This is a genomic window from Candidatus Nitrospira allomarina, from assembly GCF_032050975.1.
Taxonomy (GTDB): Bacteria; Nitrospirota; Nitrospiria; order Nitrospirales; family UBA8639; genus Nitrospira_E; species Nitrospira_E allomarina.
Genome location: NZ_CP116967.1, coordinates 1,557,058 through 1,614,371, shown reverse-complemented (window position 1 = coordinate 1,614,371; position 57,314 = coordinate 1,557,058). Strand labels below are relative to the sequence as shown.

Sequence of the window (57,314 nt, the reverse complement as noted above, 5' to 3'; positions counted from 1 at the left end):
GACCACTTTCTAAAATGGTTCCTTCGCTTATTATATAGGCTCGGTCGGTAATGGAAAGCGTGTCTTGGACATTGTGGTCTGTAATCAGAATGCCGATATTTTTCTTTTTTAAATTGGTCAAAATATCTTGAATATCTCCCACCGCAATTGGATCAATACCGGCAAATGGTTCATCTAGGAGTAAAAATTTTGGGTTCGTAGCTAAGGCTCGCGTAATCTCCAATCGTCGACGTTCTCCACCTGAGAGAGTAAAGGAACCATGCGTACGAAGCCGAGTCAGATCCAATTCCTCTAACAATTCATCTAATCTGGTTTTTCGGGAAGAGGTGGAAAGATCTAAGGTCTCCAATACAGCTAACACATTGTCCTCAACAGAAAGCCGCCGAAAAATTGAGGCTTCTTGGGGCAGGTAACCAATTCCTTGCCTTGCTCGCTTGTACATCGGCAGGGCAGTGATTTCATGGTTGTTGAGAAATATTTCCCCATGATCTGGTTGACAGAGCCCTACGACCATATCGAAAATTGTAGTCTTACCAGCACCATTAGGTCCAAGAAGGCCAACAACTTCTCCTCCCAACAACTCCAAACTGACGCCTCTAACGACTTGACGACCCTTAAAACTCTTTTTTAAATCTTTGGCGAAAATTTTGTGAAGAGACTTCGCTACTGCTTCAGGCATTGGAGTTTCCTAATTCACTCGTGCTGTTACTGACCATGGCGAGTACTGGGGATCAACTTAATGAACAACTATCAGGCATTTTACTGTTCGATTACACCATGAATTCGTGGGCCAACCATTTTCAGTCACAATCTAAAAGACATTTTTTTGTGAGCACTTTGAAATACTCTAAACGACCCTATCAATCCAATTTGACACTCCTACAATTTTTAATTTTTCTCTGATTCTTCAATAATCACTTGGGTGCCACCTTCCACCACGCTCCGGTTTTCTTTTAAAAACATGGTCATCTTTGGACCACTAATCCTAGTCCCGGCCTGCCAGGCCACTGGAGATCCAGTCAAGATAACCTTTTCCTCTGCCTTGTAATACAAAGCATGTTGACTAGTAGCCCGACTTTCTCCTTTTTCAATTCTAACCTTACCCTTCGCTTCAATATAACCAATTTCTTTCCCCGATTCTGATTGGGCTCCTGAAGGTGTGGACGAAGAGAGATCTGAGGCTGACTTTTCCTTAAAGTACACGATCATCACATCAGAATGTACTACTAATTCACCTTGAACCATTTTGACCGATCCCTTAAAAATGGCTTGGTTTTTTTCGCTACTGGCCGTCATCGTATTGGAAGTAATGACCGTAGAGGTTTTCGGCCCTTCTCCTCTTCCTACGATAGGACCAAAAACCAAAATTAGCAAGAATATCAACCACCCAAGTGAGATCGGCGACGAAACTTTTATGGCGACACCACCTCAGCACGAACATCCTTGAGCAAATGAAATTCATTCTTATCCACGTCTCCCTCCAATCCTGTTCCAGTAATGATTAACCCATCTCCCTTAATCGTCACTTGGTCCGTGGTATAAATCTGTCGTGCTTGTTCGTTCCAGGTCAGTTTATCTGAAAATACTTGAAAACCAGACTCAAAGGTGATTACGGTTTTCTCATTTTTGCTCACTAGCTCAAAGTCATTATTGGAAGTATTCATGACACCTTCTTCAGAGGTGATTCGCAATTGTTCTTTTTGAAATGCACTATCGAAAAGCCGCACCTGAACCGTCTCCAACTTAGCCACATGCTCTTTGTCAAATACCTTTGCCTGATCCGCATTTACGACCCATTTTGTAGATCCAGATCGAGTTTGGCGGTAAGTAAACCCATGAATCCATGCATCCGCGCCTTGCTGTTCCTCTAAAGTTACGGATGTGGTTTCTTGGCTTCGCGTTTGCATATGATTCACCACACGATATCCGATAAATACGGCCATACCTAAAACAAGGAGAGTTAAAATGGCCCTCGTACCATAAAATTGCATTAATACGTGCTCGGTCGAAAGACCACCCTTAGGGTAAAAAACCCATAAAAAAGAATAGCACAGGGTCCAGGCCAAGTAAATAAAAGACCTTAACCCTGTGAAGAATCGAATGCGGAGAGAAGAAACTATGTTGGAGAAACGGAAGCAGTGAGAAATTTAATTTTAAAAGACGAAGTTTTATTCCTAACTGGACGGAGAAGGAACTACCTCTTTCTCAGATTCATTCCCTTTTTCGACCAATTCAATAGCCACCAGTTTTGCAGCATCACCTGGCCGTTGGCGAGTTTTTATAATCCTTGTATACCCACCGTTCCGCTCAGGAAAACGCTTAGCAACATCATCAAAAAGTTTTTGAACAGTTTGCTTGGTCCGTAACACACGCAAGGCCCCCCTTCGGGCTTGAAGAGTTCCCTGCTTTCCCAGCGTAATTAATTTATCGGTGATACCACGTAGCTCTTTCGCTTTGGCCTCCGTGGTTTCAATTCGCTCATGCTCCATGAGTGATGTCACCAAATTTCTGAATAATGCCAACCGATGCTTACTATTTCGTCCTAATTGTCTTCCGCGTTTTCGATGACGCACAATACACGTCCTTTGAAAAAAGTTAGATATGGGATTCTGTTACTTCGCTCACTTTGGTTCCTAAGGCCAACCCCATTTCCGCTAGGACCTCTTTAATTTCATTTAAGGATTTTTTACCAAAGTTTTTGGTCTTCAACATTTCATTTTCGCTTTTTTGAACTAAATCACCTATAGATTTAATATTAGCATTTTTTAGGCAATTTGCAGCGCGAACCGAAAGTTCCAATTCATTCACACTTCGAAACAGATGTTGATTAATCAACATCTTGCTCTCATCCCCGCCCTCTTCTTGAGCTGGTTCACCCCTCTCTTCAGATGGGAGGCAAATATCCAAATGGTCGCGAAGAATTCCTGCTGCGGAAGTAACAGCTTCCTGTGGAGATATGCTTCCGTCGGTCCACACTTCCAAAATCAGTTTATCGTAATCCGTAATCCGACCAACCCGAGCACTTTCCACACTGAAATTAACGCGTTTAATGGGAGAAAAGACTGAGTCTACCGGAATGACTCCTATTGGCAATCCCTCTTCTTTATTTCGTTCTGCGGGGACATATCCTCGCCCGGGCTTCACAATAAGTTCAATATCTAACATTCCATCTTTATCTAAAGTAGCAATATGAAAATCTGGATTCAGGATTACCACGTCCGGGTCTACAGACAAATCTGCGGCTAACACTTCGCCAGGCCCCTTCTTTTTCAAACGGATAGCCTTCGCCTTATCGGAATGTAAACGCAACCGCAATGCTTTAATGTTTAAAATGAGAATCGTTACATCCTCGGTCACACCTGGAATGGTCGAAAACTCATGATATACCCCCTCAATTTTTACGGAGGTGACAGCCGCCCCAGGTAGCGAAGAAAGTAAAACCCGCCTAAGGGAATTCCCCATCGTGGTCCCAAACCCTCGTTCAAATGGCTCAGCTGTAAACTTGCCATAAGTAGGTGAAGCACTGTCCTTTTCCAATTCCAGCTTCGTTGGTATTTGGAAATCCTTCATGCTATTTATCATAAGGATCGCGTCTCCCTTTCTTGGTCCCAAGGCCATGTAAGTGATCAATTCGCAACATCCGCTCTATCTCCGGCAATACAATTACCGTGAGTACAGCTCCACTACAATTTGTTCATTGACCAATACATCAATGTCCTGCTTAGTGGGAATGGCTTGGACGGTACCCTTCAATATATTTCGCTCCATCTCTAACCAATTCGGCACTCCCCGGCCACTAGTAATTTCTAGAGCGGCTTGGACCGGTACAAGCTGACGACTCTTTTCCTTAATTTCGACAATATCCCCAATGTTCACAGTTACCGAAGCAATTGTGACTTTTCGACCATTTAACATCACATGCCCGTGATTGACCAACTGTCTCGCTTGGCCACGTGATGAGGCAAAACCTAGGCGATAGACAACGTTATCAAGTCTGCGTTCAAGCAAGCTCAACAAATGTTCGCCCGTAATTCCCTTCCGGCGAACCGCTCGGTGGTAAGTATTGAGGAATTGTCGCTCCTGCATACCATACACACGTCGAAGCTTTTGTTTTTCCCTAAGCTGAGTGCCGTATTCCGTCGCACGCCCTCGGCGCGATTGCCCATGCTGTCCAGGTGGATAACTTCGGCGCTCAATTGCGCATTTCTCAGTCATACACCTGGTTCCTTTTAAAAATAGCTTTACCCCTTCACGCCGACATAACCGACATACAGGACCAGTATATTTGGCCATGGACTTTCTCCCCCTATCTCCAGTTCACGAAAAACCGATAATTTAAAAAGATCCCTCTATGAAATTAGACCCGTCTTCGTTTTGGAGGCCGACACCCATTATGGGGTATCGGTGTCACATCACGAATAAGATTGACCCGCAAGCCAGCGGACTGAAGTGCCCTCACTGCGGCTTCTCGTCCAGATCCAGGGCCATTCACATAGACATCCACTTGTCGAAGGCCAAACTCCATGGCCTTTTTTGCAGCCACTTCACCGGCACGCGTAGCGGCAAAAGGGGTACTCTTTCTCGATCCCTTAAATCCCTGGCTACCTGCACTAGCCCAAGTTACAGCCCCACCGGTCATATCCGTGATCGTCACGATAGTATTATTAAAAGAGGCCATGATATGCACGATCCCAACTTGTAAAACTTTTCTTTCCTTCTTTTTTCCCTTTTTAACACTCATGAAAGATCCCTTTCAGCAGCTTATTTCCTGACTTTTCCGCCAATCGCTCCACGTCGTCCTTTTCTCGTTCGTGAATTAGTTTTCGTTCTTTGGCCTCTTACAGGCAGACCCTTCCGATGTCGTAGCCCTCGATAAGTGCCAATATCCATCAAACGCTTAATACTCATCGTGACTTCTTTCCTTAGGTCACCCTCTACGTCATAATCCTTATCAATTGTCTCACGTAAACGGACGACCTCATCTTCATGCAGGTCCTTTACCCTTGTTTCAGGAGCCACTCCTGTCTTTCGTAATATATCTCGCGAACTGGCCGGACCAATCCCAAAAATATAAGTTAATCCGACGTCAATCCGTTTTCCTACCGGCAACTCTACGCCTGCAATTCGAGCCATTGCTTACTTTCCTCTCTTCTTTGGGGATTAAATTAATCAATCCCTACCGAACATCAACGCATCTCAGCCTTGTCGCTGCTTGTGTTTGGGATTTGTGCACAGCACCCTTACAACCCCTTTGCGGCGAATGACCTTACATTTAACACAAATAGGTTTTACTGATGATTTGACTTTCACGATAACAACCTCTATTTAAACCGATAGGTAATCCGTCCACGAGTCAGGTCATATGGAGATAGTTCCACTGTGACCTTATCTCCTGGCAAAATTCTTATAAAATGCATTCGCATCTTTCCTGAAATATGAGCTAAAATTTTATGCCCATTTTCCAACTGAACCCGAAACATCGCATTCGGCAAAGTTTCAGTAACCGACCCTTGAACTTCAATAATATCTTCTTTCCCCATGAGGAAATTTACTTAACCTCCACCCTAGGACCATCCTGTTAAAATGCGAGGGGGACCATTTGCTTCTATTGTGATGGTATGCTCAAAGTGAGCAGAGAGTGATCTATCGCAAGTCACTGCCGTCCATCCGTCTTTAAGAACTTTGACTGCAGACCCTCCTAGGTTTACCATTGGTTCTATAGCAAGTACCATCCCAGGCTTTAATCGTGGCCCCTGTCCGGGTCTCCCATAATTTGGAACTTGCGGTTCTTCGTGCAACTGACGCCCAATACCATGGCCCACAAAATCACGGACAACCGAATAACCATGCCTTTCTACATGCGTTTGGATTGCAAATGATATATCCGAAAGGCGATTACCCACTACAGCCTGTTCAATTCCATTACGTAAAGCTTCTCGAGTGACCGCAATCAATGATTGAGTATCCTCAGGCACCGCCCCAACTGAAACCGTCACGGCTCCATCTCCGTAAAACCCTTCCACAATGGCACCCACATCCAATCCAATGATGTCTCCGTCCTTCAACTCACGCTTTGAGGGTATTCCATGCACCACTTCTTCATTAATGGATGCACAGAGGCTATTGGGATAGTTCCTATACCCTTTAAATGCTGGAATTCCGCCCAAATCTAGAATACATTCCTCTGTAAGTCTATCTAATTCCAGTGTAGTTATACCGGGCTTTACTTCATGAACCAGCAATTGATGACATTGAGTAACAATTTTACCGGCACGAGCAATAAGTTCAATTTCCTCAGCCGTTTTTATGATGATCATTCTATCCGGGTTGCGTTAGGAGAGCTACCAATCGCTCCCGAACTGCAGAAACTACCCCTGATCCATCCAATTCGGAAAGAATTCCCCTTTCCTTATAATATTGAATTAAGGGCTCTGTTTGTTTTTGATATACCACCAATCGGGATTGAATGGTTTCCGGCTTATCATCATTTCGCTGAATAAGGGGGATATCACATACATTGCACACCCCCTGTTTTTTTGGTGGGATGGACTTAAGATGATATACGGCCTTACATTTTGGGCAACTTCGTCTCCCGCTTATTCGTTCAATTATATCCGCCTGGGGAAGGTAAAAATATATCACCCGATCAATGGCCTCCCCATTCCCTTCCAAAAACGAAGACAACTTATTGGCTTGGGCTACAGTTCGAGGGAATCCATCTAAAAGAAAACCATTTCGGCATTCAGGAGAATGTAATTTTTCTTCAACTAACCCAATCACGATTTCATCAGGAACTAATTCACCACGCTCCATAAAAATTTTTGCTTCATTTCCAAGTTTGGTGCCCCTTTCAACGCTCTCTCTCAGCAAATCTCCTGTTGAAAGTTTTTGAATACTGAACTTTTTGGCAATAAAATCTGCCTGGGTTCCTTTTCCAACTCCAGGAGGGCCTAGAAAAATTACCCTCATTCTGTTACCCACTTCTCCCTTTTAAGGAACCTTTCCCAAGAAAACCTTCATAATTCCGCATGAGCATATGATTTTCTATTTGTTGTGCAGTATCCAACCCCACCCCAATGACAATCAAAAGTGATGTGCCTCCAAAATAAAAAGGCATATTAAGTCGGTAAATCAATAATTCTGGAATTACACATACGATTGCCAGATAAATGGCTCCAGCAAATGTAATTCTGGTCAATACCTTATAAATAAAGTCTGCAGTCTTTTGTCCAGGTCGTATCCCTGGTATAAATCCTCCATATTTCTTCATGTTGTCAGCCATATCAACAGGATTTAGCACCACAGCTGTATAGAAGAAACAGAAAAAGATAATCATTCCAACATATAGCATTGTATAAAGTAAGGATCCTGGAGCCAATTGAGACCCGATGCTTTGAACCCAGGGTACTTGTATAAAACTGGCAATCGTGGCTGGAAACGCAATAATTGAAGACGCAAAAATGGGCGGAATAACACCAGCCGTATTAATTTTTAAAGGAATATGGGTATTTTGTCCACCATATACCCGTCGCCCAACTATTCGCTTGGCATATTGCACCGCAATTTTTCTTCGTCCACTTTCTAAAAAAACTATAGCCCCCATAACGGCAAGCATAACGACACCAAGGACTAATAGTAAAAGGAGACTGATTTGACCAACCTGATATAAATCAAAGGTTTGAACGACTGCACTAGGAAGACTGGCAACTATGCCGGAAAATATGATAAGCGAAATACCATTTCCAACACCCCGTTCAGTTATTTGCTCTCCTAACCACATCAGGAAGGCGGTACCAGCTACCAACGTAATCACTGTCATCAACCGAAAGGACCAACCAGGGTCAAGAACAAATGCTCCATCATTCATACCTTCCAAACCGAGAGCAATACCAAATCCTTGAATCAGGGCAATTAGGATCGTTCCATACCTGGTGTATTGAATGATCGTCTTTCTTCCTCGCTCACCTTCTTTTGCTAATTTCGAAAGATGCGGAACAACGACCGTGAGAAGCTGTAATATGATCGAGGCACTAATATAGGGCATAATGCCCAATGCGAAAATCGTGAGCCTCGATAAAGCACCTCCCGAGAAAATATCGAGGAAGCCCATGAGAGCCCCACCTCTTTCGGTGAGAAACTTGAACAGCTCTTCATTATTGATTCCGGGGGTGGGGACATGAGCCCCAATCCGATAAACTGCAAGCATAGACAAGGTAAATATTACCCGGCTACGCAACTCCGGAATTTTGAAGATATTTTGAAGGCTCGTGATAAGCCGTTCAAGCACGGCCGATCACCTTTACTTGCCCACCGGCATTCTCAATTTTTTTGTCTGGCAGTATCACTAAACTTATGTGCTTCAACAACAATCGGGCGATCAATTTCCCCAGTACCAAGAATTTTGACCTGGGCATTTCGCCCTTTTGTTAGCCCAATTTCCTTAAAAACCGTTGGATTAAAATTCGTGGTTTTTTCCTGAGAAACTAGATCCTTAAGATTTACCACAGAATATTGTATCCTGAAAATATTTGTAAACCCGCGTTTGGGCAATCTGCGGGCAAGTGGCATTTGCCCACCTTCAAACCCAGCTTGATTAGCTCGACCGGAACGGGCCAATAAACCTTTATGCCCTTTCCCGGCTGTCTTCCCTAGCCCGGACCCAGGGCCACGGCCAAGGCGTTTTTTCTTGGTTTTTGAACCAGGAGACGGATGTAAATCGTGTAGTTTCATGAAACAGCAACCTCAATAAGATGCCTGACCTTATAAATTAATCCACGTACCTGTTCTGTATCCGGACGACTGACAGTCTGTCCGATTTTCCTAAGTCCGAGCCCCAGTAAAACCACACGCATCTTATCTGGATGGCCTATTGTGCTCCGCTTTAATGTAATTGAGAGATTGCTTGGTGTTACCATGATCCAGGTTTCCTCACTGGTTTTTTGAATATCAATTAATCTTCCATCCCGACGGCTGTTCGACGCATCTCTCTTACTTCATAGGGATCACGCAGTTGGCTCAAGCCTTCAATGGTTGCCCTCACGGCATTAAATGGATTACCACGACCTAGGGTTTTCGCAACAATATTCTGAGCACCAGCCACCTCCAGTAACGAACGTACTGCTCCTCCAGCGATGATACCCGTACCTTGCTTTGCCGGTTTCAAGACAATATGCTCTCCCCCGAAATACCCATGTACCTCATGGGGAATAGTATTAGATTTAAGGGGAATCCTGATAAGATTTTTTTTTGCGTGAGCCACGGCCTTGGCAATGGCAGATGGAACTTCGGTCGCTTTACCTTTCCCTACACCCACCCAACCATCGCCATCGCCCACAACAACCAAGGCTGAAAAGGAAAACCGCTTCCCCCCTTTCACCACTTTGGCCACACGGTTAATTACCACCGGCTTATCTTTTAAATTGAGTTCTTCAACATTAACCCTCACAGAAGTGAATCCTTCCCTTTAGCAAAAATTGGGGCTGGGCATGATTAGAATTTTAACCCACCTGAACGAGCAGCATCCGCCAATGCCTTGACCCGGCCATGATACAATCTGCCACCTCGATCAAACACCACTAGCTCAATTGGGATGGCCTTTGCCCGTTCAGCAATTGCCTGTCCCACCATCTTGGCTGCTTCAATATTCCCACCAGATTTTATTTTATCCTTTAAGCCAGGGTCACAGGATGAGGCCGAAACCAAGGTACGACCATCCGTATCATCTATAATTTGGGCATAAATATGAGAATTACTCCTAAACACACTTAATCGTGGACGAGAAGATAAACCTACAATGCGTAACCGTACCCGCCGACTCCGCTTATTCAACCTTTTTTGTTTTTCCAGTATATTCACAAATTCAACCTACTTTTTGCCGGCTTTGCCAGCTTTTTTACGGAGGATTTCACCAACATACTTTATACCTTTTTGTTTGTACACATCCGGAACCTTCATACTTCTAATTTGGGCTGCCACCAGGCTGACAATTCTTTTATCAATTCCCTTAAGTGAAATTGATGTTTGCTTGTCAACAGACGCATCGACTCCTTTTGGCAATTTTATGGACACCGGATGAGCATACCCGACAGAGAAGCTTAATTCACTTCCTTGAATTTGCGCTCGGTATCCAACCCCCATCACCTCAAGGTTTTCCTGAAAACCCTCTTTGACACCCTTTAACTGATTAGCGAGTTCCGCCCTTGTTAGTCCATGAAGCGCCTTAAGTTTTGCTGAATCGTCGTTTCTGGACAACGAGACTTCTTCTTTCTCTACACTGGCTTCTATTCCCGGGCTCAGACCCCATTGGAGTTGCCCCAACGGCCCCTTCACTAAAACGTTCCTATCAATGACCCGCACTTCGACGCCTTTTGGAATTGATATCGGCTTTCGTCCAATCCTCGACATGATTAACCTATTAATTAAAAATTCAAGTAAAAAAGGTATCCAAAATCACCACACATGGCATAAAACTTCACCGCCAACCTGGGAACTCCTACATTGCTCATCGGTTAATAATCCACGATCAGTGGTCAGAATTGCCATTCCCAATCCCCGCATCACTCGTGGAAGATCTTCCTTTCCGGCATACACTCTACACCCCGGTTTACTGATCCGTTTTATCCCAGTTATGAATGATTTTTTTTGGCGACCGGGAGCATATCGAAGCGAAACTTCAATAACTGGGTGCCCATTGGCACCCGTAGCCGCTTTGTAGTCACGAATAAATCCCTCTTCCTTAAAAATTCGCAGGATATCTTTTTTAACCCGTGAAGATGGGATTTTAACCAAATCGTGGCCACGGCGTCCCGCATTTTGAATTCGCACGAATAAATCTGCGAGAGGATCAGTCATCGACATGCTAAAAACCTCGTATTGAATTATTTGCCAATTACTACCTAAAACTGTTTAACAAGTACGCTACCAACTGGATTTGGTTACGCCTGGGATATCACCACGCAAACTCAGGAAACGAAAACATATTCGACACATTAGGAAGCGACGCAAAAATCCTCTCACACGCCCACAAAGCGGACAACGATTATAGTGTCGGCATGTGAATTTTGGCTTTCGCTTAGCCTTATTTTTTAGTGCTAACCTTGACACGTTCGCTCCTTTCCCTCCTTAGGGTTTCCGAAAAGGCATTCCCAAGTGGGCCAATAAAGATTTGGCTTCGTCATTCCGTTGAGCGGTAGTAACAAACGTAATATCCATTCCATGGATTGATGCAACATCATCATATTTAATTTCAGGAAACGCCAGCTGCTCTTTTAAGCCGAGCGTATAGTTCCCTCGTCCATCGAAAGCTTTTGGGGAAATACCACGGAAATCACGAATTCTAGGTAAGGCTACCGACACCAACCGGTCAAAAAACTCATGCATCCTTGCGCCCCGTAAGGTGACCTTCGCCCCGATCGGGATTCCTTCACGCAACTTAAATCCAGCGATGGCTTTTTTTGACCGAGTCAATACAGGCTTTTGTCCCGTTATTTGTTCGAGTTCAGCCGCGGCACTTTCCAATAATTTTACGTTTTGAACGGCTTCCCCCATACCAATATTTAAGACAATCCTCTCCACTCGAGGTACCTGCATTGGGTTTTTATACCCAAATTCCTTCATCATGGCAGGAATAACCTTTTCATGGTACATCGCCTTAATCCGTGGAATATAATCCTTCGGTTTAACCGCGGAGGAGCCGACCGCCTTCTCTTTTGCTTTGACTGCTTGTTTGGTTACAGATTTTGATTTCATCAGCTTTTATCCAAAACTTCAGTTGGAGCTTTTTGATAAACACGGACTTTCCGTCCATCATCAAAAGTTTTCATTTTAATTCTTGAAGGTTTCTTAACAGATTCACAAAATGCCATAACATTGGAAATCGCCATAAAACCCTCACGCTCAAGGATTCCCCCCTGCTTATTTTTGGCGTTTGGCTTTGTATGCCGCTTTATTATATTAAGCTTTTCAACTGTGACCCTGGCATCTTTTGTTTGAACCTGGAGAACTTTCCCCGTCTTACCACGCTCCTTGCCAGCGATAACCATAACCATATCGCCTTTTTTTATCCTAAATTTTTCAGCCATAATAACTCACCCTAAATGACTTCTGGAGCCAGAGATATAATTTTCATATACTTTTTCTTTCTCAATTCTCTTGCAACGGGTCCAAAAATACGAGTCCCAACCGGATCACCCTGAGCATTAACTAATACACAAGCATTCCGGTCAAATTTAATATGAGAACCATCTTCTCTTCGACGGCCTTTCTTAGTTCGAACAATGACGGCCTTCATGACGTCACCTTTTTTTACCGATGCCTTTGGGATTGCCTCTTTGACGGCCACTACAATGATGTCCCCTAAAGATCCGTACCGGCGCTTCGTTCCACCCAGCACATGAAAACACATCACATTTTTTGCGCCTGAATTATCGGCCACATCAAGATAAGTATAATTTTGTATCATGTAGGTATCTCTATTACTTAATAACCGAAGAAATATTTAAAACACCTAATCCAGAATTCTAGGAAGCCACTCGTTTATTTAAAACCTCAGAGACTCGCCAGTGCTTGGTTTTGCTTAAAGGTCGCGCATAAACAATATGAACCTGATCTCCGATCTGACATTGATCCACTTCATCATGAGCCTTTAACTTTGTCTTTCTTCTCAAAACTTTCCCATACAAAGAATGACGCTCAATGCGAATAACTTCAACCACAACGGTTTTTTGCATTTTATTACTAACTACTTTTCCCGTAAGTGATCGGGGCAAAGCCCTGTTCTGTGTCATAATTAAATAACTTTCTTTCAAAGTCTTGGTTGACTAATTAGCCTTTTGGCGGAGAACAGTTTTAACCCTGGCTATATCTTTTCTTGTCTCACGTATTCGCATTGGATTTTCCATGCGTCCTAATGCCAATTGACTCCTAAAATGAAACAATTCCTGCTTCAATTTATTTATTTTTTCAAACAATTCACTTTTTTCTAAATTTTTTATTTCGTCCATTTCCATATCCAATACTTACAAAACCGGTATTTCTCCACGAACAACAAATTTTGTGGCCACCGGTAATTTATGCCCTGCCAAACGCAATGCCTCTTCTGCAATGGTTTGCGTAACATCATCCATTTCAAACAAAATCCTTCCTGACTTTACGGGTGCAACCCAATATTCAGGGTTTCCTTTTCCTTTTCCCATTCGGACTTCCGCAGGTTTCTTGGTAATAGGCTTATCAGGGAAAATTCTGGTCCAAATCCTACCACCCCTCTTGACATGTCTGGTCATTGCGATACGAGCAGCTTCGATTTGCCTGGCCGTAATTCTTCCTGGCTCCATGGCTTTAAGACCGAATACTCCGTAGGCTATTTCCCCACCCCGGTAGGCCTTTCCACGCATCCGGCCCTTTTGAACCTTTCTGAATTTAACTCTTTTCGGAGCTAACATCTTTCAAATACTCCAATCGCTTAGATCAATAGCATCTTTTATAAAAAACCTAATGAAGGCTCCGACTTTTCCAAAGAAGGAATTTGAGCATCACCTTTAAAAATCCAAGCCTTAACCCCAATCTGCCCCATGGCAGTTTTGGCCTCGGCAAATCCATATTCAACATCCGCCCTAAGAGTATGAAGGGGAACTCGACCCTCTCGATACCACTCAGTTCTGGCAATTTCATGTCCTCCCAGCCGACCAGCGCAATACACCTTAATCCCCAAAGCTCCAAGTCTCAGAGCAGAAGCAACGCTTCGCTTCAATGCACGACGGAATGAGACACGCTTTTCCAATTGGGTGGCAATATTTTCTGCAACCAGCTGAGCATCCAACTCCGGCTTCTTAATTTCTTTCACCGTTACAAAAACTTCATTGCCATACTCTTTTTCAAGCGTGGCTTTCAATTTATCAACTTCAGCGCCCTTCCTCCCTATGATAATTCCGGGACGAGCAGTATGAATGATCAATTTAAGTTGGTTACCAGATCGCTCTATTTCCACGCTGGATATGCCAGCATGATATAAGCGTTTTTTAACCACGTCCCTTATGGACAAATCTTGGTGAAGCAACTTCGCAAAGTCCTTTTTTGCATACCATCGGGAATGCCATGTTCTGGTATAACCCAATCTGAAACCATACGGGTGCGTCTTTTGACCCATCTATTCTTTCTCCCCCTTCACTCCCAAATTTTGAAAAATAGGCACCACTACCCAGCCGGACTCACAACGATTGTTATATGACTCGTTCTCTTATGAATAGGGTTAGCCCTTCCCATTGATCGAGGGCGAAAGCGCTTATAAATTGGACCTCCATCCACATACGCTCTGGCGATTCTAAGATTTTCAGGGTCACCCAAATCCTTCTGACCGGCGTTAGATACTGCAGAAAAGAGTAATTGCTCAACCACCCTGGCCGCTGACCTTGGGGTATATTTCAATATGGCTAATGCTTCAGCCGCATTCCTCCCCCTAACCATATCAACAATCAACCTTGCCTTACGTGGGGCCAATCTTACATGTCGAAGAATTGCTTTAGCTTCCGCCATATTTTTTCTACCTTGCTCAAATACCTATGACATATTAAAACAGTAAAATTTTTATTTTAACGCAACGGCCTTTTCACTCCTAGCATGACCATGTCCCTTAAAAAATCTCGTTGGAGCGAATTCACCCAATTTATGACCCACCATATTGTCGGTAATAAAAACCGGGATAAATTTCTTTCCGTTATGGACAGCGAAAGTCAAACCGATCATATCTGGAATAATTGTCGACCGTCTGGACCAAGTTTTTATTACCTTGGACTCTCTTCCCTCCCTGGCCTTTTCAACTTTTTTGGCAATATGGTCATCGACAAATGGACCTTTATGGACTGACCTTGGCATCGGTTCCCCCTTAAATTAACGGGACTTTTTCTTTCTACCTGCAATGATAAAACGCGAGCTTTGGTTTCGCGGCTTTCTTGTTTTAAACCCCTTTGTCGGCTGACCCCATGGTGAAACAGGATGCGGATTACCTTGGCCGGACTTTCCCTCACCACCGCCATGGGGATGGTCAACCGGATTCATCACGACTCCCCGTTGATGCGGTTTACGCCCTAACCATCGAGACCTACCAGCTTTCCCAATAGTAACGTTATTATGGTCAGCATTCCCGACCTGACCGATCGTGGCCATACACGTTCCGAGTATTTTTCTCATTTCACCAGACGTTAACCGAATCTGAACATAACCCTCATCCCGGCCCATCACCTGAGCTGAAGCCCCTGCACTCCGAACTAATTGGGCACCCTTACCAGGCTTTAACTCTACATTGTGCACCACTATACCAAGAGGCATTTCCATAAGGGGCAAAGCATTTCCCACTCTCACGTCTACCCCGGTACCAGCCTGAACTGAATCCCCGACCTTCAAACCCAAAGGTGCCAAGATATAACGTTTTTCCCCATCCACATAATGCAAAAGTGCAATTCTAGCCGATCGATTGGGGTCGTATTCAATTCCGGCAACTTTGCCTACAATGTTTAATTTATCTCGCTTAAAATCAATCTTTCTATAGAGGCGCTTATGCCCACCACCCTTAAATCTGGAAGTAATTCTTCCAGAGTTATTCCTCCCACCAGACTTTGATTTAAAGCTGGTAAGGGCCTTTTCCGGTCTTTTACGTGATAACCCCTCACCGGTGACGGCTGACATTCCCCTTCGGCCAGGTGATGTTGGATTAAACTCTTTTATTGGCATAAACTAACTTTCTTTATTTCATGAATTGACAACAAATTAATTCACTAGGCACTTTCATATAATTCAATTTTTTCGCCCTCTTTTAAGGTAACGAATGCCTTTCTCCAATCCGATCTCTTTCCGGTAAAACGACCTTGCCGCTTTTTTTTGCCCCTAACATTCATCACATTCACCGAAGCTACCTTAACGCTAAACACCTTCTCCACGGCTCTACGGATATCAATCCGAGTCGCCTGACGATGCACGGAGAACGCAATACCATTCTTTGTCTCGCGTATTGCGGTAATCTTTTCTGTTAACAAAGGACGAATTAAAACATCATGTGGATTCACGTTACACCCAAATTTCCTGAATTCGTTGCAGCTCTGCCTTGGTTACAACCAACTTTTCACACCAAAGCACGTCATATACATTAAGGTCCTTACCATGAAGAATTTTTAGATTCTTAACATTTTTTCCAATGCGAATAATATCAGCCAATCCCTCCTGAATGACTAAAAGAACTTTCCCACTCGCCCCGACATTGGATAAGTATTTAACCAATTCACGAGTTTTCAATTCAGGAAGTACCAAGTCGCCTAATACCACAAGTCCATCTCCAGCCTTGGCTGCCAAAGCTCCTCTTAAGGCCGCCCTATACATTTTCTTTGGCAAGGTGGAGGAATACGATCTAGGCTTCGGCCCGAAAACCGTACCGCCTCCCCTCCAAATCGGAGAACGACTTGATCCTGATCTTGCCCGACCCGTATGCTTTTGTTTCCATGGCTTTTTACCCCCTCCCCTTACCTCCCCACGACCAAGCGTAGACGCTGTACCCTGCCGGGCACTTGACCGCTGCATAACAACCGCGCGGTGGACCAATGAGGGATTAACCGACGAACTAAAAACACCATCCGTCAAATCAACTTTATCGACAGGCCGAGAGTCTGGGCCAATTACCGGAAAAGCATCGATAGATTGCATCAGCTGACCTTCCTTACAATGACCACCCCTCCAACCGGACCAGGGACAGAACCTGTAACTAAGAGTAAGTTTTCCTCGGCCTTTATTCCAAAAACCGTTAACCCTCTTACAGTGATTTGCTTGTTTCCCATGTGACCGGGGAGTTTTTTATTCTTTAACACCCTTGAAGGAAAAGAGCTCGACCCTATTGAACCAGGGGCTCGATGAAACATCGAACCATGGGATGCTGGGCCACCGGCATAATTATGCCGCTTCATAACCCCCTGAAATCCTTTTCCCTTAGAAACTCCCTGAACATGAATTGACTCACCTTCAGAAAATAAATTTACGTCAACCTGGGAACCCACCTGCACTTCACCGTCGGATCCAAACTCTCTCAAATGACCCCAAACTTTATTTCCTGCTTTTTTTAAATGACCTAACTGAGGCTTGGTCTGTTTTCGTTCCGGCACTTCACCGAACCCAATCTGCACGGCATCATAACCATCGGAACCCTTTTTCTTGACCTGCACAATTCCGCAGGGGCCAGCTTCAATAACCGTCACAGGAATAAGGCGTCTTTCCTTATCAAAAACCTGGATCATTCCTAATTTTTTACCTATCAACCCTTTAACCATAATTCAATAATTACCTAAATTAAGTTGACTGTAACTAAGGGAAGCCTTGACCACAAACCTATAGCTTAATTTCTACATCCACACCGGCCGCCAGATTAAGTTTCATCAAAGCGTCCATAGTCTCGGGAGTTGGCTCCATAATATCCAGCAATCGCTTATGAGTACGAATCTCAAACTGCTCCCGTGACTTTTTATCAACGTGAGTCGATCTCTGGACCGTCCACTTCTCAATTCTCGTAGGCAGAGGCACAGGACCAGCAATGCGTGCACCACTCCGACGAACGGTATCCACAATCTCACGAAGAGATTGATCTAATACCCTATAATCAAACCCTTTTAGTCGAATTCGTATTCTGCGGTCTCGATCCACAAAAACCTACCCTTTCCACTTCACCAGTATTTCTTACGCGACGATTTCCGTGACCACCCCGGCTCCGACCGTTCGGCCCCCTTCTCGCACTGCAAATCGCACCCCTTGCTCCATCGCAATCGGGGAGATCAGTTCTCCCTCAAACGACACATTATCCCCCGGCATCACCATCTCGACTCCCGGGTTTAATTGCACCACTCCCGTGACATCTGTCGTCCGGAAGTAAAACTGCGGACGATAGCCATTAAAAAACGGCGTATGCCGTCCGCCCTCTTCCTTCGTCAAAATATACACTTCCGCCTTGAATTTCGTATGCGGCGTAATACTCTTCGGCTTGGCCAACACCATGCCGCGCTCCACATCCTCTTTCTTCGTGCCCCGCAACAGCGCCCCAATATTGTCACCCGCCTGCCCCTCATCCAACACCTTCCGGAACATTTCCACGCCCGTGACAATCGTCGTCTGCGTCGGCTTCAGCCCCACAATCTCAATTTCATCCCCCACCTTCACCACGCCGCGCTCCACCCGGCCCGTCACCACCGTCCCCCGCCCGCTGATGGTAAAGACATCTTCAATCGGCATCAGAAACGGCTTCTCAATGGCTCGCTGCGGAGTCGGGATGTAACTATCGATCGCCTCCAATAAGCGCATAATCGACGGCACCCCCACCTCACTCTGATCCCCTTCAATCGCCTTGATCGCGGACCCGATGACCACCGGCACATCATCGCCCGGAAAGCCATACTTTGTGAGCAACTCCCGCACTTCCAATTCCACCAACTCCAGCAATTCCTTGTCTTCCACTTTATCCGCTTTATTCAAAAAGACCACGATAAACGGGACCCCCACCTGCCGCGCTAACAAAATATGTTCCCGCGTTTGCGGCATCGGCCCATCGGCCGCACTGACCACCAAAATCGCGCCATCCATTTGCGCCGCCCCGGTAATCATGTTCTTCACATAATCCGCATGCCCCGGGCAGTCGACGTGCGCATAATGCCGATTGTCCGTCTCATATTCCACATGGGAGATGGCAATGGTCAGAATTTTGGTCGGATCCCGCCGCCCCTGACTCTCACTCGCCTTGGCCACTTCATCATACGGGACAAACTTGGCCTTGCCCGTATCGCCCATCACTTTCGTCAAGGCCGACGTCAGGGTCGTCTTCCCATGGTCAACGTGCCCGATCGTCCCCACATTGACATGCGGCTTCTTCCGCTCAAATTTCGCCTTCGCCATGCCCTACCTCCTCTTAAATTCCTTGCCTTACCGAATTGAAAAATATACCAGAGGAAAACTATTCCCCTTGATTCTTTTTTATAATTTGCTGAGCCATGAGCTTCGGCACCACCTCATAGGACTCAAATTCCATACTATAAGTTGCACGCCCCTGGGTCTTGGATCTTAAATCCGTGGAATACCCAAACATTTCACTCAATGGGACCGCAGCATCAACAATTTGAGAAGTTCCCCTTGCACGCATTCCGTGGATTTTCCCGCGCCGACTATTTAAATCACCTATCACATCACCCATAAAATCCTGAGGAACAAGGACTTCAACCTTCATTACGGGCTCCAACAAAACCAAATCCGCTTTTTGACAGGCACTTACTAATGCCATTGACCCAGCAATCTTAAAGGCCATCTCACTCGAATCCACTTCATGAAAAGAACCATCAAACAAAGTGACACGCAGGTCGCGCAATGGGTACCCGGCAAGGATCCCACTCTCCATTCGCTCTCGGACTCCCTTTTCCACTGGAGCAATATATTCCCTGGGTACCGTTCCACCAACAATTTTATTTACGAACTCCAAACCGACGCCAGACTCTGCCGGCTCCACCCTCAGCCACACATGGCCGTACTGACCACGACCACCTGTCTGCTTCACATACTTCCCCTCAGCTTCCGCTTTTCCCTTGATGGTTTCCCGATAAGCTACCTGAGGCTTCCCGACATTTGCCTGAACTTTAAATTCACGAAGAAGACGATCAACAATGATCTCAAGATGCAATTCCCCCATACCAGAAATGATCGTTTGCCCCGTCTCATCATCTGATTTCACCTGAAAGGAAGGATCCTCCTGAGCAAGCTTTTCCAAGGAATACCCCAACTTATCCATGTCTTGCTTGGTCTTTGGCTCAACAGCCAAAGAAATAACGGGCTCAGGAAATTTTATTACTTCCAACAAAATTTGATGTTTCTCATCACATAGAGTGTCACCAGTTCGAGTATCTTTGAGACCTACGGCTGCCGCAATATCACCAGCAGAAACCTCATCAATCTCTTCTCGTTTATTGGCATGCATTTTCAATAGACGCCCTATTCGCTCTTTTTTCCCCTTTGCGACGTTATACACGTAGGATCCGGCGGATAATTTCCCCGAATACACCCTAAAATACGTCAATTGACCTGAAAAAGGATCAGACATTATCTTGAAAGCCAAAGCAGCAAATGGCTCGCTATCTTCAGGCTTTCTGGTTATCTCCCCTTCGGAATGAGGATCAACACCAACAACGGGAGGAAGGTCTACAGGAGAAGGGAGATAATCAACCACACCATCAAGCAACGGCTGAACCCCTTTATTCTTAAATGCCGATCCACAAAAAACTGGATTAATCTTTAATCCTATCGTCCCTGCCCGTATTGCCCGCTTTACCTCATCTACAGCCAGAATCTCCCCGGCCAAATAGCGCTCCATCACCACTTCATCGAACTCAACAACTGAATCCAACAATTTCTCGCGATACTCTTTTGCCAACTCTAAATAGTCATCGGGAATTTCCTGGACAGAATAAGCTGCACCAAGAGTTTCATCATCAAAAACCAGCGCTTTCATAAGCAAAAGGTCAATTACCCCTCGCAAACCATCCTCTTTTCCTAATGGCAATTGCACGGGAATCGGCTTGGCCCCAAGCCGGTCAATCAAAGACTGAACGCTTGCAAAAAAATCAGCGCCCACTCGATCCATTTTATTCATAAACACGATTCGTGGAACTTGGTACTTGTCTGCCTGGCGCCATACCGTCTCCGATTGGGGCTCCACTCCCTGAACCGAATCGAATACAGCTATGGCTCCATCAAGCACTCGAAGCGACCGCTCTACCTCAATAGTAAAATCAACATGACCCGGAGTATCGATTATGTTAATCCGATTATCCTTCCAGAAGCAGGTTGTGGCGGCGGAAGTAATCGTGATCCCTCGCTCCCGCTCCTGCTCCATCCAATCCATGGTCGCCGCGCCCTCATGGACCTCACCAATTTTATGCGAAACCCCCGTATAATAAAGGACACGTTCGGTGGTCGTAGTCTTGCCGGCATCAATATGGGCCATAATGCCGATATTCCGAGTCCGACTTAAAATGAAGTCTGTTGACACAAATTCCTCACACAACGATGCCAGCAAGGGCAAAGCTCATTATCGATAAACAGAGAAAAAGCATCTCCATTTAGGGAATGACAAGCTCCCCACGCAGCACCAATATTCCACCCCTACCACCGGTAATGAGCGAAAGCTCTATTGGCTTCAGCCATCCGGTGCGTCTCATCCCTCTTCTTTACCGCAGAACCGTTATTATTAGCAGCATCCATTAATTCCGCCGCCAATTTCTCCCTCATACTCTTACCACTTCGAGCCAACGCACTTTGCTTAATCCACCTCAAGGCCAAAGCCACCTGGCGCACAGGACGAATTTCTACAGGCACCTGGTAAGACGCTCCTCCGACCCTTCTTGACTTCACTTCCACCATTGGCTTGACGTTTCCCAATGCAGCATGGAAGACCTTAAGCGGCTCATCCCCAGTCTTATCCCTGACAATGTCAAATGCCCCGTAACAAACCCGCTCAGCCGTACTCTTTTTTCCGTCCTGTAGAAGAATATTCAAAAACCTGCCAACAACTTGATCCTTATACCTGGCATCCTGAACAACCTTTTGACGAAGAACGAGTGGCCTACGTGGCATTTTTTCCCCTAAAGAATTAACGAATTTTAAATTAAATAAGCGAAGGTAAAAGCGCGGGACCTACTACTTGGGGCGCTTTGCACCATACTTTGATCGCCCCTGCTTCCTGTTAGCAACACCAACGGCATCCAATGCCCCACGAATCATATGATATCTGACACCAGGAAGATCCTTCACCCTACCACCACGCACCAGAACAATTGAATGCTCCTGAAGGTTATGACCCATACCTGGTATGTAAGCAGTTACCTCAAGACCCGTCGTCAATCGAACCCTAGCTACTTTCCTCAATGCCGAGTTTGGCTTCTTAGGAGTCGTAGTATATACACGAAGACAGACCCCCCTTCGCTGAGGACACTGATTTAAAGCCGAACTCTTGCTTTTGGCCTTAATGGCTTTACGGCCGACACGAATTAATTGGTTGACTGTAGGCATATCATTTCCAATTTCAATTTCTTTTTATTAAATTTAAGAATTCGAAAATTAATTGGGGCGAACCGGGTGATCTTATAGATTCATTTCCGTTATGTCAAGATGCCACTTCATCTTAAACATCCCATTTAGCATTATTTTTCACTTGACGAATGAACTTTATTTAAACTTGACTGATCCTCGGAAGTCAGAACTACATCTTCCTCCGTCCGCTTCGGCACAAAAGTTTCGCGATACTCCCCCCAACCTGTTCCAGCCGGAATCAACCTTCCGACTATCACATTCTCTTTTAAGCCACGCAAATCATCCGTTCGTCCATTAATAGCCGCCTCCGTAAGAACTCTGGTTGTTTCCTGGAAGGAGGCCCCGGAAATAAAGCTGTCAGTACTCAGCGAGGCCTTTGTGATTCCCAATAAGACAGGCTTACCTAGCGCCGGCTGCCCGCCCTCGGAAATGACCCTTTCATTCTCATCATCAAACACAGATTTATTGACCTGAGTGCCAGGCAAGAACGCACTATCGCCAGCATCTTCAATTCTCACCTTTTTAAGCATTTGGCGGGTGATGACCTCAATGTGTTTATCGTTAATCACAACTCCCTGAAGGCGGTAAACCTCTTGCACCTCATCAACCAAATACTTTTGCAATTCCCTTGGCCCCAAGACGCTTAAAATATCATGTGGATTAGCGGACCCATCCATTAATGGTTCACCAGCTCTTACCCAATCACCTTCATGAACATTTACGTGTCGGCCACGAGGGATAAAATATTCCTTTACATCACCAATCTTGTTATCCACGACGACCTTTCGTAAGCCTTTCACAAAACCACCAAAAGACACCTCTCCATCAATTTCGGTGACAACCGCATGCTCCTTAGGCTTTCTCGCCTCAAACAATTCAGCTACCCGAGGCAAACCTCCCGTAATATCTTTTGTCTTAGTCGTTTCTCTAGGTATTTTCGCCAGCACATCTCCTGGATATACAGTCGATCCTTTTTCCACAAAAATATGAGCTCCTACTGGCAGGAGGTATCGCGCGGGGGATCCAGAGGAAAGCTTTGCGGTTTTTCCTGACTCGTCCTTAACGGACAACCGCGGACGTAAATTAGTCCCTGCCTGCTCGATGACGACCCGGCGCGATAAACCAGTGACTTCATCAACCTCTTCTTTCATGGTGACTCCTTCGGCAATATCACCGAAAGCCACCTTCCCCCCTACTTCAGTCAAGATGGTGAGTGAATACGGATCCCACTCCACAAACTTCTGTCCTACTTCGACCTTTCCTCCATCCGGGACTTTTATCTTTCCTCCATACACCACCGGATATTTTTCCCGCTCACGGCCCGTCTCATCAATTACCGCAACTTTGCCATTGCGGACCATGACAACCCAATCCCCTTGTCGAGTCTTTACGGCCATGCTGGGATTATAAAAATCCGCATTTTTCTTTGCGTCAAAACTTAAGAATTTAATCGTACCATCATGTTTGGATGCCAGAACCGTTTGTTCCACAACCTTACTGGCCGTGCCTCCAATATGGAACGTTCGCATGGTCAACTGGGTCCCTGGCTCACCGATAGACTGCGCCGCAATAACCCCAACAGGTTCGCCCTTTTCTACAAGGCGGCCGCGCGCTAAATCTCTGCCGTAGCATTTGGCACATACCCCCCATCGAGATTGGCATGTGAGAACGGAACGAATTTTCACGTGGTCTATTCCCGCCTCAACAATTGTCTTGCAAAGCTCTTCCTCCAATTCTTCATGAGCTTTAACAATGACTTCCTGCGTGACAGGATCGAGCACATCCTCTGCTGTTAACCGCCCAAGAATGCGTTCATCCAGGGGTTGAATCACTTCTCCACCCTCTACCAACGCCGAAACGATAATTCCGTCAGTTGTGAAGCAATCAGGCTCACTGATAATCACATCCTGAGCCGCATCTACAAGGCGCCTAGTGAGGTATCCTGAATTTGCCGTCTTGAGTGCTGTATCAGCCAACCCCTTCCGTGCTCCATGAGTCGAAATAAAATACTGTAAAACCGTGAGACCCTCTCGGAAATTGGCGGTAATAGGAGTTTCAATAATTTCTCCTGAAGGCTTGGCCATAAGACCGCGCATTCCTCCCAATTGCCGAATCTGCTGCGAACTTCCCCTCGCCCCTGAATCCGCCATCATAAAGATAGGATTGAGACCTTCTGCTGCGCCGCGCCCGCCTCCCTCTTTAATTTCCTTCATCATTTCAATGGCAACTTCTTCGCCAACATGGGCCCAAATATCGATAACCTTGTTGTACCGCTCCCCATTGGTAATCAAGCCTTCACTGTATTGCTCCTGAACCTGGGAAACATCGCCTTTGGCGCGCTCGATCAATTCCTTTTTGCGAGATGGAATATGCATGTTATCAATACAAATGGAAACGCCGGCTTTGGTGGCATAGGAGAACCCTAAATCCTTCAATTGATCAAGCATGACAACTACTTCATGCAGACCGGCCTGACGATACACACGATCAATCAGTTTCGTCAGCTCCTTTTTCGTCATAAGCTGATTTACATGGGAAAAAGGCATGCTTCCTGGCAAAACCTCTGAAAGAATCACTCGTCCAACCGTCGTATCGATCATATCCCCATCAATGCGTACTTTTATCCTCGCCTGCTCTTCCACTTCCTGCGAATCATAGGCAATTCGAACTTCATCTGTAGACGAAAAGATCTTTCCCTCCCCACGGGCACCGTCACGATCCTTGGTCAACCAATAACATCCTAAGACCATATCCTGAGAAGGAATAGATAGGGGTCGGCCATTGGCCGGTGAAAGAACATTATTGGCCGCCATCATTAATACCCGAGCCTCAATTTGGGCCTCCACTGAAAGCGGAACATGCACAGCCATTTGATCCCCATCAAAGTCAGCATTAAAAGCCGCACAGACTAAAGGATGGAGGCGAATAGCCTTTCCTTCTACCAAAATAGGATCAAAAGCCTGAATGCCAAGACGATGAAGAGTTGGAGCACGATTCAACATAACCGGATGCTCTCGAATCACTTCATCAAGGACATCCCAGACTTCTGGGCGCTCCTTCTCAACCAGTCGCTTAGCGCTTTTGATTGTCGTTGCTGCTCCACGCTCTTCCAGTTTATGAAAGATAAACGGTTTAAATAATTCCAAAGCCATTTTCTTGGGCAATCCACATTGGTTAAGCCGTAATTCTGGACCGACCACAATTACCGACCGCCCGGAGTAATCGACCCGTTTTCCGAGGAGATTCTGCCTAAATCGCCCCTGCTTTCCTTTGAGCATATCGCTCAAGGACTTGAGAGGACGCTTATTGGCGCCACGGATGACCCGTCCACGACGCCCATTATCAAACAACGCGTCGACAGCTTCCTGCAGCATTCGCATTTCATTGCGGATAATGACACCGGGAGCCTTCAATTCCACCAATCGCTTAAGACGATTATTGCGATTAATCACTCGACGGTAGAGATCATTAAGATCCGACGTTGCGAACCGTCCTCCATCCAAAGGCACCAGTGGGCGAAGCTCAGGGGGCAACACCGGAATGGCATCCATAATCATCCATTCTGGATTATTCCCTGATTTATGAAACGCCTCAATGACCTTCAATCGTTTTGTAAGTTTTTTCCCCACCGCAGCGGACGTCGTACTCTTAATCTTGACATGCCGTTCATCCCACAAAGCATTAATATCCACTTTGCGCAGTAATTCACGAATAGCTTCGGCACCAATACCCACTTTAAAAGAATTGGCCCCATACTCCTCGACGCACTCACGATATCTTTCCTCGGTCAAGAGCTCTCTTTCTTTCAAATTCGTATTGCCGGTATCCAAGACCACATACGCCTCAAAATACAGAATCTTCTCTAACTGCTTTAAACTCATATCCAAAAGAATGCCAATCCGGCTGGGCACACCCTTGAGGAACCAGATGTGAGCAACAGGAGCAGCCAATTCGATATGGCCCATTCTCTCGCGTCGAACTTTTGACTGGATGACTTCCACCCCGCACTTATCGCACACAATCCCACGGTGCTTCATCCGCTTGTATTTTCCGCAATTACATTCCCAATCTTTGGTTGGCCCGAATATTTTTGCGCAAAACAGCCCATCCCGTTCAGGCTTAAAGGACCGATAGTTGATTGTCTCTGGCTTTTTTACCTCGCCATAAGACCACGAGCGAATCTTCTCAGGCGAAGCGATACGAATTCGCATGGCATCAAATGAAACGGCATCACGAGGTTTTTCAAAAAGCGAATAGATACTATCCAAGTTCGTTCCTCCGATTATGTTGAATGATGGGACCGGACAACCACGCTAATTCTCTAATCAGCAGATTTGATCAACTCCACATCCAACCCTAAACTTTGCAATTCCTTCACTAAGACATTAAAGGACTCCGGAAGACCCGGTTCCAGAAAGTTCTCACCTTTTACGATTGCTTCATACATTCGAGACCGTCCTGGCACATCATCTGATTTCACGGTCAGAAATTCCTGCAATGTGGAAGCCGCCCCATATGCCTGCAGAGCCCAGACCTCCATCTCTCCTAAACGTTGACCGCCAAATTGAGCCTTTCCTCCAAGCGGTTGCTGCGTTACCAAAGAATATGGTCCGATTGAGCGAGCGTGAATCTTATCGTCCACCAAATGGTGAAGTTTCAGCATATACATGTATCCTACCGTGACCGGACTCTTAAATGGTTCGCCTGTCCGTCCGTCATAGACCACCGATTGTCCTGACTCAGGGAGATTTGCTTTTTTCAATAATTCTTTGATTTCCTTTTCCGAAGCTCCATCGAATACGGGAGTTTCCACCTGAATTCCCAACGCTTTTGCCGCCCAGCCCAGATGCGTCTCAAGAATTTGCCCCACATTCATTCGAGAGGGAACTCCCAACGGGTTCAGGACAATCTGAACGGGCGTCCCATCTGGGAGATATGGCATATCCTCTTCAGCCATGATTCGAGAAACGACACCCTTGTTTCCATGACGGCCGGCCATTTTGTCGCCCACCGCAATTTTTCTTTTAATGGCCAAATACACCTTGACCAGCTTAATTACACCGGGAGGCAATTCATCTCCACGTCGAAGACGACCAACCTTCTCATCGTATTGTGTCTGTAAGATCTCAATTTGGTCTTTCGCTTCCCGTTCAATTTCATCCAGCTTTTTTTGTTCTTCAGCGTCAGCCAGAATCACCCGACGCGCATCATCATCAGATAACTTGCGAAGAACTTCCGCGGTAATACGACCCTTTTTCTTAAGAATCACTTCCCCGCTATCAGGGTCCATTAAATCCCGTCCGACAAATTGCCCAAGCAAGAGCTTCCGGATCTTACGATTCCGTTCTTCTTCGATAATCCGCAGTTCTTCCTGGTAGTCCCGCTCGACTTTAACGCGATCATCCGTCTCGATTGTCCGAGACCGTTCATCTTTATCTACGCCTTTTCTGGAGAAAATTTTGACGTCCACGACAATACCTTCAATGCCTGGAGGAACTTGAAGCGAGGTATCCTTCACATCTCCAGCCTTTTCCCCAAAAATCGCACGCAATAATTTTTCCTCTGGCGTCAGCTGGGTCTCTCCCTTAGGCGTAACTTTTCCCACAAGAATATCGCCGGGCTTGACTTCCGCCCCGATTCGTACGATCCCACTTTCATCCAAATTTCGAAGAGCCTCTTCCCCAAGGTTGGGAATATCGCGAGTGATTTCTTCTTTTCCTAACTTTGTATCACGCGCCTCCACTTCAAACTCTTCGATATGGATAGAAGTAAACACATCTTCCTTAACCATTTTCTCACTTAAAAGAATGGCATCTTCATAGTTGTATCCACCCCACGGCATAAAGGCGACGAGCACATTTTTCCCCAACGCCAATTCTCCGCGATCCATAGCGGGACCATCCGCTAGCACTTGCCCTTGCTTAACCGGTTGTCCAATTCGAACAATAGGAGTTTGGGTAATACACGTATTTTGATTCGTTCGCTGAAATTTGATCAAATCATAAGTGTCCAGGATTCGAGAACCTTTTTTCTTATCATCTTTTTCCTTAAGTCCGGTTCTGACGACAATTCTCCTCGCATCGACCGATTCAACAATTCCATCTCGTTGAGCGATAGCCAAATATCCAGAGTCTCTCGCTACAACAGCTTCCATTCCCGTCCCGACCAAAGGTGACTCACTCTTAATTGTTGGCACTGCTTGGCGTTGCATATTCGAACCCATAAGGGCCCGATTTGCGTCATCATGCTCCAGAAATGGAATTAACGCAGTTGCCACGCTAACCACCTGTTTAGGAGAAACATCCAGATAGTCCACCTTATCGGGAGTAGTCGTCACAAATTCCCCTGCTTCTCTGGCCGTTATCGTTTCCGAGGTGAGCATCCCCTCCTTATTCATGGCTGAATTAGCCTGAGCGATAACAACCTGATCTCCATCCAATGGCGAAAGGAATTCAACGTCGTCTGTGACACGCCCTTTTCTTACTTTCCGAAAAGGAGCCTCTATAAACCCAAACTCATTGATCCGAGCATAGGTAGCTAACGACGTAATCAACCCAATATTCGGTCCTTCCGGCGTTTCAATAGGACATATACGACTATAATGAGAGGGATGAACGTCCCGGACCTCAAAACCTGCACGCTCCCTGGTCAAACCACCTGGCCCTAAGGCAGACAGCCTACGTTTATGGGTGATCTCTGCCAACGGGTTAGTTTGATCCATAAACTGCGAGAGTTGACTTCCAGCGAAAAACTCCTTGATGGCACCAACGATAGGCTTGGCATTGATCAGGTCATGAGGCAACACGGTTTCCATATCGAGCAGATTCATCCGCTCCTTAATGCTTCGCTCCATTCTAGCCAGACCAATACGGATTTGATTTTCCAATAACTCACCAACTGATCGGACACGACGATTGCCTAAATGGTCAATATCATCAACCGCACCTTTTCCGGCCTTAAGATCCACCAAGCATCTTACCACCTCGACAATATCTTGAGCGGATAACGTCCGCTGTTCTAATGACAAATCAAGGTTGAATCGCTTGTTCATCTTCAGCCGACCAACAGGGGAAAGGTCATACCGCTTGGGATTCAGAAAAAGATTTTCGAACAACAATTTTGCTGATTCAATGGATGGCATTTCCCCAGGCCGGAGGCGTTTGTAAATTTCCACCCAGGCCTCTTCCTTTGAATTAGTCCGCTCGGCTTCCAATGTGTCAAGAATCACAGGACTGGTCGTAGGGCTATCCAGGTAAATAATTTTAAATCCTTCAACTCCGCTCTCCAGAATTCGCTCCATCACCGGTGGCGTGAGTCGTTGATTTTTTTCGAGAATGACTTCCTGAGTTCCAGGATCTAAAAGTTCGGTTAACACAGCTCGACCAATCAAATCTTCCTGCTTGATAGGAATTTCTTTAATTCCAGCTGCACGAATACGGCCCATGAGGGTTTTATTGAGCTTGGTACCTTCTTTTACCAAGGGCTCATTAGATCCCTTCTCAAAAAGGTCTGCCGGAGATCGCAATCCTGCATGAATATCGGGATCAAGCTTGCGGAGCAATCCCCCATTCACGACGCGCACTTCCTCAACAGGATAATACATCTTGAGAAGGTCATCAGTGCTAAAACCAAACCCTTTTAATAAAATTGTGGCGGGCATTTTCCTACGGCGATCAATTCGTACATACAAAATATCTTTGGCATCATATTCAAAGTCGAGCCATGACCCTCGGTAAGGGATAATCCGACCTGAAAATAAGACTTTCCCGCTAGAATGAGTCCGGCCCTTGTCATGGCCAAATGAAGGCCCAGGAGATCGATGCAACTGACTGACTGCCACCCGCTCCGTGCCATTTACCATAAAGGTGCCCCGCTCGGTCATTAATGGCAGTTCACCGACATAGACTTCTTGCTCCCTAACATCAAGGACCCTGTTTTTTACACTTTTATCTTGTTGATCGAAAACGACCAATCGCACACGAAGCTTTAAAGGTGCAGCAAAGGTCATTCCCTGCTCTATACATTCCCTCGTGTCATACTTTGGCGTTCCCAGGGAATAGCTGGAAAATTCTAAAATGGCCGAATTGTTATAATCCATAATGGGAAACACACTTTTAAACGCTGCATGCAATCCCTTGTCCTCACGACGATCCGGCAATGTCTCCGCCTGCAAAAATTCCTCATAAGAACGGCGTTGCACCTCAACTAAATCCGGAATTTCTATATGTGAGCGAATTTTTGAAAAGCTATGTCGCTGAACACTGCCCTCAAAGGCTGGTTGTCCCATTCCTGTCTCCTTAAGGATTAACGGCCACCTCAGCTTCCTGCTGGCCCTCGAACCTTCCTAAGTCACAACTCCGAGTCCTCAAAATGAGGGAAAAACTATTTCACCTCTACGGTTGCTCCAACCTCTTGAAGTTTTTTCTTAATAGTTTCCGATTCTTCCTTGGACACGCCCTCCTTAACCGCCTTCGGGGCCGCCTCAACGAGATCCTTGGCTTCTTTCAAACCCAACCCAGTAATCTCTCGCACCACCTTGATGACTTGAATCTTTTTATCCGCTGGGGCACTTCCCAATACTACCGTAAACTCGGTTTGTTCTTCAGCAGCAGGAGCCGCAGCGCCCACTGCAGCAGCCATAACACCAACAGGCGCAGCAGCTGTCACACCGAACCGATCCTCAAGACCCTTCACAAGATCCGACAATTCCAGGACACTCATGCCCTCTATAACTTTAATGAAATCTTCCTTTGACATTTTTGCCTCTGTTGCACTCATCTCCCCTTCTCCTTTCTGCGTTTTGTTTTCTTGAATCGCGGCTAATACCGCAACAATACTTCTTACAATTTGACCTAAAACCCCGACAAACCCTCGAATTGGCCCTTGGAAAGCCGACAGCAACATTGACAGTAATTCTGGCCTTGACGGCAAATCCGCCACAGAAGAGAGGCGAGCTGGATCTAACTCAACCCCATCCAAGATTGCTCCTTTGAGTTGCAATTTCTCTTCGCATTTTTCACTTTTAATAAAATCACGAATAACTTTCGCAGGCAATACCGGATCATCGTATCCAATAACCAATGCCGATTGACCCCTAAAAAATGGTTGCAAAGGAACAAGGGCCGTTCCCCCAATAGCTCTCACGGCAAGAGTGTTCTTGACCACATGAAAGTTTGAATTCGCCTGCCGAAGTTTTTTTCGCAAATCATTAATTTGATTCACGGGCATACCCGCGCATTCCGTTACAATGGCTATCCGCGCTCGAGCGAACTGCTCATGCATGACTGCCACAGCTTCATTCTTATCAGTTTTTTTCATACCTCGAACTCACCTGCTGAGATTAAAGTTTCAACTGACCTGCTTTGCAATCGCGGCTCCGTCCAGATGGATACCTGGTCCCATCGTGCTGGACAATGTCGCACTTTTCACATACTTTCCTTTACTGGAAGAGGGCTTAGCCTTCATGATGGAATCAAAAACCGACTGGGCATTTTCTCTAATTTGTTGTCCCTGAAAAGACACCTTTCCAACAGGGACATGAATGTTACCTGCCTTATCAACCTTATACTCAACTCTCCCCCTCCTGATTTCCTGAATGGCTTTCCCGACCTCAAAGGTCACCGTTCCAGTTTTAGGATTCGGCATTAGCCCTCGTGGCCCCAATACCTTCCCCATTCTTCCGACAGCACCCATCATGTCCGGGGTCGCAATCATGGAGTCAAAGTCCAGCCATCCATCCTGGATTTTCTGCAAAAGGTCATCGCTCCCCACAAAATCGGCCCCAGCTTCCCTGGCCTCCTGCTCCTTCTCTCCTTTTGCAATCACTAAAATCCTGACCTTTTTCCCCGTTCCGTGAGGAAGGACCGTAGTCCCGCGAACCATCTGATCCGCACGCTTGGGATCTACCCCAAGGCAAAGTGACAGCTCTACCGTTTCATCGAATTTGGCAAAAGCAGCCTGTTTTACCAGGTCACTGGCCTCCTCCAATGAATATAGGGCCTTTGTTACCTTCGCTAAAGCCGATTCAAATTTCTTTCCCACGGCGCATACCCTCTGTTAAAAGCCTCACAATATTATTTACCCTTCAACCGTAATGCCCATACTTCTCGCGGTTCCTGCAATCACGTTCATCGCAGCTGGGATATCACTGGCATTCAAATCTTCTACCTTTAACTTAGCAATGTCCTCTAGCTGTGCCATGGTGATTGTTCCAACTTTATTTTTATGGGGAATCCCTGAACCCTTTATGATACCTGCAGCCTTCTTCAGTAAATCTGATGCCGGAGGAGTCTTGGTCACGAAGCTGAAGCTTCTATCCTTATAAACCGAAATGACCACTGGGATAATGCTACCCTCTTGCTTCTGAGTCCTAGCATTAAACTGTTTACAAAATTCCATAATGTTCACTCCATGTTGCCCCAAGGAAGGCCCAACAGGAGGAGCAGGATTGGCTTTTCCAGCCGGAATCTGCAATTTAATTTGACTAGTTACTTCTTTGGCCATGCCTTCACCTACCTTACATCGACTTGCGTATTGCTTAAATTAAAAAAGGAATACTCCACTTGTCTTTAAACACGCTCAACCTGAGAAAACGCCAATTCCACAGGGGTTGAACGACCAAAAATACTGACTAGCGCCTTGACCCGGCCATGATCCTGATCCACTTCATCCACCAACCCATTGAAGCCCAAAAATGGGCCATCCACAATTCGGACATTGTCCCCTTTTGAAAAATTGGCCAACTCCCTTGGAGCCGTTACGCCGGATTCCAACTGCTTCAATAGCGTGGCCACCTCCTCGGGATCCAGCGGGATGGGCCTGGTTCCACCTCCAATAAAACCAGTCACCTTTGGGGTCTCCTTGATCATAGCAACGACTTCATCTCCAAGCGGGCCATTCGCTTCAAGCAGAACATACCCCGGAAAGAATTTTCGTTTAGAGGCCCGGCGTTTTCCTTCTTTAAATTCCACTACATCCTCAGTAGGAACAAGGACTTGCGCCACAGAATCCGCCATACCCAATTGATTCGCCCGCTCGACAATTCCGGCCCGAACCCGCCCCTCATATCCCGCATAGGTGTGAATGACATACCAATGACTCGACATGAATTCCCTTCTACTAATAGATGCTAAATAATCCTACTAATTAACCAAACAAGAAATGAATCCACCACAGAGAGGTACAAGGACATGATCACGCAAAACAAGAGAACCACCGTGGTCGACCCGATCGTCTCAGACTTTGTAGGATAAGAAATTTTTTTAAGCTCCCCACGCACGTCAGACAGAAATTCGGTAATGGAAAACCATAGCTTCTTAAACACGACTTACCCCCTCAGCCTTTATCGAAAACACACTACTAGCCCACTAAGCGTCTCTTACTCGGTGCACATTACATCAACAGCCAAGTATGGCAGGGGCACAGGGATTCGAACCCGGACTTTCGGTTTTGGAGACCGACGTGCTAGCCGTTGACACCATGCCCCTCCAACCTGCACGAAACCTAAATGACCCATACCATCAATCACTTCACCTCTTTGTGAGGGCTATGCTTTCGACAAAATCGGCAATATTTATTTACTTCCAGCCGATCTGGATCGTTTTTCTTGTTTTTCATTGTCGAATAATTTCGGCGCTTGCAATCTCCGCACGCTAGAGAAATAATGACTCTCATCGATACACCCCTATGTTCTTACGCGACGATTTCCGTGACCACCCCGGCTCCGACCGTTCGGCCCCCTTCTCGCACTGCAAATCGCACCCCTTGCTCCATCGCAATCGGGGAGATCAGTTCTCCCTCAAACGACACATTATCCCCCGGCATCACCATCTCGACTCCCGGGTTTAATTGCACCACTCCCGTGACATCTGTCGTCCGGAAGTAAAACTGCGGACGATAGCCATTAAAAAACGGCGTATGCCGTCCGCCCTCTTCCTTCGTCAAAATATACACTTCCGCCTTGAATTTCGTATGCGGCGTAATACTCTTCGGCTTGGCCAACACCATGCCGCGCTCCACATCCTCTTTCTTCGTGCCCCGCAACAGCGCCCCAATATTGTCACCCGCCTGCCCCTCATCCAACACCTTCCGGAACATTTCCACGCCCGTGACAATCGTCGTCTGCGTCGGCTTCAGCCCCACAATCTCAATTTCATCCCCCACCTTCACCACGCCGCGCTCCACCCGGCCCGTCACCACCGTCCCCCGCCCGCTGATGGTAAAGACATCTTCAATCGGCATCAGAAACGGCTTCTCAATGGCTCGCTGCGGAGTCGGGATGTAACTATCGATCGCCTCCAATAAGCGCATAATCGACGGCACCCCCACCTCACTCTGATCCCCTTCAATCGCCTTGATCGCGGACCCGATGACCACCGGCACATCATCGCCCGGAAAGCCATACTTTGTGAGCAACTCCCGCACTTCCAATTCCACCAACTCCAGCAATTCCTTGTCTTCCACTTTATCCGCTTTATTCAAAAAGACCACGATAAACGGGACCCCCACCTGCCGCGCTAACAAAATATGTTCCCGCGTTTGCGGCATCGGCCCATCGGCCGCACTGACCACCAAAATCGCGCCATCCATTTGCGCCGCCCCGGTAATCATGTTCTTCACATAATCCGCATGCCCCGGGCAGTCGACGTGCGCATAATGCCGATTGTCCGTCTCATATTCCACATGGGAGATGGCAATGGTCAGAATTTTGGTCGGATCCCGCCGCCCCTGACTCTCACTCGCCTTGGCCACTTCATCATACGGGACAAACTTGGCCTTGCCCGTATCGCCCATCACTTTCGTCAAGGCCGACGTCAGGGTCGTCTTCCCATGGTCAACGTGCCCGATCGTCCCCACATTGACATGCGGCTTCTTCCGCTCAAATTTCGCCTTCGCCATGCCCTACCTCTTCTTCTTCCTTAATAATGCTACGCAATAATTCTAAATTGTATCGTTGCTGGAGCCCACGACGCGGATCGAACGCGTGACCTCGTCCTTACCAAGGACGTGCTCTACCAACTGAGCTACATGGGCTCTATCACTTTCTCGAGAAGATTTTTGCCTCAATCAGGCACACAAATCTAAGCCCACCCAAAAAAATGGAGCGGGCGACGGGATTTGAACCCGCGACAGCCAGCTTGGAAGGCTGGAACTCTACCACTGAGCTACGCCCGCAGCTTGGTTTAAACCCTATATACTGAGAAAATTTTCCTTCAACAGCACATCTTGTCTTATCCACTAGATCCCGTCCTTTTCAGTCAGTCATGGTGGGCAGGCAAGGGTTCGAACCTTGGAAGCCGATGGCAGCAGATTTACAGTCTGCCCCCGTTGACCGCTTGGGTACCTGCCCTTTGAATGAGTAGGACCGTCTTCTACTTAAACCGCTTTGGAATTACATCATGGAAATTATTAAGATGAAGATCTTTTTGAAGTGAAGACAAACAAGGCAGAAATTAGCCCCTGCATGTACAGATCATCAACAAAAACATTCGTATTTTGTTCTAAAAACAGGAGCAGAACAAATTGACTCTTCTTTGTAAACGAATCATTATAATTTCCAAAGATGGTCTGGTCAAGACCCTCTCGTAGACTTTAGGTGCTTAAGACCAGAGAAATTCTAATTTGACAAACCCGCTCTTTTCACGCCACATTCCTAGCAATGGATTCCCACATGAAGTACCCTCGCCTGACCTTAGCATGCCAGCAGAGAAGCCAGGTGAACTTTCATTTCTGGACCTGGATGGTCATCCTGCCCTTTTGCTTAAGCATGGGCTTAAGCATTGGATTTCTCGTGAACGCTTTTGGCGAAATAAATGACCGACAGGATAACAGGCTTGCAAGCATCACAACGCCTAAGGGAGCAATAATTTTCGCAGAAGTGGCAGATACCTCAAATAAAAGAGCTCAAGGCCTGATGAACCGGACGGCCATGGAGGAGGATCATGGTATGCTCTTTATTTTTCCAGAATTGGGGTATTGGACTTTTTGGATGAAGAATACCAAGATCCCCCTTGATATATTATGGTTGGACAAAAAGGGTACCATTATCCACATTGAAGCAAACGTCCCTATTTGCACGAGAACAGATGATCATTGCCCACGGCATTATTCATATAAACAATCATGGCAAGTCCTTGAGCTGAATGCCGGAATCGCAGAAAAGCTCCAACTCCTACCTGGAAGCCGATTAACCATCTCATTGCCTCCCCAGAACCATACCCCCTCTTAGTTGCCCCTAACCTTCCCGTTACCATCCTCGCACTCGCTTAGCAGAAAGAATGCCGTCAACTCGTTGAATTTCCTGCAGTATGAGTTCAAGGTGGGCAGTATTTTTTACTTCGATAACAAAGTCCAATACGGCCTTTCGATCCTCCCTGGTAGAAATCTCCGCCCTGGTAATATTAGCTTGACATTGAGAAATTCCAGCGGACACCTTAGCCAACACACCAGTTCGATCCAGAGTCAAAACTGACACTTCAACTGAATGCGTGCCGTCAAGCTCCGAATCCCATTCCACCTCCACCAAACGATTGTGATCCCATTCTAATGATTGAAAGTTCGGACAATCGATCGCATGAATGGTCAACCCTCTCCCACGAGTAATATATCCACGAATCGGCTCACCAGGGACAGGCTTACAACACTTGGAGAGTTGCATCAACACATCTTTAGTTCCCCCAAACTTCACAGATCCCTCCCGAAGGAGTCCCGGGAGCTTTTGCTGAGGGGTGTGGGAGACGACCTTCGTGTGAGAAGAAGGCCCTTGCTCGGCACCTTCGTGAAAGTGACTGACAATTTGATCCGGAGACAGACGGCCGAATCCAACCTGCCGAATCAATTCATCCACCGTTTCACTGCCCTTTGCCTTAGCCATTGATGAAAGGCGATCAGATTTCAAAGATTGTGCGACAGGAAGGTTATGTCTCCGAAATTCTTGTTCCAACAGCCGTCGCCCAAGTTCCAGTGCACGTTTTTGCTCTTCAACTTTAAACCAATGCTTGATTTTCGTTTTGGCCCGGGAAGTTCGGACAAATTTCAACCAACCTCGATGAGGTACCTGCGAGGGAGAGGTCAGAATTTCTACCATATCCCCACTGCTTAATTGATAACGGAGAGGAACTAATTTCCCATTAATTTTTGCCCCGACACAATGATCTCCGATTTCCGTATGAATCGCATAGGCAAAGTCTAATGGAGTGGCCCCAACAGGGATTTCCCGCACTTCCCCCGTGGGCGTAAACACAAACACAACATCATGGAATAAATCCAATTTAACCGAATCCATAAACTGGCGGTTATCGGCAAGATCCTTGTGCCATTCCACAAACTGCCGGAGCCAGCTGAAAACCTGTTCATCCCGTTCGCCAACTTTTCCAGGCTCCTTATAGAGCCAATGGGCTGCCACACCGTATTCATTAATTCGATGCATATCCGCCGTCCGGATTTGGAATTCCACATACTCTCCTTGTGGGCCAACGACTGTCGTGTGTAACGATTGATACAAGTTCGAACGTGGAGTCGCAATATAGTCCTTAAAGCGACCAGGGACGGGAGGCCAAATGGAATGCAGCAATCCCAAAATGGCGTAACAATTCATTTTGGTATCCGTCACAATACGAACCGCTGTCAAATCAAAGATTTCGTCAAAAGATACCGACCGGCGCTCCATTTTTTGATAGATGCTAAAGAGATGCTTAGGACGTCCATCGATCTGTCCTGGTAACCCTGCGTCCAAAAGAGCTTGCTGAGCCAAGTGAATAAGGGATTGAATATATTCCTGGCGCTCCTCATCCTTTTTAGCTAACCGTAGCTTTAAATGAGACCAGGCATCCGGTTCCAAATATTGGAAGCACAAATCCTCTAGCTGCTGCTTAATCCAACTCATACCAAGCCGGTTGGCTAGCGGTGCATAAATTTCCATTGTTTCTTGTGCAATTTTTTTGCGTTTTTCGTCCGACAACGCTTCAAGAGTCTGCATGTTATGCAATCGATCCGCTAACTTGATAAACACCACTCGAATATCATCAGCCATCGAGAGAACCATCTTGCGGAAATTTTCCGCCTGTTTCTCTTCATCAGTTTTAAAAGGAATTTGCCCAATTTTTGTGACGCCCTCCACCAAACGAGCCACGTCACTTCCAAATTCCTTTTCTAACTCGGCTCTCGTCGCTACGGTATCTTCAAGAGTGTCATGTAAGAGTCCAGCCACAATCGCGGGAACGTCCAATTTCAAAAAAGTTAAAATCCCAGCGACCGCTAACGGATGCTGGACATAGGGTTCGCCCGTACGTCGGGTTTGACCTTCATGAGCTTTCGCGGAATAGTCATAAGCTCGCTTGATGAAGTCGGTATCAGCCTCGGGGTAGTAGGCTTTTACCTGATCCATAAGTTGTACAATATCGGTCAAATGCGTCACACCCATCTTTTAGTCTTTCATCCAATTGGCTTGGGACATTGCCGACGAATCATAACAAAAAACAGAGAAAAATGCTTTGCCTTTCCCTTTCAGAATCGGTAATTAGCGCCCCACATCCAGAGGAACACAGCAAGGAAGAGGTTCAACTTCCCCATACCTAAAGGGACAGGTCACTCAAAAGGCGCAATCATCGGGCTGAACCTGACAAAATGCGATGCGAAAGATTTGAGGCCGGAAGACCTTCACTGAAAATGACCTTAAGAAGAACAGAGAATGCCAAGAGAGTTAATATATCTGGCGAGTGAAAGAGGGCAGGAGAGAATTTCTAGAAATCAATGAATCTCACGCATTTATTCTCCACCTTTTTGTACATAATTTTTGACAAATTCAGCCGCATTTTCTTCTAAAACTTTATCAATTTCATCAACCAGTTCATCCATTTCTTCTTTTAGACGTTGCCCTGTCTCCGCAACATTCGGATCAGCCTGAACGTCCTCTGTTTCTTTAGGAGAGCTGGGTTTTCGAGATTCGTATTTACGCTCTTGCTTGTCCATGGTGCACCTCCTTGGTCAAGTCGATGAAACACCTATTGATTCAGGGTACTCCACACTTTCTCCTACCGTCAAGAAAACTATTGTCATCCTCGCGGACTTCATTGCTCCCCTCCCAGCATTATGATAAATTGCCTCCCGCGGGCGATTAGCTCAGTGGAAGAGCGCTTCCTTCACACGGAAGAGGCCACTGGTTCGATCCCAGTATCGCCCACCATGATACATCCTTTCTGGATCAATTTCTTCCCGGCACTATCGTTGTTTTTCATCCACTACTTAATTCGGACCCCATAAACCTAGTCGCAATTATTCTACGAAACATCAATCATTTACTTTCAAGAGCCGACAGTAATGGTTCAACCGATCACCCCTCATAATCGACCCCACGCAAAGCCGACTAATGTCCTGAATGTGTTTTTGCTTTTCTTCTTACTCCCACATTGCGCCAGCACTCCCCCTGCCTCCAACCTTCCACCATCCGAAAGCGACCTCAATCTCTTAGGAAAGGCCACCTTGTGCCAAACCCAAACCGAGGTTCAAACAGGTTGGCTGCATTCCGTGGGACAGGAATCTCCCTGGGGAGGAGGCACCGAAGTCTTTCGTGAAGCCACATCACCAAAAAAACATGCACAATGGTTCATGTTTAATGAAGATCAGACCCTTGTGGGCGTCATCACCGTATTCCCACGCGGTCTGGCTTTAGAAGACTATCCGAAACTTCGTCATACCCTGAGTCAATTACCACCGGCTCGTGAATTCTTTTTTCATTCTTCTCAGCTTCTGAAAGAACAAACCCCTGACTCTGGTACTCTGCATCGGACCGGAGAAGCCACGACCACGCATCAATATTTCATGCGACACACTCAAGGGAAACAGGACCAACTGGTCATGGCCGTATTCGTTCTTGATCCTTATGAAACACTTTTAGATGGCAGCCATTCAAAATTTCTTTCTTATATTGAAGGTCCAGATCCCCTGGAGAAAGACCTCCCGGGTACAAAAGGACAATTAGGATCAGAAAAGGAATTTTTAGGACTTCAGCAATTTGCCAGAGGAGAGATAGCCTTATTTGCGTCGTGTGGCAACAAGCAGCCAGAACTAGCCGTTGACGCCTATCAGAAAGCCATTCAATACGGCTTATCTGATCCGAAACAGTTGGCGGAAGCCCACCATCGTCTTGGATTGGCCCTAAGAAGCATGGACAGACTCCCAGAAGCCGCAGCTGCCATGGAACAGGCCCTGACCATCCAGCCATACTCAGCAGTCATCCTCAATAGTTATGGCTCAGTCCTAGCGCAATTTGGAAAAGTACCAAAGGCTATCGAAACCTATGAGCGGGCCTTGTCCTTGCAGCCAAACTATGCTCAGGCCCGATTCAATTTGGCTGAAGCTTATGAAGCACATAACCCCAAACGCGCCATTCAAGAATACGAAACATTCCTGATATTGGCAGGGAACAATCCGGAGGAAATGACAAAAATTGACCTGGCCAAAGGTAGAATTAAGACCTTACAAGGCGGATCCAGACAGTAATCAAAAATATTTTTGGGGGACATACCCGGTTCAAGCACTGGTCATTTGAAAATACCTTTATAGTGGATAATCCACGCGTTAAACCTTCATGAAATTCTATGCCGTCCGCCGCGGCCGCACCATTGGCATCTTTGAGAGTTGGGATGCCTGCCGTGCCCAAGTACATCATTTTCCCGGAGCCGAATATAAAGCCTTCCCCAAACGAGAAGACGCGGAAGCTTTTCTGTTATCTCGTTCAAGCAGTCAACCAATCACACAGAAGCGAACGACCCCAACAACATCATCCCCGATGATCGAAGTTTGGGTCGATGGATCCTGCTTCCCCAAGGACGATGGCACTCTTCGACTGGGATGGGGGGTACTGGTCAAAAAAAATGGTGTAGAAATTCACCGGGACAAGGGGAATGACATTCCGCAGGAAGCCATGAATCACCGAAATGTCGCTGGAGAAATTCTTGCCATCCTCAAAGCCATCACATGGTGCCAATCCCAGGGGATAACAGAAATGACAATTTACTTTGACTACCAAGGACTAGAAAGTTGGGCAACCGGAGCATGGCGCACCAAGCTACCATTTACCCAAGCCTACGCACAGGCGGTCAACGAATCAGGCATCACGATTAACTGGGTCAAAGTGAAAGCTCATTCCGGGAATCCGGAAAATGACCTTGTCGATCAACTTGCGAAAAAAGGGGCTAGGGGGGAGTAAGAAGGGGGAATTTCAAGCGGGCTTACACCCTCAAAACCAGGAAGAATCCAGTAACTACAGCTTTCCTTCTCCTTTTAAATAATTCCTGAAACGGGTCATGAGTTCATCACCCAATAAACCAACATCAGGCTTTTTCTTCATGTAATCCCTGATCTCATCCAAGCGATGTTCCGCCTGCTCATTCCCCTTTAATCGTTTAACTTTTTGCATAGCATCGCCAAACGCATCAAAGGTCAGTTCCTGATAGCCAAAACTTCGAATCCGCTTAACGGCCTTCATCATCGCCTCATTTCGAAAGGTGGTGAGGTGTTCGGAGTCGATAGTGGTTAGCCCGAGTTTTCTCGCACGTCGTTCTGCAGCTTTTCGGATGCCGCTTCGAACAAAATCCGGTGAGGTATGAAGTCGTTTCCAGGCCTCATCCGTCCATGCCACCTGTGTGGGCGGATCCTCCCAGAGACGGATCAAGGTTTCAGCATCAATCTTCTCGATCCCTTGTTCCCTGGCTAGATCCTCGGCATCCCGCTTTAACATATCCGTCACAAATTCCATAGCAATCGGAGGTGAATCCTGAATACGCTTATCCAACAAAGCCAAAGCTTCATCGGTCCATTCCATGGGCACGCTTTTCTCGATCGGAATATCCCCTAAGGCTTCAACCTTTTCAAATAATTCCACATTCACTTCCATATGGCCCCGTTCTTTAGCCACATCTTCAGCAATCTTGCCAATCATGCTTCGCATGAACTCTGGAACGGCCTCTAAACGCTTTCGTGCCTCGGCGGTCCAGGGGAGTTTGCCTTGAGCCATATCCTCGGCAGCTTGAGTCATGCCGGCCGCGCCCCCCATCGAGCCCATCATTTGCTGCTTAAATTGGTCTAAAGTTTCAGCCGTAATTTCTGTATATCCCAATTCTTTGGCTTTTTTTTCTGCAAGACGGCGAACCATACCTCTCAGGAACAAAGGAGCGCGTTCCAGTCGAGACGAAGCCTCTTCCGTCCAGGGGATCTCGTGTTCTGTTTGAGATGGCTCGGTAGTAGACATGGTTTAGACAGGTGGTAACTCAGGGTTTAACAATTCTTTGATCTCCTTACCGGCTTTAAAAAACGGCATGCGCTTTTCAGGGACCGAAACCGATTCTCCAGTTTTAGGGTTACGCCCCTCTTTGGTCTGACGGTGTCGAAGACGAAAACTTCCAAACCCACGGATTTCTGTTTTTTCTCCACGCTTTAACGAATCACGGATAGAATCAAAAATGGTGTTGACTACTAACTCGGCTTGCCTTCGACTCAATTGGGGAGCCTTTTCCGCCAACTTTTCGATGAGATCCGCTTTTGTCATCCGATCCTCCTTCTCACAGAGACTCGCTTTTTGAACCTTGAGTTATGCCAATGAGCATCGCTGCTTCTCAAAAGACGTAATTGATTCATTTTTGCTTGTCCGGATCAAGCCACCCAGAGGTACAGCAACGGGGTGGGAAAATGAGTCGTGGCAAAGGTGCGAACGCTTCCAAGAAATGTGTTTTCAAGTATATCCCTAAATGAAAACGGCTTGCTCACCTCCATGACACGTGGCTCGCCCTCAATCCCGCCTAATTCGCCGGCTAATTTAATGGCATCGTGCAAATCACCGATATCATCAACTAACAGAATCGATTTGGCTTGCTGCCCCGTAAAGACACGCCCATCGGCTAGCTGCTCGACCTCCGCAACATCCAGGGATCGCCCATCGGCCACCGCATCGATAAATTGACGATGGACATCATTCATCACCAACTCTAAGACCTTGCGATCTTCCTCATTCATGGGACGAAAAGGAGAGCCGATATCTTTGTATTTTCCACTTTTGACTACAAGGTTCTTGACACCGATTTTTTCCAGTAACTCGTGAAAATTTGCCAATTGCATAATGACGCCGATACTACCCGTTAAAGTACCCGCATTCGCGAGAATGCGATCAGTACCCACGGCAATATAATAGCCTCCCGAAGCCGCCACCGTACCCATGGATGCGATCACCGTTTTATTCTTTTCTTTTCTCACTCTCTTAACGGCATTATAAATTTCTTGAGAAGGCGCCACGCCCCCACCTGGGCTATCAATTCTCACCACAATCGCTTTGACCAAAGGATCGTCAGCAAAGTTTTTCAGTTCCTCGACAGTCTGATACGAATCAAGAATGGGACCCTCAACCCGAACGATAGCCACACCATCCTTACCTGCTAACAACAATTCCGGAATCAGGCTTTTCCCAACACTAAACAGGACAAGGCCTCCGAGAATCATCCACAGCACGCGCTTCCATCGAGGATACCCATTACTCATGATATTCGGGATTGGCCATAAGTCCGGCGCTCATCCAAACCATCCTGCCCATGAAGCCTATTCGCCTTCATCCCCTTGATCTTTCTTTTGGACAACTCGCCCACCGAGGCTTTGATCAACGCTGCCTTGAGAGCTATTAAATTCTTCCACCTCGGTTTGTTCTAGGTCCTTCAAATGCTCCCAAAGACTTAAGGCAATTTTCCGATCGTCACAATCAACCTTAACGATTTTCGCAGCTACTTCCTGACCAACAGCAAATTTTTCCTCAAGGCGCTCCTGGACATCCGGCCCGATCTCACTGATGTGAATCAACCCTTCTACGCCCCCTTCCAATTCCACAAATACTCCAAAGTCGGCGATTTTGGAAACTTTGCCGGTGGTGACTTCGCCAACATGATATTGCTGGGGAATTTCAGAGACCCATGGATCCGAGATCAACTGCTTATACCCCAAAGATAACCGTTCTTTTTCTTTATCAATTTTCAATATAACGGCTTTGACCGATTGCCCCTTCTTAAACAGCTCGGAAGGATGCTTAATATGCTTGGTCCACGACATATCAGAAATATGGATCAACCCATCGACGCCTTCATCTAAACCGACAAAAGCGCCAAAATCGGTGACACTTTTTACTTTGCCCTCAATTTCCGTTCCTTCAGGGTACTTGTCTTCAATAATATCCCATGGGTTAGGAGCGGTTTGTTTCATCCCAAGAGAAATCTTCCGGCTATGCTGGTCAACATGGAGGACCTGAGCTTCTATGGTATCGCCCACAGACACGACCTTTGATGGATGGCGAACCTCATGAGTCCAAGACATTTCCGACACATGGACCAAGCCCTCAACGCCTGGCTCCAATTCGACAAACGCACCATAATCGGTCAGGCTCACAACTCTCCCATTCACACGACTCCTTGCCGGATATTTTTCTTCAACTTTTGTCCAGGGATCTGGAGATTTTTGCTTTACTCCCAAGGATATGCGACCCGTTTCCCGGTCGTATTTCAATACCAAGACTTCAACTCGATCCCCAATGGAGAACATATCGGATGGATGCCCCACACGGCCCCAGGAAATATCGGTAATGTGTAACAGGCCATCAATACCTCCTAAATCCAAGAACGCCCCATAATCCGTTATGTTCTTTACAGTGCCTTCAATCAACTGGCCTTCAGACAATGTCGACAGTGTCGACTGTCTTCGTTTATCCCGAGTTTCTTCGAGCAGCGCCCGTCTGGAGACTACTACATTACCCCGACGATGGTTAATTTTAATAATTTTAAAGTTATACGTTTTCCCGACCAGACCATCCAGATCTCTGACCGGCGTCAAGTCAATTTGCGATCCTGGCAAAAAGGCCTTCACGCCGATATCAACGATCATGCCGCCCTTAATACGAGAAATGACTTTCCCTTGCACTTGTTTTTCATCTTTGTGAGCAACTTCCAAATCCTCCCAAACCTTCATCTTGTCGGCTTTTTCTTTGGAGAGGAGCAAATTGCCATCTGCATCCTCACATTGCTCGATATACACTTGAACAGGGTCATTCACCGCCAGCTGTTCCAACTCTTCAGGAGAAAATTGGTCGGCAGGAATCATGCCTTCAGACTTATAGCCAATATCCACCACCACACGATCTCGCTGGATATCAATGACTCTGCCCTCGGTAATCGTTCCTTCTTCAATATTTTTAAACGTTTCGTCGTATAATGCGGCAAGAGTTTCGCGATCAATTTTTTCAGGTTGTTGAGTAAGAGTATTCATCCGACTTTTGATACCTCCAGGCGAGTTTGGCGGGTTAAATGGTGATTGCCATAATTATTCACACAACTTGCTTTTTGAATCTGTGTCATACGCATCCTGGGTTGGAGAGGGAACGCCACCCAATTGAGCAATATGATTCATAACTGTTGTCGTTACGTCCTCATAAAATGACTTGACACTCTTCCCCTCATCTTTACAAAATTTCAACGGTTTTCCAAAGCTGACCCTTAACGGAAACAGCCGCGGCCATCGAGCCTGAATGGGAAGAACTGTAAAGGTACCAGAAATATACACAGGAATCACCTGGCATTGTGATTCCGCTACCAAATAACCCAGACCAGGCTTCCCGATCTGCAAGGACCCGTCCTCCGTTCTTGTCCCCTCGGGGAAAATAACTACGGGTTCACCTGCCTGCAAGTGAGAGAGTGCCTGCCCAAATGCTTTCCTGTCCAGTCTGTGCGTTTTTAAAGGGATCCAGCCGAGCTTTTGCAAGGCCCAATTCAGATACCGATTGGGAAATAAGCTCGCTCTCCCTAAAAAAAAAACCCGCCGCGGAATCGCGCACCCTAACAAGGGAATATCAAAGTAACTGGCATGATTAGCCGCAACGATAATCCCTCCTGTTTTGGGAAAGTGTTGGGAACCTTCTGTCCGAAATCGAAACAGGAGGCGCGCCAACCCATTAAACAGGATCCATAACAGCCCGTAGGCCATTCCACTCACAAACGATCCGATATGAATTGCATCATGTGGCCGATAACTTCTTCAACAGATTGTCGAGAGGTATCAATCATGATCGCCTCAGGCGCCGGACGTAAAGGGTCGACCATTCTTGTCCGGTCACGATCATCTCGGACGGCCATGTCGTTACGCACGGTCTTCAAATCTATAACTTTCCCTTGTTGACCTAATTCGCGTTGCCGTCGGTTCGCTCGAATCTCCAATTCCGCATCGAGAAAAAACTTTATATCAGCACTAGGGAATACTCGCGTCCCCATATCTCTTCCTTCAGCAATAATCCCAACTTCACCAACAACTTTTCGCTGAATCGGGAGTAACCAGTCCCTGACGGACTGAATAGCTGCAATGCAGGAAGCCAACTGGCTAATGTCTGGCGTTCTGATGACCACCTGATTAATTGCCTGCCCATCGATCCAAATGGAAAGGACATCCCCACTCGGCATCAGTCGCAGATCGGTCCGCGCTAGAAGTGCTTGGATGTAAGTAAGATTATTCGGGTCAAGGTGTTCTTGTTGAACTTTCCAGGCAATCGCTCGATACAAAGCCCCCGTATCCAGGTAAACATATCCGAGACGGGTAGCCAGACTCTTGGCCACAGTACTCTTCCCGACTCCAGCTGGACCGTCAATAGTGATCACTAACCGACAACGTTGAACGGCCCTGTTCTCCTTTTACGAACTAAATTCCGGAGCATTATAATGGTCGCTAAGAATTTGTCAATAAATCCAACAGCTTATCTTTGAACCCCGGGAATGATGTCTCAACGCATGCCACATCCTCAATGGTAATAGGAGACTCCGCCACTAATCCGCAGATGGCCAGCGACATCACAACACGGTGATCGCCATAACTCTGGCAAACCGCACCCTTAATAAGGGAACCGCCATTAATGACTAAACCATCCGGCTGTTCCTCAACTTCAACCTGGAGACGGGATAATTCTGTCGCCATAGCTCGAATGCGATCGGTCTCTTTCACGCGGAGTTCGTGTGCTCCGGTAATGCGTGTCTGTCCATGGGCCATAGCGGCAGCCACACACAATATAGGCAATTCATCAATCGATTTGGGAATGAGTTCAGGCCCAATGGTCATTCCCCTCAGCGGAGCAGACCGCACACGGATATCACCTACCGGTTCCCCCGATTTTTCTCTTTGGTTGACGATGGTGATATCAGCTCCCATCTCGAGGAGAATATCCAGAATGCCCGTTCGTTCCGGATTCAATCCTATATCAGTGAGCAGGATATCCGAATCGGGAACGATCGATGCTGCAACCATAAAAAACGCCGCAGCCGAGATATCTCCAGGGACCTCAATCGACTTTCCATCAAAGGAGGGTCGGCCTTGAAGTTGCACGATGCACCCATCAACCTGGAGGGGAACTCCCAAATAGGATAAGAGACGCTCCGTATGATCTCGGGATCGTCTAGGCTCCTTCACAATGGTCGTCCCTTCGGCAAAGAGCCCGGCCAAGAGGATGCACGATTTAATTTGGGCACTTGCGACAGGAGATTCGTAGAGAATCCCCTTGAGCCCTGTTCCTTGAATAGCCAAAGGAGCCAACTCACCGCCACGTCTTCCCGAGATGACGGCCCCCATTTGACGGAGAGGAGTGACTACCCGGCCCATCGGACGACTTCTCAGAGAGGAATCCCCAGTCAGAACGGAAAAGAAATTTTGCCCGGCTAAGACGCCGGCCAAAAGGCGCAAACCCGTCCCGGAATTTCCACAATCCAACACATTCGAAGGTTCCTGCAGGCCCCAAAGTCCTTTGCCGGCCACCTCAAGTCCCTCAGGCGTTTCCTGTACATCCGCGCCTAAGGCACGAATCGCATCAAGGGTATTCAGGCAATCCTCGCCTCTAGAGTAGCCCGCAATACGTGTTCGGCCCTGCGCCAAGGCTCCAAAGATGAGGGCGCGATGCGTAATGGATTTGTCCCCCGGTACGGACAGGCTGCCCCGAAGGGGTCTTTTGGTCGGAAGAAGGGTGAACTGACTCATATCAAACGTTCTCGTGTGGCTTTGGCCCGTGCAATCGCCTCGTACAATCCAGATGCATCCCGTTTGCTCAACAACTCCCGAAAATGTTGTAGCTGTTGAATATACCGATCAACCATCTCGACCAAATTCCCATGATTGGCCACACAAATATCCCGCCACATTTCAGGAGAACTGGCCGCAATCCTCGTGGTATCGCGCAACCCTCCGCCAGAAAAATTCAGCAAGTCCGACGGCTGAGATGTTCGTCCTTGCAATGTCTCCAAGGTGTGCATGAGAGAAAAAGCCGCGATATGCGGCAAATGACTCACTGCACCGAAAACCCAATCGTGGTCCATGGGATCCATCAACGCCACCACAGATCCGACAGTATCCCAAAGATGACGAACCCTTTCCAGAGCCTGGGCATTCGTATGGGGAGTCGGAGTCAGAATACATCGAGCGCCTTGAAACAAATGCGAATCGGCGTGCGCCACCCCCGATTTTTCTTTTCCGGCAATCGGATGGGCGCCGATAAAAAATGTCGAAGGAGGCAACCGGGCTTCAATTTTTGAGACCAGTTGGCCCTTCACGCTCCCCACATCACTCACGATAGCCGACGGGGCCAGCTCTTTTCCCCACAGGTCAATTTGGGAGAGGTAAGTCTCTACAGGAGTGGCCAGGACAATTAGATCCGATCGGCTCACCGCCCGATGTGGCTCCAGGACAAATTGATCAATGGCACCCATTCGCACGGCTAGTTCGAGATTTTCTTGTCGACGACCGACCCCGACGACCGTTTTGGCTAAGCCCTGTTCCTTCAGTGCAAGGCCGAGAGAGCCTCCAAGCAGGCCTATCCCGATAATGGACACGTGCCGGAACAACGGTTCTGAATGGGAGGTCGACATGATGCAAGGCAAAAGTGTCGGAATCACTAGAGAACAATCAAAGTTCCCGGCCGACAGCCTGCGCCACCTTTTGTAAATCATTCATGAGTTGGGTAAACCGGCTGGGCTTCAGCGATTCCTCTCCGTCGCACAAGGCACATTCAGGATTAGAATGGACTTCAATCAACAAGCCGTCAGCTCCAGCCGCAATTGCGGCTTTGGCCAAAGGGGCCACAAGCTTCCAATTCCCGGTTGCGTGGCTTGGATCAACAATAACAGGCAAATGCGTCATTTCTTTCAGGGTGGGCACCGCACTTAAGTCGAGCGTATTGCGATACTGAGGCTCAAAGGTGCGAATTCCCCTTTCACACAGCATGACATTCCGATTGCCACGGGACATAATATATTCCGCGGATAAGAGTAACTCTTTAATCGTGGCCGACAGCCCACGTTTCAATAAAACGGGTTTGTCATAGGCCCCAACCTCTTTTAACAGTTCAAAATTTTGCATATTGCGGGCGCCAACTTGGATCACATCCGCTTTTTCCAAAAAATGTCCGAGATCACGAGCATCCAAAATTTCACTTACTACCGGAAGGCCTGTTTGTCTCCTGGCCTCAGCCAAAAACTCCAATCCTTCCTGTCCCAACCCCTGAAAGGAATAGGGCGATGTACGAGGCTTATACGCGCCGCCACGCAAAATGGTGGCACCGGCTCTAGCCACTTCTTGGGCAATGCCCACCGTAATTTCTAATTTCTCCACTGCGCAAGGACCGGCCATAATCACGATCCGACTTCCCCCAACTTTCACGCCGGCCACGTCGATGACGGAATCGTGTTTTTGAAATTCACGGCTCACTAACTTCCAGGGAGCTAGAATCGGAGTCACACTTTCCACACCGGGAAACACGCTCAAGGGTTGTCCTTGCAGCACCCGGTCATCGCCAAGCACTGCTACAATGGTCCGTTCTTTCCCCTTCGTGATTTGAGTGACCATCCCTAACGAACGAAGACGATCAATTAAGTGATCAACATTCTGCTCTGTGGCTTCGGGTTTTAAGACGATAACCATTAAATGAATCAGAATCCTTGCGCTAGGACAGAGTGGAGAGCACTCGAGTTAACGATTCAAGAAAGCGCCGATTTTCGGTCGGTTGCCCAATCGTCACTCGGAGCATTGGCCCACGGATATGCCGAACAATGACGCCTTCCCGAAGCAAGGCATCAAACGCACGTCTTCCATCAATCCCTACATTGAAATACAAAAAGTTGGCTTGACTGGGAACGGGCTCTAAGCCCATGGTGATCAGCCTCTCTTGCAGAAACGTCATTTCGGCTTCATTCATAGCCCGGCTTTTGGCCACATGATCGTCATCCGAAAGGGCTGCTCGTGCGGCTTCTTGAGCCAAGCTATTCACGTTGAAAGGGGGACGAACACGATTCACATATCCGGCGATTTCTTTGGTCGTACACCCATAACCCACTCGCAACCCTGCCAATCCATATATTTTTGAAAATGTCCGTAGTACCACAACCGGCCGCCCGTCACGAACATATTGCAAGCTGTCAGGAAAATCGGGATGTCGCACGTATTCATAATACGCCTCATCAAATACGACGACCACATGATCGGGAAGTCGGGAGAGAAAGCCATCGATCTCCCGTGCCGTCAGCATGGTGCCCGTAGGATTATTCGGATTGCAGAGAAAAAAGAGCCGCGTGCGGTCGGTGACCGCGTCAACCATGGCCGCTATATCATGGACCCAATTTTTCAAGGGCACTTCTACCGGCACACCATGCCCTCCCAACACAGAGAGCCTGTACATGACAAACGTCAGATCGGCCATTACCGCTTCATCACCAGGAGAGAGAAACGCGCGAACTAAGAGACTAATGATTTCATCTGACCCATTGCCCACCAGAACCTGATCATCGGAAACCTTCCACCGCTCGGCTAACGCTTGCCGAAGGTAGTGAGCCCCGCCATCCGGATACCGGTGTAGCGACGCGGCTGCACCCGCTAAAACCTGTAGCGCATTCGGCGAAGGACCCCAAGGATTTTCATTTGAGGCCAGTTTAATTGCCTGAGTTATTCCTAGTTCCCGCTCCAATTCGTCCAAAGGTTTCCCTGGAGAATATGGGGTTAACGAGGCGATTGTGGGATGAACACGCAATGGCATGGGCTTACATTCTTTCTTTTGTACACATGCGGAAAAAATTAGAAAAATTCTATATCTACTTGAGACGATCCTTTTCGCCAGCCCCTTCCGGATTCCCACCATTCAAGGGCTACAGGTTGGGCCAGACTCTACTGATGAGAAGAATACGAACCCAGAACCTTCATCATCAAACAACGAGACCTGACTTCCTCCAGGGCTTTCTTCAGGCGATCATCGTCCTGATGTCCCTCCAAATCCATATAAAACAAATATTCCCAGACTTTTCGTCGGGTAGGCCGTGATTCAATTTTGGTCATACTAATGCCGTGCGATGAAAACGGGCGGATCAGGTCATACAAAGCTCCAACCCGGTCCTTTGCTGAGACAATGATCGAGGTTTTATCACGACCGGTTGGTTCAGCTCCCTTTTGGGATAAAATGAGAAACCTGGTGAAATTATTAATGTTATCTTCAATTCGTGATCGCAGAATATTCAACCCATACAGCTGGGCAGCTAATTCGGAGGCAATGGCCCCTGCTGTTGAATCACTCACGCACCGCTCAGCAGCCCGAGCCGTACTGGGCTCTTCCGCAAAATTCACAGAAGGCAAATTGGTTTCCAGCCAGTTTCGGCATTGGGCAAGGGCATGCGGATGAGAATAGACCGTCTTAACTTCTTCTAATTTTTCCGCTTTCGAAAGAAAGTGATGAGACACTTCCAGCATCACTTCACCATAAATCAACAAGGGTGAGTCCACGAACAAATCTAACGTATGGTTGACCACCCCTTCCGTTGAATTTTCTATGGGAACCACGCCAAACCGCATACGTCCCCGTTCCACTTCATCAAACACATCCTTAATGCTATTGACCGACACATAGTCGGCCGATCCCCCGAACTTCCGCATGGCAGCCAGATGCGTAAACGTGGCAGGTGGCCCTAGATACGCGACCGTTTGAGTTCCCTCGAGAGAAAGGGAGGCCGACATAATTTCCCGGTAGACATGACGCAGCGCTTCACTAGGAAACGGCCCAGGATTCTTGCGCATCAACCGTTCCACGATCGCGACTTCCCGACCAGGCGTGTGAAGATGGGCAGCCGAATCCTGTTGTTTTTTCAAATGCCCAATTTTAATGACGTATTGGGATCGCTCATTCAATATGTTGAGAATGTCGTCATCAAGCCGGTCGATCTCTTGACGGCATTGTTGCATATCCTCTGGAAGCTCCATGAGACTCATCCTTTATCCTGAAAAATCTGCAATTTATGCAGGAGCATACTAGGAATACCCTGCTGTGGCAAGCAAGCGTTTCCCCCTGTCAGGTTGCGACTTTCCTCCATAAATAGGGTTACATTTTTAGACCACCAACGCTGGGTCTTTCCCGGTCAGCGCGGCACCAGAAATACATATCGTTGAAGGGGGTCATTCAAACAACGATCGGTCGCCTTGACTGTCCAATCGGGAAAGGTGGTCGTAATCCAGTCCAAAGTCATTGAGGAATCCCCGTATGTGACGTCACCGTCGATCGGCGCCCAGTTGTGAGGATTGAAGGCGAAGCCCTCCTGTCGGTGTCGGACGGCAAGGGCATCTTTCTGATCCTGAGACGCATGAGGGGCCTGCTCCCAGTATTCGACCGGACGGATGGTCATGGCCAACAGACCATCATCCGCAATGTGCTGCCTTAATGTGTGCAACGACGTCGTCATGGCCCTGCGGGACAGGTGGGTGAACACGGAGAACGCATAGATGAGATCAAACTTCACTCCCCCGACCGGCAAGGATACAGGGAGGTAATCCGATACCATAAAGTTTGTACCGAGCCTCGACTCCCGGCATAGCTCTATAGACTGTTCCCGGGGGTCGACCCCGAATACTTTGTCCTCGACTGTGAAATAATACAGCAACTGGGCGATACGGCCATAGCCACACCCAAAATCCAAAACGGTGGCATTATCCAGAGACCGCCCGGTCACGCGCGCATAATTGTAATTCAACGCACGCACGAACGCCGTAGTCTCCTTGAGAAGTGCCAAGCCATGGTTTCCCGTCCAGCCTCGCTGAACCTCGTCACTCGCCATGGCAGGAAGAAGTCGTGAAAGCTTGGGGTACTCAGGATCGGGCATAGATAGCAATACCAATCCGAATTCATCGAGACTGAGTCGTCGAAGACCAGTGATGACATCCCGGCGAGTCGTCACTCCGTAGTCATTTTCCAATGCACGCATAATCTCTTTGGCATACCCCAGCATATAGCCCTCGGTCGAATTTCTACTCACAGACAATGAGAGCCTGGCTGAAAAATCCTTCACCATCTTTAGGGCATACTGTTTGAATATTTTTTTCATGAACACATTCACCATCCGTTGGGAATCAATAATGAAGCGGCTGTCCGCAAACTGCAACGGAAAACCCGACAGCCCCGCTGTAGGGGCCTGGGTTTGACTCCGTAGGTAAAAAGGATTCACCCTTTGATTTATGGCCACTTGTTGAGGCCAACAGATGGATCATTGATTTCAAGAAGGGGATGAATTCAAACACCTTCTGAGTAATCTCAGAAGATGGACAGAGTGTACAATACGGTCTGTCTGATATTGAGGGATGTAAGGTGTGAAATTTTTTTAATGATAACTTTCAGCATCGGTGGGGAATTTTCCGCATTCAACTTCTTCTTTATACCGCCGGAGCGCCTGCAAGGCATCCGCCTTCAGATGTGCATAGGGTTTGACAAATTTCGGAACAAAGTCATCGAAGAGTCCTAACAGGTCGTAAAGCACCAACACTTGCCCGTCACACCCATGCCCGGCGCCAATACCAATGGTCGGTATTGAAAGGGCTTCAGTGATGCGTTGTGCCAGTTCGGTCGGCATGCATTCCAGGACCACGGCAAATGCCCCAGCGGCCTCAAGTGCCTTGGCATCATTCACAATAATTTCGGCCTCAGCCTGGGCCTTCCCCTTAACCGAATACCCGCCGGATTGATTAACTGACTGTGGTGTCATACCCACGTGACCCATGACGGGAATGCCAAAACGTGTCATGGCCTCTACCCGATCAATCACTGATATTCCCCCTTCAAGTTTCACGGCGGCGGCCCCCGCTTGCAGAAAGCGCCCCGCATTCCGCACCGCATCTTCCACGCTGGGCTGGTAGGACATAAACGGCATATCTCCAATCACCATAGCCCGTTTGGCGGCCTGGGCCACCAATCGCGTGTGATAGAGCATGTCTTCCATGGTCACCGATAAGGTACTGGACTTGCCTTGCACGACCATTCCGAGAGAATCGCCCACGAGAATGACGTCCAGCCCGGCCTGCTCCACAATCTGCGTGAATAGCGCATCGTAGGCGGTCACGACCGTTAACTTTTTGCCCTGTTTCTTATGTTGTGTAAATTCAGGAATCGTCATGTGCGCCAACTTTTGTGTGACCTGAGGGTTACGTGCCGACTTTCCGTTTGGCTGATTCCACCGTATTCTGAAGCAGCATGGCAATTGTCATCGGGCCAACACCGCCGGGAACGGGTGTGAGCCATCCCGCTCGTTCTTTAACCCGGTCAAAATCCACATCCCCGACTAATTTTCCATCGGCTAATCGATTAATCCCCACATCAATCACGATCGCCCCCGGTTTCACCATCTCTGGGGTGACGAAAAGAGGTTTCCCGATGGCCGCAATCACGATGTCGGCTTCACGAACTACGGCGGGAAGATCTTTGGTGCGTGAATGACAGATGGTGACGGTGGCATGTCGATGTAAAAGCAACATGGCCACGGGTTTTCCTACAATATTACTCCGACCAATCACTACGGCTCGCTTCCCGGCAATGTCTTGTCCCGTCGACTCGATCATCTGAATAACCCCCTTCGGTGTACAGGGAACAAATACCGGGTCGCCTGTAACCAAACGTCCGACATTGACCGGGTGAAACCCGTCGACGTCTTTCCCGGAGGAGACAGCTTGCAAAATCGCTTGACTGTCCATGCCGGGGGGCAGGGGGAGCTGGACCAGGATGCCGTGAATTCGAGGATCGGTATTCAGCTGGTGGATCAATTGCAATAAGGTTTCTTGGGTCGTGGACGCCGGCAGACGATGTTCCTGAGGATAGAGCCCGGCTTTTTCACAGGCTATTTTCTTGTTCCGCACATAGACAGCCGAGGCCGGATCGTCTCCCACTAACACGGCTGCTAAGCCGGGCTTAACCCCTGTATCTTTTTCAAAAAGGCGAACCTCTTCTGCAATGCTCTCTCGAATCGCCTGAGCTAAGGCTTTGCCATCAATTAACTGTGCGGGCACGTCGACTCCTTCACTTGAAAATGGTCAAACCACTTATTTAAGGTGATTTACGATATCAGGCAGGGAAAATCTTCGTCAACGAAATGGCTGCCTCATCCTTCCTTGACACCCTACAAAATCCTCACTTACCATGCCACTTCAGCTTTTCCTCTAGGTATCCCTTGTTGCTCTGATCGTCATCATCGTCTCAGCGAAAGTTCGGTTGTTTCCATGAAGCCATATTGTCTTGCTGACTCTTTCAGGAATGCGATCCTCACCAGTCTGTTGCTGCTGGGTTGTTGGACGACGATCTATGCCGAAGAGGTGACGAATTTAGCATTCCCGCAAAGCATGATTGCCGATGGAGGGCAGGTCTATTTCATCGCCAATGCCAACGGAGACCCTGGGACACGTGAAAATAAGGGTTTTATTAGTAAAGTGACGACTGAGGGTAAGATGATTGACCTCCACTTTATCCAAGGTGGGCAAAAGTCGGTCACGTTGAACTCACCGAAAGGGATGGCCATTGTGGGCTCAACCCTTTATGTGGCCGATCTGGATGTGGTCAGAGGATTTGACAAAAACACTGGACAATCACTCAATTCTATTCCGTTCACACAATTTCACAGTCAATCCCTTGCCGGGCTGGTGGCGGATCCTCACGGGGGGCTCTATGTCTCTGATGCCGATTCCAATACCATTTATCACATTGATGACCCCGCCCACGATCAGACCGTGAAGGTCTTTGCCCAGCATGAAGGCTTATCGCACCCGCATGGTCTTTCCATTCATCCCAGGAATGGGCATGTGGTCGGTGTCGGATGGGAAGATGGAAAAATCTTTGAGATTGACGAAACCGGGACGATTCAGGAGTTGTTTGCCAATACCTTGTTTACCGGTAGTTTCCATAATTTAGACGGTATTGATTTCGACAAATATGGCACCATGTATGTGTCTGATTTGACAGCAGGGAAAGTCTGGAGAATTTTGGCCAATCACAAAAAAGAGGTGATTGCGGAGTTTCTGTTGTCCCCTTCGGGAATCGGAATCGACCGGGTCAATCATGTGATCATGGTTCCCTACCTGTATGTGAATGGTGCAGAGATTAATGGTCTTGAGCGTCCCTCTAATGCTAACCCTAACAAAAAACCCCGATCCTGGTCTGATTATGGAATGGGCTGGCTCAAGAAAGATCCCGGCGAATGAGTAAATGCCTCTATTGCCATCAACGTAAAGGCAAACGGGCATGTCCCGCACTTAGAGGCGTGATTTGCAGCCAATGTTGCGGCATTAATCGCATCACAAACATCAGTTGCCCGACTTCCTGCGTCTTTCTCGAGAGCAATGATGACTATCAGCAAAAACGTGCGGGGAACCGGTTTGAACTCGAACGGCGAGGGTTCTATCGACAATTACTAGATCTCGGGGGGGAACGGGCGACTGAAATATTTTATGTCTTTGAGGCTCTAGCCTATCGATTTTTTCAAGATCGGCGTGATGCGGAAGACGCCGAGGTGCTGGAAGGCCTCCAGAGCCTTCGGCGAAGCTTCAGTCTGATCCAGATACCAGAAGCCGGATTGCCAGCCTTCGGTGAAGAATTACGAAAAGAATTTAAGGTCTTCGGCGAGCGCCAGGCCTTGGAACCCACGCTGGTCACCAACGTGTTGGACCAAGCCCATAGCTTTATTCAAAAATTTTCCGGATCAGGGCTTCGTTCCCATCGCTTTTTACATGGATTACTCGGCTATATCCGGGAGCGCCATCCCGATGTGGCGGAACAACTCGCCCGCCAAACCGGTGCGGGAGGACGCATCATTATTCCCAGCGGATTTGAGTATGCACCTGACCTCCCTTCCACCGAACCGGTCAATTGATCGGTAAATTCCATCCAC

The 57,314-nt window shown here is 47.3% G+C and carries 66 protein-coding genes, 5 tRNA genes and 3 pseudogenes (1 of these 74 running past the window's edge); 6 read left to right on the top strand and 68 right to left on the bottom strand.

Features of this window, described 5'->3' with window-relative positions; genetic code table 11:
* The 52 genes and pseudogenes from lptB to PP769_RS06905 all read right to left on the bottom strand — a co-directional run.
* Positions 1–679, bottom strand: the 5' portion of a protein-coding gene (gene lptB, locus PP769_RS07160; protein WP_312646290.1) for an LPS export ABC transporter ATP-binding protein. 74 nt of this gene lie to the left of the window's left edge; only the first 679 of its 753 coding nucleotides appear in the window; its start codon is at positions 677–679; the stop codon falls past the left edge of the window.
* A gap of 209 nt (positions 680–888) precedes the next feature.
* Positions 889–1,374, bottom strand: a complete 486-nt coding sequence (locus tag PP769_RS07155; protein WP_312646289.1) for an LptA/OstA family protein — start codon at positions 1,372–1,374, stop codon at positions 889–891.
* Positions 1,375–1,412: 38 nt separating this feature from the next.
* The gene (lptC, locus tag PP769_RS07150) at positions 1,413–1,991 is read right to left on the bottom strand and encodes an LPS export ABC transporter periplasmic protein LptC (protein ID WP_312646288.1); all 579 of its coding nucleotides are present in this window, start codon (positions 1,989–1,991) and stop codon (positions 1,413–1,415) included.
* Between the two features lie 195 nt (positions 1,992–2,186).
* A pseudogene (gene rplQ / locus PP769_RS07145) lies at positions 2,187–2,573 on the bottom strand (50S ribosomal protein L17); the annotation flags it as partial.
* 22 nt (positions 2,574–2,595) lie between these two features.
* A complete protein-coding gene (locus PP769_RS07140) occupies positions 2,596–3,582 on the bottom strand; it encodes a DNA-directed RNA polymerase subunit alpha (protein WP_376753402.1) in 987 nt (328 codons plus the stop codon).
* Positions 3,583–3,663: 81 nt separating this feature from the next.
* Complete coding sequence (gene rpsD, locus PP769_RS07135; RefSeq protein WP_312646284.1) at positions 3,664–4,293, bottom strand: 30S ribosomal protein S4; 630 nt, start codon at positions 4,291–4,293, stop codon at positions 3,664–3,666.
* A gap of 64 nt (positions 4,294–4,357) precedes the next feature.
* Complete coding sequence (rpsK, locus tag PP769_RS07130) at positions 4,358–4,741, bottom strand: 30S ribosomal protein S11 (RefSeq protein WP_312646282.1); 384 nt, start codon at positions 4,739–4,741, stop codon at positions 4,358–4,360.
* Between the two features lie 20 nt (positions 4,742–4,761).
* Positions 4,762–5,133: a 30S ribosomal protein S13 gene (rpsM, locus tag PP769_RS07125; protein ID WP_312646281.1), complete on the bottom strand. Its 372-nt coding sequence runs from the start codon at positions 5,131–5,133 to the stop codon at positions 4,762–4,764.
* A gap of 63 nt (positions 5,134–5,196) precedes the next feature.
* On the bottom strand, positions 5,197–5,310 hold the full coding sequence (gene rpmJ / locus PP769_RS07120) for a 50S ribosomal protein L36 (protein WP_312646280.1): 114 nt from the start codon (positions 5,308–5,310) through the stop codon (positions 5,197–5,199).
* Between the two features lie 11 nt (positions 5,311–5,321).
* Entirely contained in the window at positions 5,322–5,540 is a 219-nt protein-coding gene (gene infA / locus PP769_RS07115) for a translation initiation factor IF-1 (RefSeq protein ID WP_312646279.1), read from the bottom strand.
* A gap of 24 nt (positions 5,541–5,564) precedes the next feature.
* Positions 5,565–6,317: a type I methionyl aminopeptidase gene (gene map / locus PP769_RS07110; RefSeq protein ID WP_312646278.1), complete on the bottom strand. Its 753-nt coding sequence runs from the start codon at positions 6,315–6,317 to the stop codon at positions 5,565–5,567.
* Position 6,318: 1 nt separating this feature from the next.
* Positions 6,319–6,969 (bottom strand): adenylate kinase, encoded by a 651-nt coding sequence (locus PP769_RS07105; protein WP_312646277.1) that lies wholly within the window; start codon positions 6,967–6,969, stop codon positions 6,319–6,321.
* A gap of 4 nt (positions 6,970–6,973) precedes the next feature.
* A complete protein-coding gene (gene secY, locus PP769_RS07100) occupies positions 6,974–8,287 on the bottom strand; it encodes a preprotein translocase subunit SecY (protein ID WP_312646276.1) in 1,314 nt (437 codons plus the stop codon).
* Positions 8,280–8,730 (bottom strand): annotated as a pseudogene (gene rplO, locus PP769_RS07095) (50S ribosomal protein L15). The gene secY and the pseudogene rplO overlap by 8 nt, the downstream one beginning before the upstream one ends.
* Positions 8,727–8,915 (bottom strand): 50S ribosomal protein L30, encoded by a 189-nt coding sequence (gene rpmD, locus PP769_RS07090; protein WP_312646274.1) that lies wholly within the window; start codon positions 8,913–8,915, stop codon positions 8,727–8,729. Before rpmD ends, rplO begins: the two are co-directional and overlap by 4 nt.
* 35 nt (positions 8,916–8,950) lie before the next feature.
* A complete protein-coding gene (gene rpsE / locus PP769_RS07085; RefSeq protein ID WP_312646272.1) occupies positions 8,951–9,445 on the bottom strand; it encodes a 30S ribosomal protein S5 in 495 nt (164 codons plus the stop codon).
* Between the two features lie 44 nt (positions 9,446–9,489).
* Complete coding sequence (gene rplR, locus PP769_RS07080) at positions 9,490–9,855, bottom strand: 50S ribosomal protein L18 (RefSeq protein ID WP_376753401.1); 366 nt, start codon at positions 9,853–9,855, stop codon at positions 9,490–9,492.
* A 9-nt stretch (positions 9,856–9,864) separates the two neighbouring features.
* Positions 9,865–10,404, bottom strand: a complete 540-nt coding sequence (gene rplF, locus PP769_RS07075) for a 50S ribosomal protein L6 (RefSeq protein ID WP_312646271.1) — start codon at positions 10,402–10,404, stop codon at positions 9,865–9,867.
* Between the two features lie 45 nt (positions 10,405–10,449).
* A complete protein-coding gene (gene rpsH / locus PP769_RS07070) occupies positions 10,450–10,857 on the bottom strand; it encodes a 30S ribosomal protein S8 (RefSeq protein WP_376753400.1) in 408 nt (135 codons plus the stop codon).
* Between the two features lie 60 nt (positions 10,858–10,917).
* Positions 10,918–11,103 (bottom strand): type Z 30S ribosomal protein S14, encoded by a 186-nt coding sequence (locus tag PP769_RS07065; RefSeq protein ID WP_312646269.1) that lies wholly within the window; start codon positions 11,101–11,103, stop codon positions 10,918–10,920.
* Between the two features lie 18 nt (positions 11,104–11,121).
* Complete coding sequence (rplE, locus tag PP769_RS07060; RefSeq protein ID WP_376753399.1) at positions 11,122–11,748, bottom strand: 50S ribosomal protein L5; 627 nt, start codon at positions 11,746–11,748, stop codon at positions 11,122–11,124.
* Entirely contained in the window at positions 11,748–12,080 is a 333-nt protein-coding gene (rplX, locus tag PP769_RS07055; protein ID WP_312646267.1) for a 50S ribosomal protein L24, read from the bottom strand. Before rplX ends, rplE begins: the two co-directional genes overlap by 1 nt.
* A gap of 11 nt (positions 12,081–12,091) precedes the next feature.
* Positions 12,092–12,460: a 50S ribosomal protein L14 gene (gene rplN / locus PP769_RS07050; protein ID WP_312646266.1), complete on the bottom strand. Its 369-nt coding sequence runs from the start codon at positions 12,458–12,460 to the stop codon at positions 12,092–12,094.
* A gap of 58 nt (positions 12,461–12,518) precedes the next feature.
* On the bottom strand, positions 12,519–12,785 hold the full coding sequence (gene rpsQ, locus PP769_RS07045) for a 30S ribosomal protein S17 (protein WP_312646265.1): 267 nt from the start codon (positions 12,783–12,785) through the stop codon (positions 12,519–12,521).
* A 33-nt stretch (positions 12,786–12,818) separates the two neighbouring features.
* On the bottom strand, positions 12,819–13,007 hold the full coding sequence (gene rpmC, locus PP769_RS07040; protein ID WP_312646264.1) for a 50S ribosomal protein L29: 189 nt from the start codon (positions 13,005–13,007) through the stop codon (positions 12,819–12,821).
* Between the two features lie 9 nt (positions 13,008–13,016).
* On the bottom strand, positions 13,017–13,439 hold the full coding sequence (rplP, locus tag PP769_RS07035; RefSeq protein ID WP_312646263.1) for a 50S ribosomal protein L16: 423 nt from the start codon (positions 13,437–13,439) through the stop codon (positions 13,017–13,019).
* A 38-nt stretch (positions 13,440–13,477) separates the two neighbouring features.
* Entirely contained in the window at positions 13,478–14,143 is a 666-nt protein-coding gene (gene rpsC / locus PP769_RS07030) for a 30S ribosomal protein S3 (protein WP_312646262.1), read from the bottom strand.
* A 47-nt stretch (positions 14,144–14,190) separates the two neighbouring features.
* A complete protein-coding gene (gene rplV, locus PP769_RS07025; protein WP_312646261.1) occupies positions 14,191–14,529 on the bottom strand; it encodes a 50S ribosomal protein L22 in 339 nt (112 codons plus the stop codon).
* Between the two features lie 51 nt (positions 14,530–14,580).
* Positions 14,581–14,868 (bottom strand): 30S ribosomal protein S19, encoded by a 288-nt coding sequence (gene rpsS / locus PP769_RS07020; protein ID WP_312646260.1) that lies wholly within the window; start codon positions 14,866–14,868, stop codon positions 14,581–14,583.
* Positions 14,869–14,883: 15 nt separating this feature from the next.
* Positions 14,884–15,723 (bottom strand): 50S ribosomal protein L2, encoded by an 840-nt coding sequence (gene rplB, locus PP769_RS07015; protein ID WP_312646259.1) that lies wholly within the window; start codon positions 15,721–15,723, stop codon positions 14,884–14,886.
* Between the two features lie 44 nt (positions 15,724–15,767).
* Entirely contained in the window at positions 15,768–16,055 is a 288-nt protein-coding gene (locus PP769_RS07010) for a 50S ribosomal protein L23 (protein WP_312646258.1), read from the bottom strand.
* Position 16,056: 1 nt separating this feature from the next.
* Entirely contained in the window at positions 16,057–16,686 is a 630-nt protein-coding gene (gene rplD / locus PP769_RS07005) for a 50S ribosomal protein L4 (protein ID WP_312646257.1), read from the bottom strand.
* Positions 16,686–17,303 (bottom strand): 50S ribosomal protein L3, encoded by a 618-nt coding sequence (gene rplC / locus PP769_RS07000; protein WP_312646255.1) that lies wholly within the window; start codon positions 17,301–17,303, stop codon positions 16,686–16,688. Before rplC ends, rplD begins: the two co-directional genes overlap by 1 nt.
* A 58-nt stretch (positions 17,304–17,361) precedes the next feature.
* On the bottom strand, positions 17,362–17,673 hold the full coding sequence (rpsJ, locus tag PP769_RS06995) for a 30S ribosomal protein S10 (RefSeq protein WP_312646254.1): 312 nt from the start codon (positions 17,671–17,673) through the stop codon (positions 17,362–17,364).
* 33 nt (positions 17,674–17,706) lie between these two features.
* Positions 17,707–18,912, bottom strand: a complete 1,206-nt coding sequence (tuf, locus tag PP769_RS06990; protein WP_312646243.1) for an elongation factor Tu — start codon at positions 18,910–18,912, stop codon at positions 17,707–17,709.
* A gap of 58 nt (positions 18,913–18,970) precedes the next feature.
* Complete coding sequence (gene fusA / locus PP769_RS06985; RefSeq protein WP_312646253.1) at positions 18,971–21,052, bottom strand: elongation factor G; 2,082 nt, start codon at positions 21,050–21,052, stop codon at positions 18,971–18,973.
* A 113-nt stretch (positions 21,053–21,165) separates the two neighbouring features.
* A complete protein-coding gene (rpsG, locus tag PP769_RS06980) occupies positions 21,166–21,636 on the bottom strand; it encodes a 30S ribosomal protein S7 (protein WP_312646252.1) in 471 nt (156 codons plus the stop codon).
* A gap of 63 nt (positions 21,637–21,699) precedes the next feature.
* A complete protein-coding gene (gene rpsL, locus PP769_RS06975; protein ID WP_312646250.1) occupies positions 21,700–22,071 on the bottom strand; it encodes a 30S ribosomal protein S12 in 372 nt (123 codons plus the stop codon).
* Positions 22,072–22,202: 131 nt separating this feature from the next.
* Complete coding sequence (gene rpoC, locus PP769_RS06970; protein ID WP_376753398.1) at positions 22,203–26,360, bottom strand: DNA-directed RNA polymerase subunit beta'; 4,158 nt, start codon at positions 26,358–26,360, stop codon at positions 22,203–22,205.
* 53 nt (positions 26,361–26,413) lie between these two features.
* Complete coding sequence (gene rpoB, locus PP769_RS06965) at positions 26,414–30,379, bottom strand: DNA-directed RNA polymerase subunit beta (protein ID WP_312646249.1); 3,966 nt, start codon at positions 30,377–30,379, stop codon at positions 26,414–26,416.
* Between the two features lie 95 nt (positions 30,380–30,474).
* Positions 30,475–30,849, bottom strand: a complete 375-nt coding sequence (rplL, locus tag PP769_RS06960; RefSeq protein ID WP_312647037.1) for a 50S ribosomal protein L7/L12 — start codon at positions 30,847–30,849, stop codon at positions 30,475–30,477.
* Positions 30,850–30,903: 54 nt separating this feature from the next.
* Positions 30,904–31,410: pseudogene (gene rplJ, locus PP769_RS06955) on the bottom strand (50S ribosomal protein L10); the annotation flags it as partial.
* Positions 31,411–31,440: 30 nt separating this feature from the next.
* Positions 31,441–32,133, bottom strand: a complete 693-nt coding sequence (gene rplA, locus PP769_RS06950; protein ID WP_312646248.1) for a 50S ribosomal protein L1 — start codon at positions 32,131–32,133, stop codon at positions 31,441–31,443.
* Positions 32,134–32,169: 36 nt separating this feature from the next.
* On the bottom strand, positions 32,170–32,595 hold the full coding sequence (gene rplK, locus PP769_RS06945; RefSeq protein ID WP_312646247.1) for a 50S ribosomal protein L11: 426 nt from the start codon (positions 32,593–32,595) through the stop codon (positions 32,170–32,172).
* A 65-nt stretch (positions 32,596–32,660) separates the two neighbouring features.
* Positions 32,661–33,197 (bottom strand): transcription termination/antitermination protein NusG, encoded by a 537-nt coding sequence (gene nusG / locus PP769_RS06940; RefSeq protein ID WP_312646246.1) that lies wholly within the window; start codon positions 33,195–33,197, stop codon positions 32,661–32,663.
* A gap of 23 nt (positions 33,198–33,220) precedes the next feature.
* On the bottom strand, positions 33,221–33,415 hold the full coding sequence (gene secE / locus PP769_RS06935; RefSeq protein ID WP_312646245.1) for a preprotein translocase subunit SecE: 195 nt from the start codon (positions 33,413–33,415) through the stop codon (positions 33,221–33,223).
* Positions 33,416–33,502: 87 nt separating this feature from the next.
* Positions 33,503–33,578 (bottom strand) — tRNA-Trp (locus tag PP769_RS06930).
* Positions 33,579–33,615: 37 nt separating this feature from the next.
* Positions 33,616–33,765 carry a 50S ribosomal protein L33 gene (gene rpmG, locus PP769_RS06925; RefSeq protein ID WP_312646244.1) on the bottom strand — a complete coding sequence of 50 codons (150 nt, stop codon included), beginning with the start codon at positions 33,763–33,765 and terminating at the stop codon, positions 33,616–33,618.
* Positions 33,766–33,783: 18 nt separating this feature from the next.
* Complete coding sequence (gene tuf / locus PP769_RS06920; protein WP_312646243.1) at positions 33,784–34,989, bottom strand: elongation factor Tu; 1,206 nt, start codon at positions 34,987–34,989, stop codon at positions 33,784–33,786.
* A 59-nt stretch (positions 34,990–35,048) separates the two neighbouring features.
* A tRNA-Thr gene (locus PP769_RS06915) sits at positions 35,049–35,124 on the bottom strand.
* 66 nt (positions 35,125–35,190) lie between these two features.
* Positions 35,191–35,265: transfer RNA gene (locus tag PP769_RS06910), tRNA-Gly, on the bottom strand.
* A 90-nt stretch (positions 35,266–35,355) separates the two neighbouring features.
* Positions 35,356–35,440 (bottom strand) — tRNA-Tyr (locus PP769_RS06905).
* Between the two features lie 309 nt (positions 35,441–35,749).
* Between PP769_RS06905 and PP769_RS19720 the strand changes: the two genes are divergently transcribed.
* Complete coding sequence (locus PP769_RS19720; RefSeq protein WP_376753397.1) at positions 35,750–36,319, top strand: DUF192 domain-containing protein; 570 nt, start codon at positions 35,750–35,752, stop codon at positions 36,317–36,319.
* An 18-nt stretch (positions 36,320–36,337) separates the two neighbouring features.
* On the opposite strand, the gene PP769_RS06900 is transcribed toward PP769_RS19720, so the two are convergent.
* Both PP769_RS06900 and PP769_RS06895 read right to left on the bottom strand, forming a co-directional pair.
* Positions 36,338–38,512, bottom strand: a complete 2,175-nt coding sequence (locus PP769_RS06900) for a RelA/SpoT family protein (RefSeq protein ID WP_312646241.1) — start codon at positions 38,510–38,512, stop codon at positions 36,338–36,340.
* A gap of 344 nt (positions 38,513–38,856) precedes the next feature.
* Positions 38,857–39,060, bottom strand: coding sequence for a ubiquitin-like protein Pup (locus PP769_RS06895; protein WP_312646240.1), 204 nt, complete (start codon positions 39,058–39,060; stop codon positions 38,857–38,859).
* A 139-nt stretch (positions 39,061–39,199) separates the two neighbouring features.
* Here PP769_RS06895 and PP769_RS06890 point away from each other — a divergent pair.
* From PP769_RS06890 to PP769_RS06880, 3 genes are all read left to right on the top strand, one after another.
* Positions 39,200–39,274: transfer RNA gene (locus PP769_RS06890), tRNA-Val, on the top strand.
* 134 nt (positions 39,275–39,408) lie between these two features.
* Positions 39,409–40,590 carry a tetratricopeptide repeat protein gene (locus PP769_RS06885; protein WP_312646239.1) on the top strand — a complete coding sequence of 394 codons (1,182 nt, stop codon included), beginning with the start codon at positions 39,409–39,411 and terminating at the stop codon, positions 40,588–40,590.
* An 88-nt stretch (positions 40,591–40,678) separates the two neighbouring features.
* The gene (locus PP769_RS06880) at positions 40,679–41,299 is read left to right on the top strand and encodes a ribonuclease H1 domain-containing protein (RefSeq protein ID WP_312646238.1); all 621 of its coding nucleotides are present in this window, start codon (positions 40,679–40,681) and stop codon (positions 41,297–41,299) included.
* 54 nt (positions 41,300–41,353) lie between these two features.
* On the opposite strand, the gene PP769_RS06875 is transcribed toward PP769_RS06880, so the two are convergent.
* The 14 genes from PP769_RS06875 to folD form a co-directional block, all read right to left on the bottom strand.
* On the bottom strand, positions 41,354–42,340 hold the full coding sequence (locus PP769_RS06875) for a PCP reductase family protein (RefSeq protein ID WP_312646237.1): 987 nt from the start codon (positions 42,338–42,340) through the stop codon (positions 41,354–41,356).
* A 3-nt stretch (positions 42,341–42,343) separates the two neighbouring features.
* Complete coding sequence (locus PP769_RS06870; protein ID WP_312646236.1) at positions 42,344–42,637, bottom strand: integration host factor subunit beta; 294 nt, start codon at positions 42,635–42,637, stop codon at positions 42,344–42,346.
* 104 nt (positions 42,638–42,741) lie between these two features.
* Complete coding sequence (sppA, locus tag PP769_RS06865; protein WP_312646234.1) at positions 42,742–43,620, bottom strand: signal peptide peptidase SppA; 879 nt, start codon at positions 43,618–43,620, stop codon at positions 42,742–42,744.
* Between the two features lie 57 nt (positions 43,621–43,677).
* Positions 43,678–45,384 carry a 30S ribosomal protein S1 gene (locus PP769_RS06860; RefSeq protein WP_312646232.1) on the bottom strand — a complete coding sequence of 569 codons (1,707 nt, stop codon included), beginning with the start codon at positions 45,382–45,384 and terminating at the stop codon, positions 43,678–43,680.
* Positions 45,385–45,438: 54 nt separating this feature from the next.
* Entirely contained in the window at positions 45,439–46,098 is a 660-nt protein-coding gene (locus PP769_RS06855) for a lysophospholipid acyltransferase family protein (RefSeq protein ID WP_312646231.1), read from the bottom strand.
* Positions 46,099–46,103: 5 nt separating this feature from the next.
* A complete protein-coding gene (gene cmk, locus PP769_RS06850) occupies positions 46,104–46,763 on the bottom strand; it encodes a (d)CMP kinase (protein WP_312646230.1) in 660 nt (219 codons plus the stop codon).
* 67 nt (positions 46,764–46,830) lie between these two features.
* A complete protein-coding gene (aroA, locus tag PP769_RS06845) occupies positions 46,831–48,126 on the bottom strand; it encodes a 3-phosphoshikimate 1-carboxyvinyltransferase (protein WP_312646229.1) in 1,296 nt (431 codons plus the stop codon).
* Positions 48,123–49,010: a prephenate dehydrogenase gene (locus PP769_RS06840; RefSeq protein ID WP_312646228.1), complete on the bottom strand. Its 888-nt coding sequence runs from the start codon at positions 49,008–49,010 to the stop codon at positions 48,123–48,125. Before PP769_RS06840 ends, aroA begins: the two co-directional genes overlap by 4 nt.
* 37 nt (positions 49,011–49,047) lie before the next feature.
* A complete protein-coding gene (gene aroF, locus PP769_RS06835) occupies positions 49,048–50,061 on the bottom strand; it encodes a 3-deoxy-7-phosphoheptulonate synthase (RefSeq protein WP_312646227.1) in 1,014 nt (337 codons plus the stop codon).
* A gap of 22 nt (positions 50,062–50,083) precedes the next feature.
* On the bottom strand, positions 50,084–51,169 hold the full coding sequence (gene hisC, locus PP769_RS06830; RefSeq protein WP_312646226.1) for a histidinol-phosphate transaminase: 1,086 nt from the start codon (positions 51,167–51,169) through the stop codon (positions 50,084–50,086).
* Positions 51,170–51,297: 128 nt separating this feature from the next.
* Positions 51,298–52,380: a prephenate dehydratase gene (gene pheA, locus PP769_RS06825; protein WP_312646225.1), complete on the bottom strand. Its 1,083-nt coding sequence runs from the start codon at positions 52,378–52,380 to the stop codon at positions 51,298–51,300.
* 155 nt (positions 52,381–52,535) lie between these two features.
* Positions 52,536–53,495, bottom strand: a complete 960-nt coding sequence (locus PP769_RS06820) for a class I SAM-dependent DNA methyltransferase (RefSeq protein ID WP_312646224.1) — start codon at positions 53,493–53,495, stop codon at positions 52,536–52,538.
* A 273-nt stretch (positions 53,496–53,768) separates the two neighbouring features.
* Positions 53,769–54,557: a 3-methyl-2-oxobutanoate hydroxymethyltransferase gene (gene panB, locus PP769_RS06815; protein WP_312646223.1), complete on the bottom strand. Its 789-nt coding sequence runs from the start codon at positions 54,555–54,557 to the stop codon at positions 53,769–53,771.
* 28 nt (positions 54,558–54,585) lie between these two features.
* Entirely contained in the window at positions 54,586–55,443 is an 858-nt protein-coding gene (gene folD, locus PP769_RS06810) for a bifunctional methylenetetrahydrofolate dehydrogenase/methenyltetrahydrofolate cyclohydrolase FolD (protein ID WP_312646222.1), read from the bottom strand.
* A 210-nt stretch (positions 55,444–55,653) separates the two neighbouring features.
* Between folD and PP769_RS06805 the strand changes: the two genes are divergently transcribed.
* Both PP769_RS06805 and PP769_RS06800 read left to right on the top strand, forming a co-directional pair.
* Positions 55,654–56,628: an NHL repeat-containing protein gene (locus PP769_RS06805; protein WP_312646221.1), complete on the top strand. Its 975-nt coding sequence runs from the start codon at positions 55,654–55,656 to the stop codon at positions 56,626–56,628.
* Complete coding sequence (locus tag PP769_RS06800; protein WP_312646220.1) at positions 56,625–57,296, top strand: hypothetical protein; 672 nt, start codon at positions 56,625–56,627, stop codon at positions 57,294–57,296. The genes PP769_RS06805 and PP769_RS06800 overlap by 4 nt, the downstream gene beginning before the upstream one ends.
* The last annotated feature ends 18 nt before the right edge of the window (positions 57,297–57,314 follow it).

Coding starts and splice junctions, on each gene's coding strand:
- lptC (WP_312646288.1), bottom strand. CDS start 1,991: ATGCAATTTTATGGTACGAGGGCCATTTTAACTCTCCTTGTTTTAGGT.
- PP769_RS07140 (WP_376753402.1), bottom strand. CDS start 3,582: ATGATAAATAGCATGAAGGATTTCCAAATACCAACGAAGCTGGAATTG.
- rpsD (WP_312646284.1), bottom strand. CDS start 4,293: ATGGCCAAATATACTGGTCCTGTATGTCGGTTATGTCGGCGTGAAGGG.
- rpsK (WP_312646282.1), bottom strand. CDS start 4,741: ATGAGTGTTAAAAAGGGAAAAAAGAAGGAAAGAAAAGTTTTACAAGTT.
- rpsM (WP_312646281.1), bottom strand. CDS start 5,133: ATGGCTCGAATTGCAGGCGTAGAGTTGCCGGTAGGAAAACGGATTGAC.
- infA (WP_312646279.1), bottom strand. CDS start 5,540: ATGGGGAAAGAAGATATTATTGAAGTTCAAGGGTCGGTTACTGAAACT.
- map (WP_312646278.1), bottom strand. CDS start 6,317: ATGATCATCATAAAAACGGCTGAGGAAATTGAACTTATTGCTCGTGCC.
- PP769_RS07105 (WP_312646277.1), bottom strand. CDS start 6,969: ATGAGGGTAATTTTTCTAGGCCCTCCTGGAGTTGGAAAAGGAACCCAG.
- rpmD (WP_312646274.1), bottom strand. CDS start 8,915: ATGGTAACACCAAGCAATCTCTCAATTACATTAAAGCGGAGCACAATA.
- rplF (WP_312646271.1), bottom strand. CDS start 10,404: ATGTCGAGGATTGGACGAAAGCCGATATCAATTCCAAAAGGCGTCGAA.
- rpsH (WP_376753400.1), bottom strand. CDS start 10,857: ATGTCGATGACTGATCCTCTCGCAGATTTATTCGTGCGAATTCAAAAT.
- rplE (WP_376753399.1), bottom strand. CDS start 11,748: ATGAAATCAAAATCTGTAACCAAACAAGCAGTCAAAGCAAAAGAGAAG.
- rplX (WP_312646267.1), bottom strand. CDS start 12,080: ATGGCTGAAAAATTTAGGATAAAAAAAGGCGATATGGTTATGGTTATC.
- rplN (WP_312646266.1), bottom strand. CDS start 12,460: ATGATACAAAATTATACTTATCTTGATGTGGCCGATAATTCAGGCGCA.
- rpsQ (WP_312646265.1), bottom strand. CDS start 12,785: ATGACACAGAACAGGGCTTTGCCCCGATCACTTACGGGAAAAGTAGTT.
- rpmC (WP_312646264.1), bottom strand. CDS start 13,007: ATGGAAATGGACGAAATAAAAAATTTAGAAAAAAGTGAATTGTTTGAA.
- rplP (WP_312646263.1), bottom strand. CDS start 13,439: ATGTTAGCTCCGAAAAGAGTTAAATTCAGAAAGGTTCAAAAGGGCCGG.
- rpsC (WP_312646262.1), bottom strand. CDS start 14,143: ATGGGTCAAAAGACGCACCCGTATGGTTTCAGATTGGGTTATACCAGA.
- rplV (WP_312646261.1), bottom strand. CDS start 14,529: ATGGCGGAAGCTAAAGCAATTCTTCGACATGTAAGATTGGCCCCACGT.
- rpsS (WP_312646260.1), bottom strand. CDS start 14,868: ATGCCAAGGTCAGTCCATAAAGGTCCATTTGTCGATGACCATATTGCC.
- rplB (WP_312646259.1), bottom strand. CDS start 15,723: ATGCCAATAAAAGAGTTTAATCCAACATCACCTGGCCGAAGGGGAATG.
- rplD (WP_312646257.1), bottom strand. CDS start 16,686: ATGCAATCTATCGATGCTTTTCCGGTAATTGGCCCAGACTCTCGGCCT.
- rplC (WP_312646255.1), bottom strand. CDS start 17,303: ATGGTTAAAGGGTTGATAGGTAAAAAATTAGGAATGATCCAGGTTTTT.
- tuf (WP_312646243.1), bottom strand. CDS start 18,912: ATGGCGAAGGCGAAATTTGAGCGGAAGAAGCCGCATGTCAATGTGGGG.
- rpsG (WP_312646252.1), bottom strand. CDS start 21,636: ATGCCACGTAGGCCACTCGTTCTTCGTCAAAAGGTTGTTCAGGATGCC.
- rpsL (WP_312646250.1), bottom strand. CDS start 22,071: ATGCCTACAGTCAACCAATTAATTCGTGTCGGCCGTAAAGCCATTAAG.
- rpoB (WP_312646249.1), bottom strand. CDS start 30,379: ATGGGACAACCAGCCTTTGAGGGCAGTGTTCAGCGACATAGCTTTTCA.
- rplL (WP_312647037.1), bottom strand. CDS start 30,849: ATGTCAAAGGAAGATTTCATTAAAGTTATAGAGGGCATGAGTGTCCTG.
- rplK (WP_312646247.1), bottom strand. CDS start 32,595: ATGGCCAAAGAAGTAACTAGTCAAATTAAATTGCAGATTCCGGCTGGA.
- nusG (WP_312646246.1), bottom strand. CDS start 33,197: ATGTCGAGTCATTGGTATGTCATTCACACCTATGCGGGATATGAGGGG.
- rpmG (WP_312646244.1), bottom strand. CDS start 33,765: ATGAGAGTCATTATTTCTCTAGCGTGCGGAGATTGCAAGCGCCGAAAT.
- tuf (WP_312646243.1), bottom strand. CDS start 34,989: ATGGCGAAGGCGAAATTTGAGCGGAAGAAGCCGCATGTCAATGTGGGG.
- PP769_RS19720 (WP_376753397.1), top strand. CDS start 35,750: ATGGATTCCCACATGAAGTACCCTCGCCTGACCTTAGCATGCCAGCAG.
- PP769_RS06900 (WP_312646241.1), bottom strand. CDS start 38,512: ATGGGTGTGACGCATTTGACCGATATTGTACAACTTATGGATCAGGTA.
- PP769_RS06895 (WP_312646240.1), bottom strand. CDS start 39,060: ATGGACAAGCAAGAGCGTAAATACGAATCTCGAAAACCCAGCTCTCCT.
- PP769_RS06885 (WP_312646239.1), top strand. CDS start 39,409: ATGGTTCAACCGATCACCCCTCATAATCGACCCCACGCAAAGCCGACT.
- PP769_RS06880 (WP_312646238.1), top strand. CDS start 40,679: ATGAAATTCTATGCCGTCCGCCGCGGCCGCACCATTGGCATCTTTGAG.
- PP769_RS06875 (WP_312646237.1), bottom strand. CDS start 42,340: ATGTCTACTACCGAGCCATCTCAAACAGAACACGAGATCCCCTGGACG.
- PP769_RS06870 (WP_312646236.1), bottom strand. CDS start 42,637: ATGACAAAAGCGGATCTCATCGAAAAGTTGGCGGAAAAGGCTCCCCAA.
- sppA (WP_312646234.1), bottom strand. CDS start 43,620: ATGAGTAATGGGTATCCTCGATGGAAGCGCGTGCTGTGGATGATTCTC.
- PP769_RS06860 (WP_312646232.1), bottom strand. CDS start 45,384: ATGAATACTCTTACTCAACAACCTGAAAAAATTGATCGCGAAACTCTT.
- PP769_RS06855 (WP_312646231.1), bottom strand. CDS start 46,098: ATGGCCTACGGGCTGTTATGGATCCTGTTTAATGGGTTGGCGCGCCTC.
- aroA (WP_312646229.1), bottom strand. CDS start 48,126: ATGAGTCAGTTCACCCTTCTTCCGACCAAAAGACCCCTTCGGGGCAGC.
- PP769_RS06840 (WP_312646228.1), bottom strand. CDS start 49,010: ATGTCGACCTCCCATTCAGAACCGTTGTTCCGGCACGTGTCCATTATC.
- aroF (WP_312646227.1), bottom strand. CDS start 50,061: ATGGTTATCGTCTTAAAACCCGAAGCCACAGAGCAGAATGTTGATCAC.
- hisC (WP_312646226.1), bottom strand. CDS start 51,169: ATGCCATTGCGTGTTCATCCCACAATCGCCTCGTTAACCCCATATTCT.
- pheA (WP_312646225.1), bottom strand. CDS start 52,380: ATGGAGCTTCCAGAGGATATGCAACAATGCCGTCAAGAGATCGACCGG.
- PP769_RS06820 (WP_312646224.1), bottom strand. CDS start 53,495: ATGAAAAAAATATTCAAACAGTATGCCCTAAAGATGGTGAAGGATTTT.
- panB (WP_312646223.1), bottom strand. CDS start 54,557: ATGACGATTCCTGAATTTACACAACATAAGAAACAGGGCAAAAAGTTA.
- PP769_RS06805 (WP_312646221.1), top strand. CDS start 55,654: ATGAAGCCATATTGTCTTGCTGACTCTTTCAGGAATGCGATCCTCACC.
- PP769_RS06800 (WP_312646220.1), top strand. CDS start 56,625: ATGAGTAAATGCCTCTATTGCCATCAACGTAAAGGCAAACGGGCATGT.